Annotated in this window: 55 protein-coding genes (2 of these 55 only partly in view); 31 read left to right on the forward strand and 24 right to left on the reverse strand. The window is 42.1% G+C overall.

What is annotated here, in order from left to right:
* A protein-coding gene (thiC, locus tag SMUL_RS03615) for a phosphomethylpyrimidine synthase ThiC (protein WP_025343901.1) crosses the window boundary here: on the reverse strand, positions 1–72 show its start. It extends 1,797 nt beyond the left edge of the window; 72 of the gene's 1,869 nt are visible here — the first part of the coding sequence; the start codon lies at positions 70–72; the stop codon falls past the left edge of the window.
* Between thiC and SMUL_RS17840 the strand changes: the two genes are divergently transcribed.
* Positions 71–433 (forward strand): hypothetical protein, encoded by a 363-nt coding sequence (locus SMUL_RS17840; RefSeq protein ID WP_025343902.1) that lies wholly within the window; start codon positions 71–73, stop codon positions 431–433. The genes thiC and SMUL_RS17840 overlap by 2 nt on opposite strands.
* Positions 434–473: 40 nt before the next feature.
* On the opposite strand, the gene SMUL_RS03625 is transcribed toward SMUL_RS17840, so the two are convergent.
* A complete protein-coding gene (locus tag SMUL_RS03625) occupies positions 474–890 on the reverse strand; it encodes a chemotaxis protein CheX (RefSeq protein ID WP_025343903.1) in 417 nt (138 codons plus the stop codon).
* A gap of 148 nt (positions 891–1,038) precedes the next feature.
* Between SMUL_RS03625 and SMUL_RS03630 the strand changes: the two genes are divergently transcribed.
* The 8 genes from SMUL_RS03630 (at position 1,039) to SMUL_RS03665 (ending at position 13,227) form a co-directional block, all read left to right on the forward strand.
* Positions 1,039–2,376 carry an amino acid permease gene (locus SMUL_RS03630; RefSeq protein WP_025343904.1) on the forward strand — a complete coding sequence of 446 codons (1,338 nt, stop codon included), beginning with the start codon at positions 1,039–1,041 and terminating at the stop codon, positions 2,374–2,376.
* 128 nt (positions 2,377–2,504) lie between these two features.
* On the forward strand, positions 2,505–3,254 hold the full coding sequence (locus SMUL_RS03635; RefSeq protein WP_025343905.1) for a sulfite exporter TauE/SafE family protein: 750 nt from the start codon (positions 2,505–2,507) through the stop codon (positions 3,252–3,254).
* Entirely contained in the window at positions 3,251–6,073 is a 2,823-nt protein-coding gene (gene uvrA, locus SMUL_RS03640; RefSeq protein WP_025343906.1) for an excinuclease ABC subunit UvrA, read from the forward strand. Before SMUL_RS03635 ends, uvrA begins: the two co-directional genes overlap by 4 nt.
* A gap of 136 nt (positions 6,074–6,209) precedes the next feature.
* Positions 6,210–7,523 carry a cation:dicarboxylate symporter family transporter gene (locus SMUL_RS03645; RefSeq protein WP_025343907.1) on the forward strand — a complete coding sequence of 438 codons (1,314 nt, stop codon included), beginning with the start codon at positions 6,210–6,212 and terminating at the stop codon, positions 7,521–7,523.
* 215 nt (positions 7,524–7,738) lie between these two features.
* Positions 7,739–9,067 carry a cation:dicarboxylate symporter family transporter gene (locus SMUL_RS03650; RefSeq protein ID WP_025343908.1) on the forward strand — a complete coding sequence of 443 codons (1,329 nt, stop codon included), beginning with the start codon at positions 7,739–7,741 and terminating at the stop codon, positions 9,065–9,067.
* Positions 9,068–9,195: 128 nt separating this feature from the next.
* Positions 9,196–10,005 (forward strand): HDOD domain-containing protein, encoded by an 810-nt coding sequence (locus SMUL_RS03655; RefSeq protein WP_025343909.1) that lies wholly within the window; start codon positions 9,196–9,198, stop codon positions 10,003–10,005.
* A gap of 25 nt (positions 10,006–10,030) precedes the next feature.
* Positions 10,031–12,688 carry a DNA polymerase I gene (gene polA / locus SMUL_RS03660; protein ID WP_025343910.1) on the forward strand — a complete coding sequence of 886 codons (2,658 nt, stop codon included), beginning with the start codon at positions 10,031–10,033 and terminating at the stop codon, positions 12,686–12,688.
* On the forward strand, positions 12,685–13,227 hold the full coding sequence (locus SMUL_RS03665) for a manganese efflux pump MntP (RefSeq protein WP_025343911.1): 543 nt from the start codon (positions 12,685–12,687) through the stop codon (positions 13,225–13,227). Before polA ends, SMUL_RS03665 begins: the two co-directional genes overlap by 4 nt.
* Here SMUL_RS03665 and SMUL_RS03670 read toward each other — a convergent pair.
* Both SMUL_RS03670 and dnaJ read right to left on the reverse strand, forming a co-directional pair.
* On the reverse strand, positions 13,224–13,838 hold the full coding sequence (locus SMUL_RS03670; RefSeq protein ID WP_223809759.1) for a M48 family metallopeptidase: 615 nt from the start codon (positions 13,836–13,838) through the stop codon (positions 13,224–13,226). The genes SMUL_RS03665 and SMUL_RS03670 overlap by 4 nt on opposite strands.
* Positions 13,831–14,967 (reverse strand): molecular chaperone DnaJ, encoded by a 1,137-nt coding sequence (gene dnaJ / locus SMUL_RS03675; protein ID WP_223809760.1) that lies wholly within the window; start codon positions 14,965–14,967, stop codon positions 13,831–13,833. The genes SMUL_RS03670 and dnaJ overlap by 8 nt, the downstream gene beginning before the upstream one ends.
* Before the next feature lie 151 nt (positions 14,968–15,118).
* Here dnaJ and SMUL_RS03680 point away from each other — a divergent pair, with 151 nt between their 5' ends.
* The 9 genes from SMUL_RS03680 (at position 15,119) to recR (ending at position 22,940) form a co-directional block, all read left to right on the forward strand.
* Positions 15,119–15,631, forward strand: coding sequence for a Spy/CpxP family protein refolding chaperone (locus SMUL_RS03680; RefSeq protein ID WP_025343914.1), 513 nt, complete (start codon positions 15,119–15,121; stop codon positions 15,629–15,631).
* Positions 15,632–15,832: 201 nt separating this feature from the next.
* Positions 15,833–16,801, forward strand: a complete 969-nt coding sequence (locus SMUL_RS03685) for an SLAC1 anion channel family protein (RefSeq protein WP_025343915.1) — start codon at positions 15,833–15,835, stop codon at positions 16,799–16,801.
* A 24-nt stretch (positions 16,802–16,825) separates the two neighbouring features.
* On the forward strand, positions 16,826–17,218 hold the full coding sequence (locus SMUL_RS03690) for a DUF6858 family protein (RefSeq protein WP_025343916.1): 393 nt from the start codon (positions 16,826–16,828) through the stop codon (positions 17,216–17,218).
* A 161-nt stretch (positions 17,219–17,379) separates the two neighbouring features.
* On the forward strand, positions 17,380–17,592 hold the full coding sequence (locus SMUL_RS03695; protein WP_038532977.1) for a DUF4492 domain-containing protein: 213 nt from the start codon (positions 17,380–17,382) through the stop codon (positions 17,590–17,592).
* Complete coding sequence (locus SMUL_RS03700; protein WP_025343918.1) at positions 17,589–19,118, forward strand: cytochrome ubiquinol oxidase subunit I; 1,530 nt, start codon at positions 17,589–17,591, stop codon at positions 19,116–19,118. Before SMUL_RS03695 ends, SMUL_RS03700 begins: the two co-directional genes overlap by 4 nt.
* Entirely contained in the window at positions 19,118–20,251 is a 1,134-nt protein-coding gene (locus tag SMUL_RS03705; protein ID WP_025343919.1) for a cytochrome d ubiquinol oxidase subunit II, read from the forward strand. The genes SMUL_RS03700 and SMUL_RS03705 overlap by 1 nt, the downstream gene beginning before the upstream one ends.
* A 207-nt stretch (positions 20,252–20,458) precedes the next feature.
* Positions 20,459–21,130, forward strand: coding sequence for a response regulator transcription factor (locus tag SMUL_RS03710; RefSeq protein WP_025343920.1), 672 nt, complete (start codon positions 20,459–20,461; stop codon positions 21,128–21,130).
* Positions 21,127–22,374, forward strand: coding sequence for an ArsS family sensor histidine kinase (locus tag SMUL_RS03715; protein WP_084613069.1), 1,248 nt, complete (start codon positions 21,127–21,129; stop codon positions 22,372–22,374). The genes SMUL_RS03710 and SMUL_RS03715 overlap by 4 nt, the downstream gene beginning before the upstream one ends.
* Positions 22,371–22,940 carry a recombination mediator RecR gene (gene recR, locus SMUL_RS03720; RefSeq protein ID WP_025343922.1) on the forward strand — a complete coding sequence of 190 codons (570 nt, stop codon included), beginning with the start codon at positions 22,371–22,373 and terminating at the stop codon, positions 22,938–22,940. The genes SMUL_RS03715 and recR overlap by 4 nt, the downstream gene beginning before the upstream one ends.
* Positions 22,941–22,943: 3 nt before the next feature.
* Here recR and SMUL_RS16480 read toward each other — a convergent pair whose 3' ends face one another.
* From SMUL_RS16480 to gatC, 14 genes are all read right to left on the reverse strand, one after another.
* Positions 22,944–24,764, reverse strand: coding sequence for a sensor domain-containing diguanylate cyclase (locus SMUL_RS16480; RefSeq protein WP_025343923.1), 1,821 nt, complete (start codon positions 24,762–24,764; stop codon positions 22,944–22,946).
* 145 nt (positions 24,765–24,909) lie between these two features.
* Positions 24,910–26,724 (reverse strand): methyl-accepting chemotaxis protein, encoded by a 1,815-nt coding sequence (locus SMUL_RS17630; protein WP_025343924.1) that lies wholly within the window; start codon positions 26,722–26,724, stop codon positions 24,910–24,912.
* 199 nt (positions 26,725–26,923) lie between these two features.
* Positions 26,924–28,564, reverse strand: coding sequence for a fatty acid--CoA ligase (locus SMUL_RS03735; RefSeq protein WP_025343925.1), 1,641 nt, complete (start codon positions 28,562–28,564; stop codon positions 26,924–26,926).
* 20 nt (positions 28,565–28,584) lie between these two features.
* Positions 28,585–29,376 carry a shikimate dehydrogenase gene (locus SMUL_RS03740; protein WP_025343926.1) on the reverse strand — a complete coding sequence of 264 codons (792 nt, stop codon included), beginning with the start codon at positions 29,374–29,376 and terminating at the stop codon, positions 28,585–28,587.
* An 8-nt stretch (positions 29,377–29,384) separates the two neighbouring features.
* Positions 29,385–30,797: an anthranilate synthase component I family protein gene (locus tag SMUL_RS03745; RefSeq protein ID WP_025343927.1), complete on the reverse strand. Its 1,413-nt coding sequence runs from the start codon at positions 30,795–30,797 to the stop codon at positions 29,385–29,387.
* Between the two features lies 1 nt (position 30,798).
* The gene (locus SMUL_RS03750) at positions 30,799–31,521 is read right to left on the reverse strand and encodes an SPOR domain-containing protein (RefSeq protein WP_025343928.1); all 723 of its coding nucleotides are present in this window, start codon (positions 31,519–31,521) and stop codon (positions 30,799–30,801) included.
* A gap of 25 nt (positions 31,522–31,546) precedes the next feature.
* Entirely contained in the window at positions 31,547–32,089 is a 543-nt protein-coding gene (locus tag SMUL_RS03755) for a DUF1882 domain-containing protein (RefSeq protein WP_025343929.1), read from the reverse strand.
* An 8-nt stretch (positions 32,090–32,097) separates the two neighbouring features.
* A complete protein-coding gene (locus tag SMUL_RS03760) occupies positions 32,098–33,345 on the reverse strand; it encodes a serine hydroxymethyltransferase (protein ID WP_025343930.1) in 1,248 nt (415 codons plus the stop codon).
* Positions 33,342–34,868 (reverse strand): lysine--tRNA ligase, encoded by a 1,527-nt coding sequence (lysS, locus tag SMUL_RS03765; RefSeq protein WP_025343931.1) that lies wholly within the window; start codon positions 34,866–34,868, stop codon positions 33,342–33,344. The genes SMUL_RS03760 and lysS overlap by 4 nt, the downstream gene beginning before the upstream one ends.
* 21 nt (positions 34,869–34,889) lie before the next feature.
* Positions 34,890–35,354, reverse strand: a complete 465-nt coding sequence (locus SMUL_RS03770) for a Fur family transcriptional regulator (protein WP_025343932.1) — start codon at positions 35,352–35,354, stop codon at positions 34,890–34,892.
* A gap of 13 nt (positions 35,355–35,367) precedes the next feature.
* The gene (locus SMUL_RS03775; protein WP_025343933.1) at positions 35,368–35,907 is read right to left on the reverse strand and encodes a CvpA family protein; all 540 of its coding nucleotides are present in this window, start codon (positions 35,905–35,907) and stop codon (positions 35,368–35,370) included.
* Complete coding sequence (locus SMUL_RS03780; RefSeq protein WP_025343934.1) at positions 35,907–36,854, reverse strand: GGDEF domain-containing protein; 948 nt, start codon at positions 36,852–36,854, stop codon at positions 35,907–35,909. The genes SMUL_RS03775 and SMUL_RS03780 overlap by 1 nt, the downstream gene beginning before the upstream one ends.
* A 90-nt stretch (positions 36,855–36,944) precedes the next feature.
* Positions 36,945–38,012 (reverse strand): type IV pilus twitching motility protein PilT, encoded by a 1,068-nt coding sequence (locus SMUL_RS03785; protein ID WP_025343935.1) that lies wholly within the window; start codon positions 38,010–38,012, stop codon positions 36,945–36,947.
* A 22-nt stretch (positions 38,013–38,034) separates the two neighbouring features.
* Entirely contained in the window at positions 38,035–38,325 is a 291-nt protein-coding gene (gene gatC / locus SMUL_RS03790; protein ID WP_025343936.1) for an Asp-tRNA(Asn)/Glu-tRNA(Gln) amidotransferase subunit GatC, read from the reverse strand.
* 143 nt (positions 38,326–38,468) lie between these two features.
* Between gatC and SMUL_RS03795 the strand changes: the two genes are divergently transcribed.
* The 5 genes from SMUL_RS03795 (at position 38,469) to hisG (ending at position 41,764) form a co-directional block, all read left to right on the forward strand.
* Complete coding sequence (locus SMUL_RS03795; RefSeq protein ID WP_025343937.1) at positions 38,469–39,050, forward strand: hypothetical protein; 582 nt, start codon at positions 38,469–38,471, stop codon at positions 39,048–39,050.
* Positions 39,050–40,060: an outer membrane protein assembly factor BamB family protein gene (locus SMUL_RS03800; RefSeq protein ID WP_025343938.1), complete on the forward strand. Its 1,011-nt coding sequence runs from the start codon at positions 39,050–39,052 to the stop codon at positions 40,058–40,060. The genes SMUL_RS03795 and SMUL_RS03800 overlap by 1 nt, the downstream gene beginning before the upstream one ends.
* A 3-nt stretch (positions 40,061–40,063) precedes the next feature.
* Positions 40,064–40,417, forward strand: coding sequence for a hypothetical protein (locus SMUL_RS03805; RefSeq protein ID WP_223809761.1), 354 nt, complete (start codon positions 40,064–40,066; stop codon positions 40,415–40,417).
* The gene (locus tag SMUL_RS03810; RefSeq protein WP_025343940.1) at positions 40,404–41,027 is read left to right on the forward strand and encodes a type III pantothenate kinase; all 624 of its coding nucleotides are present in this window, start codon (positions 40,404–40,406) and stop codon (positions 41,025–41,027) included. Before SMUL_RS03805 ends, SMUL_RS03810 begins: the two co-directional genes overlap by 14 nt.
* Positions 41,028–41,143: 116 nt before the next feature.
* Entirely contained in the window at positions 41,144–41,764 is a 621-nt protein-coding gene (hisG, locus tag SMUL_RS03815) for an ATP phosphoribosyltransferase (protein ID WP_025343941.1), read from the forward strand.
* Here the strand turns inward: hisG and SMUL_RS03820 are convergent, their stop codons facing one another.
* The 6 genes from SMUL_RS03820 to SMUL_RS03845 form a co-directional block, all read right to left on the reverse strand.
* A complete protein-coding gene (locus SMUL_RS03820) occupies positions 41,765–42,145 on the reverse strand; it encodes a response regulator (protein ID WP_025343942.1) in 381 nt (126 codons plus the stop codon).
* Positions 42,146–42,157: 12 nt separating this feature from the next.
* Complete coding sequence (locus tag SMUL_RS03825) at positions 42,158–45,358, reverse strand: response regulator (protein WP_025343943.1); 3,201 nt, start codon at positions 45,356–45,358, stop codon at positions 42,158–42,160.
* 15 nt (positions 45,359–45,373) lie between these two features.
* On the reverse strand, positions 45,374–45,772 hold the full coding sequence (locus SMUL_RS03830; RefSeq protein WP_025343944.1) for an SEL1-like repeat protein: 399 nt from the start codon (positions 45,770–45,772) through the stop codon (positions 45,374–45,376).
* Positions 45,769–46,947: a hypothetical protein gene (locus SMUL_RS03835; RefSeq protein WP_025343945.1), complete on the reverse strand. Its 1,179-nt coding sequence runs from the start codon at positions 46,945–46,947 to the stop codon at positions 45,769–45,771. The genes SMUL_RS03830 and SMUL_RS03835 overlap by 4 nt, the downstream gene beginning before the upstream one ends.
* Positions 46,948–47,008: 61 nt before the next feature.
* Entirely contained in the window at positions 47,009–48,808 is a 1,800-nt protein-coding gene (gene uvrC, locus SMUL_RS03840; protein ID WP_025343946.1) for an excinuclease ABC subunit UvrC, read from the reverse strand.
* Positions 48,802–49,140, reverse strand: a complete 339-nt coding sequence (locus SMUL_RS03845) for a hypothetical protein (protein ID WP_223809762.1) — start codon at positions 49,138–49,140, stop codon at positions 48,802–48,804. The genes uvrC and SMUL_RS03845 overlap by 7 nt, the downstream gene beginning before the upstream one ends.
* Positions 49,141–49,227: 87 nt before the next feature.
* On the opposite strand from SMUL_RS03845, the gene SMUL_RS17225 reads away from it, so the two are divergent.
* The 8 genes from SMUL_RS17225 to SMUL_RS03880 all read left to right on the forward strand — a co-directional run.
* Complete coding sequence (locus tag SMUL_RS17225) at positions 49,228–49,371, forward strand: lipoprotein (RefSeq protein ID WP_169730518.1); 144 nt, start codon at positions 49,228–49,230, stop codon at positions 49,369–49,371.
* On the forward strand, positions 49,372–50,832 hold the full coding sequence (gene nadB, locus SMUL_RS03850; protein ID WP_025343948.1) for an L-aspartate oxidase: 1,461 nt from the start codon (positions 49,372–49,374) through the stop codon (positions 50,830–50,832). It abuts the gene before it with no gap.
* Positions 50,833–50,867: 35 nt separating this feature from the next.
* Complete coding sequence (gene nhaD / locus SMUL_RS03855; RefSeq protein ID WP_407701810.1) at positions 50,868–52,178, forward strand: sodium:proton antiporter NhaD; 1,311 nt, start codon at positions 50,868–50,870, stop codon at positions 52,176–52,178.
* Positions 52,179–52,191: 13 nt separating this feature from the next.
* Positions 52,192–53,727, forward strand: a complete 1,536-nt coding sequence (guaA, locus tag SMUL_RS03860) for a glutamine-hydrolyzing GMP synthase (protein ID WP_025343950.1) — start codon at positions 52,192–52,194, stop codon at positions 53,725–53,727.
* A 4-nt stretch (positions 53,728–53,731) separates the two neighbouring features.
* Complete coding sequence (locus SMUL_RS03865) at positions 53,732–54,358, forward strand: uroporphyrinogen-III synthase (RefSeq protein WP_025343951.1); 627 nt, start codon at positions 53,732–53,734, stop codon at positions 54,356–54,358.
* Positions 54,359–54,618: 260 nt separating this feature from the next.
* Positions 54,619–55,893 (forward strand): phosphoribosylamine--glycine ligase, encoded by a 1,275-nt coding sequence (gene purD, locus SMUL_RS03870; RefSeq protein ID WP_025343952.1) that lies wholly within the window; start codon positions 54,619–54,621, stop codon positions 55,891–55,893.
* On the forward strand, positions 55,883–56,338 hold the full coding sequence (locus SMUL_RS03875; RefSeq protein WP_025343953.1) for an RDD family protein: 456 nt from the start codon (positions 55,883–55,885) through the stop codon (positions 56,336–56,338). Before purD ends, SMUL_RS03875 begins: the two co-directional genes overlap by 11 nt.
* On the forward strand, positions 56,298–57,671 hold the 5' portion of the coding sequence (locus SMUL_RS03880) for an LPS-assembly protein LptD (protein ID WP_038532987.1). The gene runs 798 nt beyond the window's last position; the window shows 1,374 of its 2,172 coding nt (coding positions 1–1,374); its start codon is at positions 56,298–56,300; its stop codon lies off the right edge, out of view. Before SMUL_RS03875 ends, SMUL_RS03880 begins: the two co-directional genes overlap by 41 nt.

Genomic DNA, 57,671 nt, shown 5'->3' on the forward strand with positions numbered 1-57,671 from the left:
TTTACGAGAACTTGGGAAGTTTTGAATGTATGAAGCATCTATTTTTTCAAGATTATCGAGGACTTTACTCATGAGTTTATCTCCTTATTTCCTACGCTGGCATTACCCAGATCAGGTTCGTGAAGCCACATTAATGGACTTCTTGGGGTATGATCTCAGCTTTTTGGGCACCCCCACAGACAATGGTAAGAAAGTGATTATACAAAGCTATTCCCAAAAGAGACTTAAGAAAAAACGTTGGGCAGAAGAAAGGGTGTTTTTGTATAAGGGACGTTTCTTTTCTTTACATCTCTTTACATGTAAAGTATTAGACTTCTTTTCTAACCCATTGAAAAAGAATATTGCTTATAGCACATCACTTTTCAAAACTAAAAACATCGCCATAACTTTGGCTATGACTCAATTTTTAGTTTCAAAAATTAACGCACTCTAAGCAAACTCTTTATCTTTTCAAGGGCTAGGAAAGAAGTCTATTATTTAGCGATAACAAAAGTGCTGTTTTTGATTTGGTAGTGTTGTGCAACTTGGAGTGCGATGGGAAAGGGTGTGGCGACATTGCCCATAAATTCGGGCACGCTGAGGTGGTAGTCGTTGTGGGGGTATCTCTCTTCCAAGATCACTTTAGCCGAGCCGATGATTTGATTGGCGATCTCTTTGAGCAGATCGTCGAGGTCGTTTTCACAGAGATTTTCTTCAAAAAGAAGGTTCAGCGCGATCTCATCCAACACCTTTTTTTCAAAAAAAAGATACCACGTATGTTCCATCTCATTTTCGATGAGAGCGATCGCGGAGCCATAAAAATAGCTTCCTAATTCAGACGCTTTTTGTGGAACTTCACACAAAATGGTTGAGCAGAAATTCTCTGTCGCTTGGATCACAGCTTCTTTCATGGGTTTTCCCTTGACGCGAATGGATAAACAATTATAAGTTAAACTCTTTAAATTACGGATTAAATAAAAATTGAGCACTCAAAAGCGTACTATTTTTGCTAAAAACGCTACAATGGCGCTTTGATTTTTTACAGAATAAGGGAATTTTATGCACGCAAAAGGGCTTTCACGAGGTCTTAAAAATAGACACGTTCAACTTATTGCATTGGGCGGAGCTATTGGAACGGGACTTTTTTTAGGGGTTTCTACAACCGTTCAACTTACAGGTCCAGCGGTACTTTTAGGGTATGCGTTGGGTGGATTTATTGCATTTATGATTATGCGTCAACTGGGCGAAATGGTCGTCGAAGAGCCCGTTGCTGGCTCATTTAGCCATTTTGCGAACAAATATTGGCATCCGTTTGCGGGCTTTGCATCGGGCTGGAACTACTGGATTTTGTACGTTTTAGTCGGTATGGCAGAACTGACCGCCATTGGTACGTTTGTCCATTTTTGGCTTCCAAATATCCCGACATGGGCGTCGGCAGCGTTTTTCTTTGTCTTAGTTAACCTTGTAAATCTTGTGAATGTTCGTATTTACGGTGAATTTGAGTTTTGGTTTTCCATTATCAAAGTCGCGGCGATTATCGCGATGATTGCATTTGGTAGTTACTTGTTGATCAGTGGAAATGGTGGCGAAACAGCGCATTTTAGCAACCTTTGGGCGTTAGAGGGCGGCTTTTTCCCACATGGCATTCAAGGCTTTTTAATGGCGATGGTCTTCATCATGTTCTCTTTTGGTGGACTTGAGCTCATCGGCATCGCAGCCGCAGAGACAGATGATCCCAGCCATACGATTCCACGCGCGACCAACCAAGTCATTTACCGAATTTTGATCTTTTACATCGGCGCACTGGCGATTTTGCTCTCACTCATGCCGTGGATGAATATGACCAAAGACGTAACACCGTTTGTTATGGTTTTTAGCAGTCTCAATGAAAATCTCATCGCGCATGTGCTCAATGCCATCGTCTTAACAGCCGCTCTTTCAGTCTATAACAGTGGTGTTTACTCCAACTCACGTATGCTTTTTGGTTTAGCCTCACAAGGCAATGCACCCAAGATGCTGATGAGTTTAAACGCTAAAGGTGTGCCTGTCAATGCGGTGCTTTTTTCAGCGCTTATTACAGGAATGTGTGTTGTGCTCAACTACTTTATGCCCGAAGATGCGTTTAAATTTTTGATGGCGTTGGTCGTTTCAGCCCTTGTCGTCAACTGGTTTATGATCAGCTTTGCGCACCTCAAATTTCGCTATGCGAAGATCAAAGAGGGAATTGAGCCCAAATTTAAAGCATTTTGGTTCCCGATTGGCAACATCATCTGCCTTCTTTTCTTTGTGATGATTTTGGTCATTATGCTTTTCATCGATGGGATTAATATCTCGGTTTATCTCATTCCTGCATGGATTGCACTCCTTGCTGTTGGGTATAAACTCTCTCGCAAATAAGCTTCCAGTCTTTACATGTAAAACCTTTTACATGTAAAGACGACTTCCCTCGCTAACCCTCGCTTTAAATCGTTTATTAAGAGGTGTTGAAGTACAATCTAACATCTTAATTTAAAGTTGGCATGGTAATGTTGGTGGGGCTTGCGTTCTTTGGTATTTTAGTAGGATTTTCGTCTGGTTTTTTTGGTATCGGCGGCGGTACCATTTTAGTACCGGCGTTAATCTATTTTGGCTATGATATCAAAATGGCGATTGGCATCTCCGTGATGCAGATGATTTTCAGCTCCATGTTCGGCTCGTATCACAACCATAAAGCAGGAAGTTTGGCGCTCAAAAGCGGACTTATCTTAGGGCTAGGCTCCTTTATCGGCGCTGCTTTTAGCGGTATGATCGTCGATGCAATGCCCCATTTAGCGCTTTTAATTCTCTTTGCAGTTATTTTACTGCTCTCTATTTATAAAATGTTTACTGCAAGCCTTGAGCCGCAACTTTGCCCCAACGAATCCACCTTTTTGCTTCTGTTTATCGGAGTGTTTGTGGGTGCTATTTCTATTAGTACGGGAACGGGCGGAGCTATTTTCCTCACCCCTGCACTGGTCGGCTTTTTGGGATGGGACATTAAAAAAGCGGTTGGAACGACCCTCTTTTTTGTGATTTTTGGCTCTATTTCAGGCTTTATTAGTCTCTCCGCGCATGGGTATGTGGATTATGCGGTGGGTGCGGCGATTGGTCTTGGTTCAGTGATTGGTGTTTATTTTGGTGTTAAACTATCGCACCGCATCGATAAAAAGATGCAAAAACGCGCATTGTTGATCTTGTATACGGTTATGTTTATCCTAACCTTCAATAAAATTTTAAGTGAGATGAATATCCTATGATAAAAATTTACGGCGCTCGAGAGAATAATCTTAAAAATATCAACCTAGAGATTCCTAAAAATAAGCTCGTCGTTTTTACGGGTTTGAGCGGAAGTGGCAAAAGTACTTTGGCGTTTGATACGCTCTACGCAGAGGGGCAACGTCGCTACATCGAGTCACTTTCCTCGTATGCACGTCAGTTTTTGGACCGTGTGGGAAAACCCGATGTCGATAAAATTGAAGGATTAACGCCTGCGATTGCGATTGACCAGAAGACAACGAGTAAAAACCCTCGCTCCACGGTGGGAACGATTACCGAAATTTATGATTATCTGCGTCTGCTTTACGCGCGTGTAGGAAAACAGCACTGTCATCTTTGCGGTAAAGAGATTTCGCAGATGTCGGTTGCTGACATCATCGAGCAGGTATTAAAACTCCCACCCGAGACAAAACTTTCCATCTTGGCACCCCTCGTGCGTGAGAAAAAAGGCAGTTTTGCGGACATGATCGAATCGTTGCGTCATAAAGGTTACGTGCGTGCTCTGATTGATGGCGTTATGGTACGTTTGGATGAAGAAGTTGAGCTTTTAAAAACTAAAAAGCATACTATTAAAGTCATTATTGACCGTGTGGTGGTGCGTGAAGAGAACAAAGAGCGAATCGCTACAGACATTGAAAAAGCACTTTTGGAGAGTTATGGCGAAGTCGAACTGGACATCTCCAATGCCGATGAAGTAGGGCTTCCAACCTCTCACATTCATTATAGTGAGCATCTGGCATGTTTTGATTGTAAGATCAGTTTTGAACCCCTCGAGCCGCTCTCCTTTTCGTTTAACTCTCCTAAGGGTGCGTGTCCAACGTGCGATGGTTTGGGCATTCGCTACACGCTGGATTTGAAAAAAATCATCAATGAGCATGTGAGCATCGAAGAGGGTGCGATTAAAATATTTTACGGGTTTAACAAAAGCTTTTATGCCAAATTTTTACACGCCTTTTGTGAGGGTGCGGGGATTAATACCAAGATACCGTATGAAGAGTTAGAGGAGTACCAACAAAAAGCCATTTTGCACGGTGGTGTGGAAGATGCGACCTTCTTTTGGAAAAAACATAAACTGACCCGCAAATGGGAAGGTGTGATCAAAATCGCCTACGATATGCTCAAAGATGAAAAAGAGCTCGGTGATTATATGAGTGAAAAGACGTGCGACACGTGTGGTGGGTACCGTCTCAAAAAAGAGAGTTTGGCGGTTCGTTTGGCAAAGAAAAATATCGCCGATATTTTGGAGCTTCCGATCGATCAGTGTTTAGCTTTTTTCAAAGACGAGAAAAACTTTGCTTCGATGAAAGCCCAGCACAAGATGATCTCGGAGCCTATTTTAAAAGAGATTAAAGAGCGTCTTTACTTCTTATTTGATGTAGGATTGGGTTATATCAGCCTTGGACGCGACGCACGTACGATCAGTGGCGGTGAGGCGCAACGGATTCGCATCGCTTCGCAGATTGGTAGTGGTTTGACAGGCGTTATGTATGTCCTTGATGAGCCCAGCATCGGTTTGCACGAGCGCGATACGCTTAAGCTCATCCGAACACTTCGTAGTTTGCAGAAAAAAGGCAACTCGGTTATTGTGGTTGAGCATGACAAAGAGACGATTAAAACCGCAGATTTTATTGTCGACATTGGTCCTGGGGCTGGAAAGTTTGGGGGTGAAGTGGTCTTTCAAGGCACCAACGAAGAGCTTTTAAAAAGCAATACGCTCACCGCGCAATACCTCAATGGCACAAAAGTGATTAATTACCGTGAGAACCGAAAACAGACGCGTTGGATCGAGCTTAATCATGTCACGATCAACAATATTCAAAACCTTGATGTCAAAATTCCACTGGGAAATCTTGTCGCCATTACAGGTGTGAGCGGGAGTGGTAAGAGCTCCTTGATTCTTCAAACCTTGCTTCCTGTGGCCAAAGAGTATCTTAACCGTGCAAAAAAAGTGAACAAAGTTGCGGGTGTTGAGTGTATAGGACTCGATCAACTCGATAAAGTGATTTATCTGGATCAAAGCCCGATTGGTAGGACACCTAGAAGTAATCCTGCAACCTATACAGGCGTGATGGATGAGATCAGGGCTCTGTTTGCGAAAACCAAAGAGGCGCAAATTCGTGGTTACAGTGTCGGTCGATTTTCGTTTAACGTGAAGGGTGGACGTTGTGAGAAGTGCCAAGGCGATGGCGAGATCAAGATAGAGATGCACTTTTTACCCGACATCATGGTCAAGTGTGATGTCTGTAAAGGCCATCGCTACAACGCGCAAACCTTGGAAATCAAGTACAAAGGCAAATCCATTTCGGACGTTTTAAGTATGAGTGTTGATGAAGCGTATGAGTTTTTCAAAGCAATTCCTAAAATTAACCAAAAAGTGCAAACGTTGGCAGATGTTGGTTTGGGCTACATTACCCTAGGTCAAAATGCGGTGACCCTCAGTGGTGGTGAAGCACAACGCATCAAGCTTGCCAAAGAGCTCAGCAAAAAAGATACAGGCAATACCTTGTACGTTTTGGATGAGCCAACGACGGGTTTACACTTCGCCGATGTCGATAGATTGGTCAAAGTGTTACACCATCTCACAGATATGGGTAACTCGGTTTTGGTCATTGAACACAATATGGATGTCATCAAGAATGCAGACTATATGATCGATATGGGACCAGAGGGTGGAAGCTATGGAGGGCGTATAATCGCGATGGGAACGCCATTTGAAGTCGCAAGAGATGCTGAGAAATCTGAAAGTTATACGGGAAAATTTTTAGCAGTCGAATTGGAGTCAGAAAAGAAAAAGCCTTAGATGTTTCTTTTAGTAACGCTTTTTAAGTGAAAAAAACCTATGAATCTCTTTACATGTAAGCCTACATAAGATAGACATATCTTTTCATTATAATCGCCCTATCTAAAAATTCAAAGGATGTTTCTTGGAACAGGCAATGTGTGTTGTAGCAAAAAGTGATTGGAAACGTTATACCCTTAAAAGCTTGGCTTTTTGGGTTGTTTTTGCCATTATTACGGGGATTTTGTTTGGTATTTATGATCCGGCAATGGCGGTTAAAGCGAAGCCAGGAATTGATTGGTTTATTCAAATCCTTAAATGGCTGGTTGGTCCGATTATCTTTTTAACGATTATCTCGGGTATCGTAGGGCTTGAGAGTCTTAAAGAGGTTGGTTCTATCGGTTTTAAAGCGTTTGTCTATTTTGAAATTGTGAGTACCTTTGCTTTGGCGATTGGTGTACTTTTTGGCAATCTTTTTGGCCCAGGAAACGGTATGAACCTCTCGGTTGAATCCTTGGATGCTAACAGCGTTGCAAAGTTTACAAACGCTAACCAAGAAGTTGGCTCCTTTCTGTCGATTTTAAAAAGTGCTATTCCGCACGATCCTATCACGCCATTTATCCATGGTAACACACTGCAAGTGCTTGTGATGGCATTGACCTTAGCGATTTTGATCTCTGCTTTTGGTGGAAAACATAAGCCAACCATTTTAAAGCCTCTGGAAATTGCACAAAACTTCTTCTTCAAAATCTTAACCATTTTGATGTGGCTCAGTCCCATTGCAAGTTTCAGTGCGATGGCATTTTTGATCGGTAAATTTGGCATTGCATCCCTCATTAATATGGCAAGTTTACTCGGTGTTATGGCGATCTCTGTACTCGCGTTTATCTTTGGTGTGCTTGGTATCATCATGGCAATCTTTAAGATCAACATCTTCAAGTTTATGCGTTTTATCGCTAAAGAGGTCTTGATCGTCTTTGCAACCTCTTCAAGTGAATCAGCGCTCGCGCCACTCATGAAACGACTTGAAGCAGCAGGTGTGAGCAGAGGAACGACGGGTCTTGTTATTCCTACGGGGTATTCGTTTAACCTTGATTGTACGAACATCTATCTCTCCTTGTCGATCATCTTTATCTCTCAAGCGTTTAACATTCCATTAACCCTTGCAGAAGAGCTTTCGATCATCTTTATCCTTATGGTCACTTCAAAAGGTGCCGTGGGTGTGACAGGTTCTGGCTTTATCGTGCTTGCTGGTACGCTTTCGGCAATGGGTGGCGCAATTCCTGTGGTCACCGTTGCGGTTCTTTTGGGTGTGGATAAATTTATGAGCGAGATGCGAGCGGTTGGAAACCTGTGTGGAAATGCAGTGGCAGCCGTTGTTGTCGGTGCTTGGGACAAACAGATTGATATGGAAAAATTCAAATACGCACTTGATCATCCCGAAAGCGTAGAAGACGCCATTCCTGGTTGATACTTTTTGAAGCGATTGCGGGAAATCCTCAGTCGCTTCCTCTTTCTTTCGCTTAAAAATCTCATTAAAATCCCCTTTGCTGTGTCATAATTAAAATTCAGGCAAAATTCATTTTGTAAAAAGTCTATTAAAAAAAAATGACTCTTCCCAATCTTTACATGTAAAGGGAAATCCCTTGTGTGTGCTGGTTCAAAAGGGTATCAAAGGCATTTTAATTGGAAACATTCACTGCAAAAAAAGTAACCCGTAAAAATTGGACACACTATACGATTAAAAGCTTGGCTTTTTGGGTGGTTGTGGCAATTATCTCCGGTGTGACGCTTGGTATGGTTGATCCTTCTCTTGCGGTAAAAGCAAAGCCGGGGATTGATTGGTTTATTCAGGTTTTAAAATGGTTGGTGGGACCGATTATCTTTTTAACGATTATCTCAGGTATTGTTGGGCTTGAGAGTCTTAAAGAGGTTGGCTCTATTGGGCTTAAGGCGTTTGTCTATTTTGAAGTGGTGAGTACGTTTGCGCTTGCCATTGGCGTGCTCTTTGGAAATATTCTCAAACCAGGGCATGGAATGAACCTTAGCGTTGAGTCTTTGGACGCTTCGAGTGTGGCAAATTTTACAAAAACAGGGCAAGAGACTGCAACGGCGTGGAGCATTCTTAAAAGTGCCATTCCGCATGATCCGATTACCCCCTTTTTGCATGGCAATACCCTTCAAGTTTTGGTGATGGCGCTGGTTTTAGCGGTTCTTCTCTCGGCGTTTGGTGGCAAGTACAAACCTGTCATCTTGAAACCACTAGAACAGGTACAAAACGTTTTCTTTAAAATTTTAACGTTTGTCATGTGGCTAAGCCCACTGGCGAGTTTTAGCGCGATGGCATTTTTGATTGGTAAATTTGGCATTGCTTCTTTAATTGGTATGGCAAGTTTACTGGGCGTTATGCTGATTTCGGTTTTGGTCTTTTTATTTGGTGTTCTTGGCATCATCTTGTGGTTTTTCAAAATCAATGTCTTTAAATTTATGCGTTTTATTGCCAAAGAAGTGTTAATCGTCTTTGCAACCTCTTCGAGCGAATCGGCCTTGGCACCGTTGATGCGCAAACTAGAAGCAGCGGGGGTGAGTCGCGGAACCACGGGACTTGTGATTCCAACGGGCTATTCGTTTAACCTTGATTGTACCAACATCTACCTCTCGCTCTCCATCATCTTTTTGGCGCAAGCCTTTAACATTCCTCTCACGCTTTCCCATGAGCTCTCCATCATCTTTATTTTGATGGTGGCGTCCAAAGGTGCGGTGGGTGTCACGGGCTCAGGCTTTATCGTGCTAGCAGGCACACTCTCTGCGATGGGCGATGTGATCCCTGTGGTGACGGTGGCGGTACTCCTTGGCGTTGATAAATTTATGAGCGAGATGCGCGCTGTCGGTAACCTGTGTGGTAACGCCGTGGCGGCGGTGATCGTTGGTGCTTGGGATAAACAGATCGATATGGAAAAATTCAAATACACACTGGATCACCCCGAAAGCGTTGAAGACGTCATTCCTTTGTAGTCGCATGCAACGAATTGGAGTTCTTGCGACGCTACGGTTGTAAGAACTCTTCAAGGTGGCTTCTCTCATTAGCTTTTTAACTAAAGCGCGCTATAATCTTTACAAATTCATTAAAGCGAGATGACATCATGCTTGAAGAGATAGCTGAGCGCATCAAATCACTTCCACCCCTTCCAAAAAGTTTCCATCAGATGACATTGATCTGCAAAGATCCCGATGCCAGCGTCAACGACCTTGCCCATGTGATCGAAGAAGATCCGATGATGGTCGCGAACCTCTTAAAAGTAGCCAATTCGCCTCTGTATGGTTTTAGACGCGAAATCAAGAGTGTGGTGCAAGCTGTTGGACTGTTTGGCATGTCCACAACCCGTTCTTTGGTCATGGATATGTCGATTAAAAAACTGTTACATGTAGACATGGCGCCGTATGGCATTACGCCTGATGAGTTTGCCTCCATCTCTAGTTTGCAAAGTGCCTTGATGTTGCAGTGGTACGGTAAAGTCGATGCGAGCAAGGTTGATCTTCTGTTCCTTGCGGCGCTTTTGCAAGAGACGGGCAAAATTCTCATTGCCGATGAGATCGCTAAAAATAATGAAACCTATCAATTTCGCTCTGAAATAGAGAGCTGTAATAACATCGCCGATGTCGAGCGTATGTTTGTGCGCATCACCAGCAGTGAAGTAACCTCACGCATTTTCAAACACTGGAAGTTTGATAAAACGATGGTCGAAGCGATCGAGTACACCGATGCGATTGGCGCAGCACCCGAGGCGATTCGTCCGTACTCTTTTGCGCTCAAAGTGGTTAAAACCGCGATTCCTCTCAACGCACCACTGAGTGAGCGCAGTGTGAATATGGCGCTGAACCTTTTAGAAAAAGAAAAATTAGACCAAACGCTGTTTCTTGGTGTGATTCAGTCCCTTAAAAAATCCTACTAAACTCTTTACATGTAAAGGCGCTTTTGTGAAAACACTTACCATCATTGATACTTTTGGCTTTTTTTTTAGAAACTACTTCGCACTTCCCCAACTGCGCAACTCCCAAGGCTTTCCCACAGGACTTCTCACAGGATTTGCCAATTTTATCTACGCGATCAAAAACGAGCATGACACCGATTATCTGCTCTTTGCGTTGGACAGCAAAGGCAAGAATTTTCGCCATGAGATTGATCCTAATTACAAAGCCAATCGCCCTGAAGCGCCCGAAGATTTAAGGCGTCAGCTTCCTGTTGCGATTTCGTGGATCGAGAAAATGGGCTTTAAATGCTACAACGAAGAGGGGTTTGAAGCCGATGATGTCATCGCCTCTGCGGTGCGTTTTGCCAAACACCATGACATCAAAGTGCGCATCGTCACACATGATAAAGATTTGTACCAACTCATCGATGATGGTATGGTGGTTATTTACGATCCGATGAAAAAGATGGAGATCGACACCGAAAAATGTTTTGAAAAATTTGGGGTGTATCCGCATAAAATCAATGACTATTTAGCCCTCGTAGGTGATGTTGCCGACAATATCCCTGGTGTCAAAGGCATTGGACCTAAGGGAGCAAAAAAACTTTTGGATGATTATGAGACGGTGGAAGGTGTGTATGAAAACTTAGAGCGCATCGCCAACCCTCGTATGCAAGCGATGTTGGAGGAAGGGCGTGAAAATGCCTTTTTGAGCAAACAGTTGGTGCGCTTGGATGACTCATTAAACATCGCCGATAAGTTTGAGTCTTTTCACCTTCCATGCGATAATCCGCTGCTTGGCATTGTCGATGAACTGGAAAAATACGAACTGCGCCATATGCTCTCTCGTGTGCGCAATGAAGCCTTACATGTAAAACCCAAAGAGAGCGTCAAAACGGGCTTTAACGCGATTTTGCTCGATGATGCAAAGATGCTGTTTAACACCATTGAAGGCATTGAAGACGACGCCATCGTCGCCTTTGATACCGAGACCAATGCGCTAGATGCGTACAATGCGAAGATCGTGGGATTCTCTTTTGCGATCAATGCGGAGGAAGCGTACTACGTTCCCATCGCGCATCACTATTTGGGCGTGGGCGATCAGATCAGTCTGTCAGATGCGAAAAAGGCATTGGAAGCGCTTTTCACCCACAAAATTGTAGGGCAAAATCTCAAATTTGACTTAGCCGTCATCGAAAACAATTTTGGCATCCACGATGTCACAATTTATGCCGATACAATGCTTTTGGCATGGCTGCTCAATCCTGAAACCAATGTGGGGCTTGATACGCTGGCACTGCGCTTTTTCAACCACGCGATGGTGAAGTTTAAAGAGGTCGTTGCCAAAGGTGAAAACTTTAGCAGTGTGCCTTTGGAAAAAGCGTGCGAATATGCCAGTGAAGATGCATGGATGACGCTCAAACTCTACCACAAACTTCAAGAGATGTTAGAGCCGCATCTGCTTGATCTGGCTAAAGCGGTGGAGTTTCCTTTCATTAAAACCTTGATGAAGATGGAAAAAGAGGGCATCAAAGTCGATGCACCTTATTTTGAGACCCTCTTAAAACGTACCGATCATGCTATAGAAGCGCTAAAAATAGAAATATTTGCCCTGTGCGACGCCAATTTTAATCTCAATTCCACCCAGCAACTGGGAGCCGTTTTATTTGAACAACTGGGACTCCCGACCGTAAAAAAGACCAAAACAGGTTACAGTACCGATGAAAATGTGCTCAATGAACTGTTGGATAAACACCCAAGCATCGCGAAGATTTTAGAATACCGAGAGCTTTACAAACTGCGTTCGACCTACATTGAACCATTGCTAAAACTCTCGAAAGAGTCCCCAAAAGGTCGCATTCACACCTCATTTATGCAAACAGGAACGTCTACAGGAAGACTAAGTTCTAAAGACCCAAACCTTCAAAATATTCCTGTTAAAACGGAACTTGGACGCGAAGTGCGTGGCGGGTTTATCGCCAAAGAGGGGTACAAACTCATCGGCATCGACTATTCGCAAATAGAGCTCAGACTTTTGGCGCATTTTAGCGGTGATGAAGCGATGGTGGAAGCATTTCGCTCCAACAAAGACATTCACAAAGAGACCGCACTCAAACTCTTTGGCGAAGCGGATGCGGCCGCCAAACGAGGGGTTGCTAAAAGCATTAACTTTGGACTCTTGTACGGCATGGGACCCAAACGTTTGTCCGAGACAATTGGCATCAGCACCAAAGAGGCGAAGAGTTACATCGACAGCTATTTTGCAACCTTTCCGACGATCAAAAACTTTCTTACTGCGATTGCAGAGGGTGCTAAAAAAGAGGGCTTTGTTCAGACACTCTTGGGGCGAAAGCGCTATTTTGACTTTGAACACGCCAATGGCATGCAATACGCAGGCTACCTTCGCGAAGCGGTCAATACTGTTTTTCAAGGCAGTGCCGCCGATCTCATCAAGCTTTCGATGAATAAAATCATGACGACCCTCGTGGATGATGAGGCAAAATTGTTGCTTCAAATTCACGATGAGCTGATTTTTGAAGTCAAAGAGGAGAGGGCAGAAGCATTTGCTACGCAGGCACAAAAAGTGATGGAAGAGATTTACGCGCTTAAGGTGCCACTCAAAGTATCGATTGCCATAGGCAATAATTGGGGAGAATTGAAATGATCGAAGTTTTACTGTTAGCATTTGCCTTAAGTATGGACGCTTTTGCAGTCTCCATCGGTCTTGGGGCTAAACAAAATGGTTATACGACCAAAGCACTAGCCCTTAAAGCGGGGCTCTTTTTTGGTATTTTTCAAGCACTGATGCCACTCATTGGTTACGCAGGTGGAAAAGGTGTGCTTGGTTTTGTGAGCGAATACGCGCACTACATCGCATTTGGACTCTTGCTGCTCATTGGTGCGAAGATGATCTACGAAGGGCTCAATGAAGGTGTTGGCGAAGAGCTTGCAAAGATTACCAATAAAATCATGCTCACCTTAGCGATTGCAACGAGCATTGACGCGATGGCGGCTGGGTTTAGTTTGATGCTTTTAGACCTCAATCCGCTGCTCGCCTGTGTCATCATCGGCTTGACCACCTTTATCATCAGCTTCATCGGTGTGCATGTGGGAAAACTAACAGGAACGTGGTTGGAGAGCAGAGCGGAGATTTTTGGTGGCGTAATTTTGGTGGCGATTGGATTTCGAATTCTGTTTTTTTAAGAGAGCGATGGCGAATAATTTTTTAGGATTTTTTCACAGTTTTTATATTCAGGCATAAACTCACCCACGCAGTTCCAAAACGCTTTTTGGTGGTGTTTGTGCTCAATATGTGAGAGCTCGTGGATGACGATGTAGGTGATGCACTCAAGAGGGAGTTGCGCAAGGCTTAGGTTGAAGCTAAGTTCATTGGTATGGCTGCAACTTCCCCATCGCCTTTTAGCTTTTCGAAAGCGGACATGTGTGGGTTTTACCCCCATCAAAAAGCTCCACTCTTCCACTAGGCGTGTCACCAAAGGAATGCTCTTTTCTCTGTAAAAAGACTCAGGCGTTTGGTTTACATGTAAAAGAATTGGCTCTCCCAAATAGAGCACTCTTCCTTCATTTTCAAACAACGATGCAAGTGTTGTGCGCTCTTTGACCGCTCTCATTTTTGCAAAGATCCAGAGCGCTTTTTGCATCACCAAGGTATGAATGTAGGCTGTATTGGAGGAAGGGGTTTTGACGATGACCCCTTGGATGAGGTCTATCTTGATGTAGAAGTTTTTAAGACGCTTGTTTGTGATGATGGAGTATGAAAGTTTTTGCCCTTCATACTCTAAAATGTTAGTCAAACCAGCTTTTGATTTTATCGAAGACGCTTTCAAATTTTTCATCTTTGTGTTTGGTTTCAATGCCAAATTCTGCTTGGAGTTTCTCAAGCATCTCTTTTTGCTCTTTGGTCAGCTTTTTAGGGTAACGAACCGAAATTTGCGCGATCATGCTTCCAAGTTGATGAGTATGCACGTTTTTGACACCCTCTTTTTTGAAGATGAATTGCTGTTTATCTTTCGCGCCCAAAGGAAGTTCAAGTTCGGTTTCGCCACGAATCGTTGGAATTTTGATCGTTTGACCTAGGGCTACTTGGGTGAAAAAGATGGGGACTTCGATGTAAATATCATCATTATGGCGCACAAAATGCTCATCTTCTTTGACATGCACTAAGATGTAAAGGTCACCTCTGGTTCCACGCTCATCGATGTTGCCTTTTCCTGCTACGCGAATGCGGTTGTTGTTGTCAATGCCCTCAGGAATGTCAATGGTGACTTTATCGTCCACTTGACTAAAACCTTTGCCGTTACAGCTTGGGCATGGATTGGTGACAACACTGCCTTTGCCATTACACGCAGGGCAGGTTTGAGAAAAGGTCATAAAGCCTTGTCGATAAAAGACTTGTCCTTTACCTTTACACTCTTTGCATGTCGCCTTAGCTTTGTCTTTGCTTCCGGTACCATCACACGTCTCGCAGGGTTTTTTATAGGAGAAACTGACCTCTTTTTTACATCCAAAAATGGCTTCATTAAACGCTAGCGTGACTTCAGCTTCGAGGTCGAGGTTGTATTTGCGATTTTGTTTCGCGCCATTGCCACCAAAACCGCCGCTACTGCTAAATCCTCCGCCAAAGACAGACTCAAAGATGGAACCAAGATCGCCCATAATGTCTTCATAGCGCATATCGGAGAAATGGCTAAAGCCTTGAGAGTCAAGTCCTGATTTGCCGTAACGATCATACGTGGAGCGTTTTTGCTCGTCGCTTAAGACTTGGTAGGCTTCATTGATCGCTTTAAATTTCTCTTCAGCCTCTTTGTCACCTTGGTTGCGGTCAGGATGGAATTGCAACGCTAATTTTCGGTATGCTTTTTTAATCTCTGCAGCATCTGCAGATCTACTAATTTCCAATATTTCGTAATATTCTAGATCCACTATTGTTCTCTTTACATGTAAGATTTTGAAGATCACGATTTTATCAAATTCTAGTTTAAAATTTGGTTGTTAAGGTAGGTTAACAAATCGTTAAAGGCTTGTTAACAGCCACCGTGTACTATTTCAGTATCAAACTTTTAAGGAGTAGATTATGAAAAGAACAATCTTAACGCTAGCAACTTTGGTTGCGCTTGGAACGACAAGCACCTTTGCTTATGGAATGAATGGTAACTGCCAAGGCATGCCATCGAATGGTATGGGCATGATGCAAGGTGGTGGAATGGGTGGACAAGGTATGATGAATGGTAACAAAGGTGGCATGATGATGGGTATGCCTATGTTCCAGCAACTTGACCTTACAGATGACCAACGTCATAAATTAGCTGTTTTGCAAAGTGAAATGAAGTTAGAAATGACAAAACTACGTGATCCAAAAATGATGACTAAAATGCAAGATCTCATGAGTGGCGAGAGCTTCAACAAAAAAGAGTTCATCAAGCTTCACACTGAAATGCACGAAAAAATGGTAGCTGTTCAAGCCGATCACATGGAAAAAGTGTTTAACATTTTAACCAAAGAACAACGTGCTGAACTTAAAACATTGATGAGCCAAAAACCTAGCAGACGCGCTCCTGGGCAAGCACCTGCACCTGTCAGTAAATAAATAGCCCTTATTAAAAATTTTTAAGACCTCCTCTTCGGAGGTCTTTTTCTAACCTTCCTTTACATGTAAACTCTTTCTTCTTCACACAATTCCTTTTTTTTACTTTAGACAAAACAATTGACTAGGATTATTTAGCTCTTTATGTCTGCACGCTTGCTATAGTTACATCAAAATTTATTAATATAATAATAAAGGATGGTTATGGAAGTAATGCAAGAAGCGGAGCAAAATAGACTCAAATTTTTCCCCATTATGATGTATGCAACGGTCATGGGTATGAGTGGTTTGACCATCATGTACCAAAAAGCTGCCCTTTGGTTAGGCTTTTCAGCACTGATCGGTGAAGGTTTAATGGCGATCACAACGCTACTTTTTGGTGTGATCAGTGTGATTTATATCACAAAGTTTTTGAAGTACAGTGCTGCTGTTAAAAAAGAGTTTAGCCATCCTGTGCGTATTAACTTTTTTGCAGCGGTTTCGATCTCTATGCTTATGTTGGCGATTATCTACAAAGAGCATTATCCCTCTGTTGCAGCCTTTTTTTGGTACCCAGGCGCGGTACTTCATTTTTACTTAACGATGCACACGATCTCCTTTTGGATCAACAACAACCAAGAGTTAGATCACTCCAATCCTGCGTGGTTTATCCCCATTGTGGGCAATGTTCTCATCCCTGTGGCAGGTGTTGGGTTTGCAAGCCAAGGTGTGTTGCTCTATTTCTTTAGCACGGGCATCTTCTTTTGGGTGATTTTGTTTGCTATTTTGCTTAATCGCATCATTTTTCACCACCAGATGGCAAACAAATTTATGCCAACGATGTTTATTCTCATCGCACCGCCTGCGGTTGGGTTTCTTGCGTATGTAAAGATTTATGAAGTCATCGACACCTTTGCGATGATCTTATTTAATCTCGCACTCTTTTTCACCTTCTTGATCGCCTTTATGTATAAAAACTTCATTAAAATCAAGTTTTTTATCTCGTGGTGGGCGTTTGTCTTCCCTGTGGCGGCAATGGCGATTAGCACGATGCTCATGTACCATCAAACGCAAGACATTCCCTTGTTGGTACTTGCGTATACGATGATAGTTGTTACAAGCGTTATTATCACGATCGTCATTTATCAAACGCTGATCCACATGCAAAAAGGTGACATCTGCGTTCAAGAGTAAATTAAAATCCCAAAGGAAAATTCAATGCAAAAAACAATTTTTATGGACAAATACCCGCTGTATTCGCTGCTCATTCAGAAGAGTGAGACGGGTTATGAAAACGTTGGGCAGATCATTGCCTATTTTAAAGAGAAGATCAGTGAGCATCCTATCGCGAAATTTATCGCGGTGTTTGATCATTATGCGCACACAAAATCCTTAGGTGGTGAGATCATGGAAGGGCTCAAAGATGCTCAAAATATCATCTTCTGCTTTGGTCCTATAATCCCCAATACCAAAATCGTCGCGGTGCGTCCTCGCAGTATTGCTGTTTGCGAATTAGAGGACTCTTTTATCATCGAATTTTTAGAAGCACCCAAAGAAGAGATGCACGCTTTGATGGAATCTTGGGCAAAAGCTCTCGTTGAAGTTAAATAGTTCTATAATCATTTACATGTAAGATACAAGAGCAATCATGCGCTCTTGTATCACTATGGCTTTCTTCTCTCTTTGTCTCTGCTTTTTATAAGCACTCCATTTATAAAATATTAACTAATAAAAATTATAATTCAATAAAATAAATAATCAGGAAAAAACAGATGAATTTTCGATTTTGGATAGCTCTCTATAAAGAGGGTTTTAGCCATTTAGGGGTTGGAAAAACATTGTGGAAAGTGATTTTTATTAAGCTTTTGGTGATGATAGTTCTCTTCAAAGGACTCTTCTTCAACGAAACCCTGCATACGCTCTTTGATGACGAAACGCAAAAAAGTGAGTATGTATTAGATAATTTAACAAAGGATCTCAAGTGAATGAACTCGCTTCGGTGGATTGGAGTAGGGCGCAATTTGCGCTGACCGCCATCTACCATTTTTTATTTGTTCCCTTAACATTGGGACTCAGTTTTTTAGTGGCAATTATGGAGACACTTTATGTCAAAACGGGTGATCTTGAGTGGAAAAAAGCAACCAAGTTTTGGATGACGCTTTTTGCCATAAACTTTGCCATCGGCGTTGCCACAGGGCTCATTATGGAGTTTGAATTTGGTACCAACTGGGCGAATTATTCGTGGTTTGTCGGTGACATCTTTGGCGCACCACTTGCGGTGGAAGGCATTTTAGCCTTTTTTATGGAATCCACCTTTTTTGCGGTCATGTTTTTTGGTTGGAACAAAGTCAGCAAAGGCTTTCACCTGCTCTCCACATGGTTGGTTGCCCTTGGCTCAAACCTCTCTGCCTTTTGGATTTTAGTGGCGAACGGTTGGATGCAATATCCTGTTGGCATGGTGTTTAATCCAGACAGTGCGCGCAACGAGATGGCAAACTTTTTTGATGTTTTGCTCTCACCTGTGGCAATTGCAAAGTTTCTGCATACAGTTGCAAGTGGCTATGTGATCGGGTCCTTGTTTGTTGTAGGCATCTCTGCATGGTTTTTACTTAAAAAACGCGATCTTCATTTTGCCAAACGGAGTATGCTTGTGGGAGCTTCCTTTGGTCTACTCACCTCCATTTTTTTAACCCTTAGCGGTGATGAGAGTGCCTATCAGGTTGCACAACATCAACCGGTTAAGCTTGCAGCGATGGAAGGGATTTATAAAGGAGAACATCGTGCCGGTCTTATTGCGTTTGCCGTTTTAAATCCTGATAAAAAAATAGGCGATGATCTGCACCCGTTTATTGGTGATATTGAGATACCGTATCTTCTCTCGTTTCTAGGATACCGCAACATTGAGGCGTTTGTGCCAGGGTTAGATGATTTGGTGTATGGCAATCCCTCTAAAGGTGTTATATCGGCAAGCGAGCGTATTGAAAGTGGCAAAATAGCCCTGGGTGCGCTTAAGAGCTATCGTGAAGCGAAAAAAGAGGGTAATGCGGCTTTAATGCAAGAATCCCACACGCTTTTAACGACGCATATGCCCAACTTTGGCTATGGTTATTTGGACAAACCTGAGCAGATCGTGCCTCCCATTGCCCTAACATTTTATACGTTCCATCTGATGGTCAGTCTTGGGATGTGGTTTTTAGCACTGTTTATCATTGTGCTTTTTCTCTTAATGAAGCGTGAGATAATGCGTTATAAACCTGTTTTGTATGCAGCGCTTTGGAGCATTCCTTTGGGTTACATTGCCGCTGAATGCGGTTGGATTGTGGCGGAGGTTGGCAGACAGCCGTGGGCGATTCAAGACTTGATGCCCGTGCACATTGCTGCAACGAACTTAGGTAGCGGGAATGTGATGATCTCATTTACCCTGTTTGCCATACTTTTTACCCTTTTGTTGATTGCTGAAATTAAGATTATGTTGAAGCAAATCGCAATCGGCCCTGATGGAGGTCACTGATGTTTGAACTACTCTCCTTGCTTCAATTGCAACAGTTGTGGTGGATTATTGTAAGCCTTTTAGGAGGCGTTTTTGCGTTTTTGCTGTTTGTGCAAGGGGGTCAAACTTTGCTGTTTTCCCTTCCTGCCAATGAAACAGAAAAAACGATGTTGGTCAACTCTTTGGGGCGAAAATGGGAGCTTGGCTTTACCACATTGGTTCTGTTTGGTGGTGCTTTATTTGCCGCATTTCCTCTGTTTTACGCAACCAGTTTTGGGGGTGCGTATTGGGTCTGGCTTGCCATTTTGTTCTGTTTTATCATCCAAGCGGTCAGTTACGAGTACCGCAAAAGGCCGGATAATTTTTTAGGAACGAAAACGTACGAACGCTTTTTGTACCTCAATGGAAGCTTAGGTGTTTTACTCTTAGGCATTGCCATCAGCACCTTTTTTAGCGGGGCCCAGTTTCATCTCGATGAGAATCGCTTTGTCTTTTGGGATAACCCTTTGCGGGGGTTAGAAGCGCTATGGAATCCGTTTAATTATCTTTTAGCGTTCACGCTTTTCTTTCTTTCACGCATTGGTGCGGGGCTTTATTTTATCAATAATATTGACCATGACGCTTTACATGTAAAGATCAAAACGATGCTGAGATCACACACATTGCTCTTCTTACTCTTCTTTGTAAGCTTTATGGGTTGGATTCTCACCAAAGAGGGATTTGCCTATGATCCTCTCACCAAAGCGGTGATGATCGTGCCGTATCACTATCTCAACAATTTTGCCCAAATGCCTTGGGTGTTAGCGCTTTTTGGTCTGGGAGTGTGTTTGGTCGTTTTTGGCGTGTCGCGCGCCCTTTTTAGTACCAGTAAAACAAGTATTAAGCCTTTTGGTGTGGGCGTTATTTTTACGGTGACGGCACTGTTTCTCACGGTTGGACTGAACTATACCGTTTTTTACCCCTCTTTGAGCGATTTGCAAAGTTCATTGCACATTGAAAATGCGAGTGGAAGCTTCTACACACTGACCACGATGAGTTATTTGGGGTTAATGATTCCGTTTGTTGTGGCATACATTGCTTACGCGTGGTATGCCATGAATCGTGTGAAAATTACGGAAGCAGAGATGAACGACTCTAGCCAACATCACTATTAGGAGAACAGTATGGATTATACACATTCGCTTTTATGGTTACTATCATGGCCACTGCTGATTGGATTAAGTTATGGATTTATTCGCTTAAATCTCTATATTCTTAAAGATGAGTAAAGGATTTCCCTTTATTCATCTCTCTCTGCTCGTTCTATTAAAGAAAAGAGAGACAAATTCAGTATAATTGTAAAAAAGCTCTAAGGTCATAGAATGATTAATGTTTTGATGATAGAAGATGATGCTGAGTTTGCTGAAATCTTAAGTGAATACCTCGCGAAATACAATATCAAAATCACCAATTATGAAGACCCTTACTTGGGGTTAACGGCGGGCATTAAAAAGTACGATCTGTTGATTTTAGATCTGACGTTGCCTGGGATGGATGGACTCGAAGTCTGTAAAGAGATCGTGGCACAGTACGATATTCCCATCATTATCTCCTCAGCGCGCAGTGACATTAGCGACAAAGTCATTGGGCTTCAAATCGGGGCGGATGATTACTTGCCAAAGCCGTACGATCCTAAAGAGATGTACGCGCGCATTCAAAGTTTAATTCGCCGTTACAAAAAGAGTTCCACACTCGAAGACCAACAAGGATCAAGCCTCTTCTTGGTCGATGAAAAACGCCATGAGATCTCGTTCAAAAATGAAGTCTTAAGTTTAACGCCTGCTGAGTATGAGATTCTTTCGTACATGATCAAGCAAAACGGTTTTTCGATTTCACGTGAACAGCTGGTGTACAACTGCAAATCCCTGAAAGATAAAGGCTCAAAAAGTTTAGATGTCATCATCGGACGATTACGTGCTAAAATTGGCGATGACTCGAAGAGTCCTGAATACATCCACTCGGTTCGAGGGATTGGGTATAAGCTGGTTGGATGATTAAAAACTCGATTCTGAACAAGATCAGCGCGATCTTTTTTCTCTCACTTTTTTTACTGGCGATGTTTTTTGCTCTTTTGTTGGAGCATCAAAGTGACAAAAACTTAGACAATATGAAACAGCGCCAAATTCAATCGGTCAACTACCTTTTAGTGATGTACCGAAACAACGTCGAACCAGGCGATATTGAAGAGTATTTTAATAACTTTGGACTCAAAAAAGTCTCCAGCAAACACCTGCGTGATTCGGTATTGGAGCGCGGGGTGGTCATTTTTCAAAAGCTTTCACCCATTAGTCGTTTCTCCTCCATTGTCTACAATGATCGCTACTATCTTTTCATCGACAATTTCGAATCGAGCGTGCTTTTAGAGAGTCAAGACTACAAAAATTTTAACGAGAGTTTGTGGGTTGTTTTTGTCATAGCGCTTCTGATTTTGCTTTACATGTACATCTCTATTTTTAAAAGCATTGCTCCTTTGAAAACACTCAGTTCTCAAATACGTAAGTTTGCTTCGGGTGATCTTGAGATTGAATGCAAGAGTGAATCCAACGATGAGATCGGTGAAGTTGCCAATGAGTTTGACCGAGCGGTAAAAAAAATCCACGATCTGATTAACTCACGACAACTTTTTTTACGCACCATTATGCACGAGCTTAAAACGCCCATTGGCAAAGGGCGTATTGTCGCGGAGATGTTAGAGGATGAAACGGCTAAAAAGCGCTTGATTGGGGTTTTTGGAAGGCTGGATCTGCTCATTTCTGAGTTTTCAAAAATCGAGCAGATCACCTCGAAGCGTTACGATTTGAGTCTGAAAGAGTATTCGCTTTTACATGTAATCGATCAAGCGATTGATCTGTTGATGCTGGATGATAAAAAAAGAGAAGATCAAGTAAAAGTGGAGGGCGATTTTGATTTTAAAGTCACCGTTGATTTTGATTTGATGGCACTTGCGCTTAAAAACCTGATGGACAATGCGATGAAACACAGCCTCAACCACCGTGTTTACGTGAAAAGTGAAGGGCAAAAAGTGATCATTGCGAATGAAGGAGAACCGCTTAAAATGGCGATTGAAGAGTATTTTCAACCCTTTGTTTCGGGTTCAAAAGCGTGCGGAAGTGGGCTGGGCTTGGGACTTTACATCGTTAAAAACATCGTGGCACAGCACGGATTTGAAGTGCTGTATGGCTATGAAGAGGGCTTTCATCACTTTAGTATCGATTTTTCCAAAGAGTGTGCGTTATGATGCGAGGGTTAGAGAAGTTCAATAAACTGGTTGAGGCATTTGAAAAGCTCCCCACTGTTGGTCGAAAATCTGCAGTACGTTTTGCCTACCATTTGGTCTTAAATGACACGTTTTCAGCGATGAAGCTCTCCAATGCGATTGAGAGTGCGATCAAAAGTATTCGCAAATGCGAGCGTTGTGGCGCACTCAGCGAGCATGAGATTTGTGATATTTGTCTCGATGAGAGGCGCGATGCTCAAAAGCTCTGCATTGTGGAGAGTGCGAAAGATATCTTTGTGCTCGAAGAGCATAAACTCTTTGAAGGGCGTTATTTTGTTTTGTGCGACTTGGAAGAGGAGACGCTTGGTAAGCTTGAGCGGATCGTGCATGAAGGGATTACCGAGATGATTTTTGCGCTCACCCCTTCTTTAGCCAATGACGCTTTGATTTTATTTATCGAAGATAAACTCAAAAACCACCCCCTTCAGTTTACCAAGATCGCCCAAGGTGTACCCACAGGCGTTCATTTGGAAAATGTCGATATGCTCTCTCTCTCCAAAGCGTTGGAATCGCGCACCAAAACGTAAACGCTACGCCTCTTCGATTTGGTTGAAGAAGGTGTAACGATTCTTGCCCGCTTGTTTGGCGCAGTACATCGCTTTGTCTGCATCACTGATGAGCTCTTCAGCGTTGCGTGTGTCACGAGGATAGATGCTAATCCCAATGCTCGCCGAGATACAAAGCTCAATTCCATGGATTTCAATGACTTCATTCATCGCTTCTAAGATGCGTTGCACAATGATGTTGCATTCGCTGAGTTCTTCTAAGTTGGTCAAAAGGGCTATAAACTCATCGCCTCCAAGACGCGCGATGGTCTCATTTTTACGCAACAATGAGGCAATGCGTTGTGAAACGGTGATCAGAAGTTCATCCCCAACGCCGTGCCCATACGTATCATTAATCTCTTTAAATCCATCCAAGTCAATGTATAAAACCGCTAAATAGGTGCTGTAACGCTCTGCTTCTGCAATGGCTTGTTTGAGTCTGTCTTGCAGTAAACTGCGGTTTGGAAGGGAGGTGAGTGCATCGTGTTGGGCGAGATGCTCTAACGCTTTTTCATGCTCTTTGATAGTTGAAATATCCGTAAAAAGGGCTACAAAATTTTGAATTTCCCCTTCGCTGTCTTTAATGGCGCTGATGGTTAGCATCTCGGCGTAAATACTGCCATCTTTTCGACGATTCCAAATCTCCCCTTGCCAGTTTCCAAAGGTTGAAATGTTATGCCACATGTGCATGTAAAAAGGCATCTCTTGTCTTCCCGATTTTAGGATGCGAGGGTTACGTCCGAGAATTTCCTCGCGCTGATAGCCTGTAATGCGAACAAACGCATCATTGGCTTCAATAATGGTGCCATACGGATCGGTGATAATAATGCCTTCTCTCGCATGGGTAAAGACATTGGCGGCAAGTTGGAGCTTGGCATCGCTCTTACTCTTCTCAATGGCAAGGGCAATGAACTGAACTTCATCTTCAAGCAGTTTAATCTCACGTGGTGTCAGTGGTTTGTTTTGCAAAGAGCAGATGATCAAAAAACCAAGGGGCTGTTTGGATGCAGAGACAATAGGATTGATCCAGCAGTGTTGGTTTTGCTCATGCAATGCCATCTTTGCATGCCACCAAGGTTCATGATCTAACGCATTCAAAAGATGCGGGGTTGCCTCTAAAGCGAGAAGTTGGGATAAAAAATTTCTATCGCTATGAGCTGCTTGAATCAGCGTCGTGCTTAAACATTGCAGTTCATTGGAGGTTGCCCCTAGGTTGAGTTGATGGTTATTTTCATCCAAAAGAAGAATGTTGCATCCAATGCAGCGGTGATGAATGGATTCGATGTCGCCTACCATTACATGTAAAATAGAAGAGAGCGGTGATGTATGGGTAATCATCTGTAAAATGTGTTTATGGTGGATTTCGTATTGTTGTGTATATTTGCGCTCATCAATGTTGGCGATCACACCTACGAGCCCAATTTTGGCCCCTTTAGCATCGTAAAAAGGTTTGCCTGTCAGGCGTCCCCAAAAGATGCTGCCATCTTCTTTGTAGTAGATACACTCTAAATCCACAGAGTCTATTTTGTTCGTAAGGAGCGCTATCATCTTTTGCCTGCCAAGCTCTCGCTCTAGTGGGTGAATGAGCTCGACATACTCTTTTCCAATCAGTGTTTCAAGTGGGTACAAAAACATCTCTTGCATGCGTTGATTGGCTTGGATGATGTACCCCTTAGGATTGATGAGAAAAATGGCAACACTGGAGGTATCTAAGATTTGTTTAAAAAGAACCTCTTGTTCGTCAAGCGTTTGCGTGACGCTATTGGATGAAAACAGTGTATTGAAAAGTTTAGAAATCAGGCTCATAAAACGCTCTCTTTGAAAAATGTCACGTACAGTTTGACGCGTAGTGTAACATAAAAATTTGGATTATTAAATGGATTTTTGGCTTTTTTGATCTAAAAAATAAGTTGGAAAGATTAATAAAATAAATAAGAAAATAATAAGCTTTTTAAAGCCTTTTTGCCTCCGTTACCATGTGATCGAGGATGGTGAAAAGCTCTTTACTTTTCAGCTCAACTGCTCTGAAATTCTCTAAAATTTTCTCCGCTTCTTCAACACAACTTCCTTTAGCAATGCACGCTAAAGAGGCGCGTACCTTCTCATGGACACTGTGGTGAGGCTCTTCCAAAAGTGGATAACTTGCCACAGAACTAAAGGCTTTTTTGCCATCGCCCATTTCATACCATTTACCTAATCTACACTGATGATGGTCTCCAAATGTGGCTTTCTCATCATTTTTAAAGAGGGTATTATAGGCATTGAGTTTGAAGATAATATGGTCAAGTTTAGCAAGTTCAATGAAAATATCATAGGAGATCAGAAGATTTTCACGGCGAATGGTATCGGCATTGGTTGTAAGCTCTTGTAACCTCTCTTTAAAGCATTCGACCTCCTCAACGGAGCTTTTGACATAGGCTTCCGTGCTTTCACTGCTCTCCACCATCGTTTCGGCGTTTTGTTTCAAAATGTTGATCGTCGCTTCTACTTCGGTGGTCGCTTTTTGCGTACGTTCAGCCAATTTTCGCACTTCATCGGCAACGACGGCAAATCCCCGCCCGTGTTCACCTGCGCGCGCCGCTTCAATCGCCGCATTGAGTGCTAAGAGGTTGGTTTGATCGGAAATATCTTTAATCAGTGCAATGACCTGCGCAATCTCTTGGGTGCTGTGTTTAACGCCATTGGCGTTGGTACGGGTATCATCGATCTTAACAACAATACTCTCCATAGAGGAGATGATTTGATCGGTACTCTGGTGAACATTTTGAACAACGATGGAGGTTTGGTCATTCAGCTCTAAAATGGACTGCAGCGTTCCAATGGTTGTCTGCATCGTAGATTGGATGGCAAGGCTTCCGTGAATTGCCCCTTCACTCATCAGGTCGGTAAGTGAGATCATAAGCTGAGAGCGTTTCATGTGTTGATGAATCTGCTCATGCGCCTCTTTTATCTTCTGTTCTTCTTCTTTGGCAAGGTGAACATTGTGTTCAAATTTATCAAAAAGAAGGTTGAAATTACGAGACGTTTGTGCGATTTCGTCGCTGCTCTCAATGGGTAAACGGCTGGAGAGATCACCTTGTTCGGAGGCTAAAGACGCTGCAATGGATTTGAGGCGGTTGATGTTCTTTAGAATCGTAGTATTAGTAAATCCTAAAATAGCCAGTAAAAGAAAAACGCCTAACAATGCGGTTAGTAAAAGGGTTATAAATCCTGTTTTAAGTGCGCTATCGGCACGTGCCTCATCATTTTGTGCGTGCTGATTGGCGAGAATAACCAGTTGGTCGATATAGCTTCTATGTGTGTCATATGCGGTTTTGAGTTTCCCTAGTACCAACGCTTGGGCTTTGTCAAGATCGTGGGTGTCGATGGCAGGCAGAAACTCTTTTTCGGTGATTTCAAAATAGTTTAATGCGGAGTTTTTGATCTCATTGCGCACCAATTGTTTCATCGTTGGCTCAACATCACTCTCCAACCAGTACCCTTGACGGTCCATAAAATCTTTCTTTAACGCGAGTAATTTTGTTTTAAGTTCGGCAATTTGCGCTCTGTCGCTTGTCAGCATCGCGTACGTAATCAAACGGGTTTCGATGATATACTCAGGTGGAGGAAGAATGTCGGCAAGCAGGTCTTTGGAAAGGATAATTTTGGTGTAGAGATCGCCTTTGATTTGCACGGCGTTGATGGTCACAAAAGAGACCCCAATCACAAGTGCCACGACGAGCACGCTGAGTATAGCTGTAAGGATTAATCGTAGTTTGATGGTCATAGTAGAGCCTTTTATTAAAATTTAAGGCGTTCGAAAGGTTCAAGAGAGTGCGTATGCAATTTATATTCCAATGCGATGATTTATTATAAGATAAATTTACAAAATTTTTTTAAAAATATTATTAGTGTATATGGAATAAGGAGAAAAACTCTTTTGCAGTGCAGGAAAGGAAGCTTACATGTAAACTTCCTTCCTCTTTTTAGTGACTGTATTTCTTACGCAGTTCTCTTTTATCGATTTTCCCAACGCTGGTTTTATCGATGCTTTCGACAAATTTTATTTTTAAGAGCATACTTTCTCGTGCCATAATCCCTTTGTTAATAAATTCCTTAGCGTGCAGCAGCAGCTCTTTATCGCTGAGTGGCTTCGCGGGATCTTTCACGACAAGTGCAAGTGGCCGCTCTCCCCATTTATCATCATTGATACCAATGACGGCAACCTCTTTAACAAAAGGATGACGGTTGATGATGTCTTCAAGCTCCAGCGAAGAGACCCATTCCCCGCCCACTTTGATAATGTCTTTCATGCGATCCGTGATCTTGATATAGCCTTTTTCATCCATGGTGGCGATATCGCCTGTATGCAGATAACCGCCATGCCAGAGAAGTTCAGAGTTTTTTTGATCTTTAAAATAGCCTTGTGTGAGCCACGGAGAGCGCACGACAATTTCACCCGAATGTGCACCATCTTGAGGCAATGATTGCATCGTTTCATCCACCACATGAATCTCCACGAGTGCCATGGAACGTCCCGTTTTAATGCGAATGTCGCTTTGTGCATCATCATCCCTCTCTAACATTTCAGGCGTGAGCTGTGCAATGCTTAAAATGGGACACGTCTCGCTCATGCCGTATCCTGTAAACATATCAATGCCTCTTTTAAGGGCTTCTTGGCACATTGCTTTGGGAAGTGCCGCTCCTCCAATCATGACTTTCCAACCACGTAGATCGACCTCATGGATTTTAGGCGAATTAAAAAGCATGTGCATAATAGTCGGAACGCAATGCGAAAAGGTGACTTTTTCTGTGTCGATCAGCTCCAAAAGCAGGTCGGGAATGTAACGCCCTGGATAGACCTGTTTGACCCCGAGCATCGTCGCAACATAGGGCAATCCCCACGCATGGACATGAAACATCGGCGTGATGGGCATATAAACATCCCCTTGGCGAAAATTGCCTTGATGTGGGGCGCTTCCGAGTGTCGAAAGTGTTCCTAAGGTATGAAGCACTAGTTGGCGATGGGTAAAGTAGACACCTTTGGGAAATCCTGTCGTTCCTGTCGTATAAAACGTCGTCGCACGCGTGTTTTCATCAAAGTCTGGAAACTCAAAAAAATCGGGTTCTTTGTCTAGCAATGCTTCGTATTCACCTTTTACATGTAAAGAGGTGGGTGGCATTTTTTCATCATCGCATAGCACAATAAAATGCTCCACATCCAGCCTTCCTTTGATCTGCTCAAGGACCGGCAAAAAGTCGGTATGGGCTAAGATCACATCATCTTCCGCATGATCAATCGTGTAGAGAATCTGCTCTGGGCTGAGACGAATATTGATCGTGTGTAAAATAGCTCCTAGCATCGGAATCGCAAAATAGCACTCCAAATAACGGTGTGAATCATAATCCATCACCGCTACCGTATCGCCTTTTTTCACACCAAGAGCGCTTAGCATATGGGCGAGTTTATGCACACGTTTTTTAAATGTCGCGTAGGTAAAACGCTTCTCACCGCGATAGACGATTTCTTGGTTTGGATCGAAATAAATCGGAGCGTTGAGAATGTTTTTAATCAAGAGTTGATACTCATGCGCATAAGGGTTTTTCAGGGTATGTTCAAGTTGCATACACTCTCCTTGGGTAAAATTTAGAGATCAAACGCAGGGCGCATCAACGATTCGATCGTTTTAACGTCATAATGTTTGGAGAAGAAAAGGTTAAACGCAAGAACCCCTTGGTACAAAAGCATCTCTTTGCCATCTTTACATGTAAGCTGATGGCTTCGTGCCAGTTCTAAAAAAGGGGTTGGTGTGTTGTAGATCACATCAAAAGCGTATTTGGCGTCTTGAAACAGAGTCTCTAAAAGGGTTTTGTCGCACGGGAATACTTCTTCTTTGAGTCCTGCTGAGGTGGTGTTGATGATGAGGTCATACGCGTTACATGTAAAGGTTTCCCATGTGTTACATGTAAAGCCTTTGGCTTCAAAAAAAGCGAGTCTGGAGGCGGAGCGGTTGAGAATGGTGGTTTCGATTTGGTGTGTTTTTAAAATCATCGCAATCGCTTTTGCCGTTCCTCCTGCTCCTAAAATCAGGGCATTGCGAAGATACCCAAAGCTTTTAATCGCTTCGTAAAAGCCCTGCGCATCTGTGTTGTAGCCGATGACGCGTGCTCCTTCACTGACCAGTGTATTGACCGCGCCAATCTCTTTGGCAAGCCCTCGTACTTCATCGCATTGGGCATACGCTACCTCTTTATGGGGCACCGTGACATTTGCCCCTTGAAGATTCATCGCACGAAAGGTTGCCAGCAATTTTTCAGGCTCTTTAATGGTTTTACGCACATAACAGCCATTGAGGTTTAAGGCGTTCAAAACGGTGTTATGCAGTCTTGGGGAGATCGAATGGGTAACAGGATCGCCAAAAATACTAAAGAGTAACATAGTGGATGCTACTCTTTCAGATCATCAAGTGAGCTGGTCATGGCTCCTAGTTTATTGGTCACTTCGAGGTATTCAAGCTCAGGTTTACTGTCCGCCACAATGCCACCCCCTGCTTGGAAAATGATTTTTTCTTCATCGAGATACGCGGTTCGAATCATAATACAGCTGTCCATATTGCCATCAAATCCAAAATAACCCGCAGCACCACTGTAAAAACTTCGCTTCAACCCTTCAAAATCGCTAATAAGCTCCATTGCACGAATTTTTGGCGTTCCTGTCATTGTTCCTGCTGTAAAGGTTGCGGCAAAAAGATCGAACATATCGTATTTGGCATCGAGCACTGCTTCAATGTCGCTGACCATGTGCATCACGTGAGAATAACGCTCCACGCGCATCATCTCTTTAACTTTCACACTGCCCACATGTGCCACGCGACCAAGATCGTTACGACCAAGATCGATCAGCATCAAATGCTCAGCGCGCTCTTTTTCATCACTCAGCATCTCTTTTTCGTACGCCATATCTTTTTCGTATGTCGATCCACGTTTGCGCGTACCTGCAATCGGACGCAAGGTAATGCGTCCATCTTTTAGCCCAACCATCACTTCAGGTGAACTGCCAATGATCGCAAATTTGGGATAGGAGAGGTAGAACATATACGGCGATGGATTTTTCTGGCGCAAAATACGGTAAAAACTCAAACGATCAATTTTTGCGTATTGTGTAAAACGATTGGACATCAAAATCTGAAAAACATCGCCACTGCGAATCATCTCTTTGGCTTGTGCGACCATCTCGAAAAAGTGCTCTTTGGAAAGTGCAAACGAGCTTTTGCTTTTATCGACAACGGCTGTTTGAATCGGAATGTGAATATGTGGCTCTTTAAGTGTTGATTCAATGGCATCGAGTTGATCGGCAATATTCGGAACAAAGGTGGTTAGGATCAATGTATTGGTTTTATGCGAAAAGGTACAGACCAGTTTTGGGCGCATCAGGTCGATTTCTGGGATGTGAAGCTCATCTTTGAGTTTGTCCATATGTGAGCGTAAACGTGGCTCAAAAATCTTTACAGCATCGTACCCAATGTAGCCGATAAAGCCATCCACAAAACCAATCCCAAGCTCTTTGGCATAGTTTTGGTAGAGCGTTTTATCCAGCTGCGCGTAACGTTTTTTTAAAAATGTAAACGGATTAGCGCCTAAATCGTGTGAAATACCCTCTTCATCGATATGTACCGCTATATCATTTTGATGAATGAGACGTTCACGTGCGCCAATAAAGAGAAAACTAAAATTGCCATCGTTGTTGTTGATGGCACTTTCAAACAAAAAGCAGAGCTCACCTTTAAAATAATCCTGCAATTTTGCAAAGATCGTAATCGGGGTGAGCTGATCGAAAAGAATTTTACGAGAGCTTAGCACCTTATTTCACCCTGTAAATAAAGGCGTTTTTGTTCACACTCGAGCGAATCAATACCAAAGCACTCTCCGCATCGCTTGATTTGGCATATGGTCCAATCAAGATTTTCGTCACTTTATTGCCATTGACCACGGTTGGGTAGAGTTTATACTCAAACCCTTTGGACTTAATATCACTGAGCTGTTTCGCATCAGGCGTGGTTGCGACGGCGCCTACTTGAACGTAAATACCTGCATTTGCACTTCCAGAAGGCGTATCGCTTATTTCTGTACTGCGTAACAGAGGTTGTGTTTTGGTTGCCTCTTTTTTAGTCTCTTCTTTAACTTTAGGAAGGGTCTCTTTTACAGGAGGTGTCGCAGAAGTTGTGGCTGACTCTTTAGGTTTAGCCTCAGTTCCTTTTGCCTCTTCTTGTTTTTGGGCCTCTTTCTCTTTGAGCGTTTTGATCATATCTTCAAAACTCTCTTTTTTAGGGTTTTCCTCAATAATAGGCACTTGCTTAAAGAGTTGGTCATCTTTAGGGATTTGTGTCTCTTGGGTTGGCTCTGGCGGTAAAATAAGTTTAGACGTATCTTTGCCTTCGTCTTTGTTTGCTACTTTCATGCTTGCGAGTGCGACTAAAAAGACAAGAATCAAAAAAGCAACTAAAATAAGGATACGCTTCATCTTCAGGGTCTTAGTATCCCCTTTCTCTAACACAATATCACTAAGCTCATTTCTATTTTCCATCGGTTCTCCTTAGAATGATGTTTGACTACATATGCTTCGACCAAGAAGCGCCTCGCTCTTTTTGGTATAAGTCATAAGGCAATGCCAAAATGTTAAACTCTTTTGGAAGCTCCTGTGTCGGGAACATCCTCCACTCGCGCGGAAGCTTTTGGGAGAGCTTTGCTGAGAGCATTTTAGCGATCTGATACCCCTCTTGCAAGGTAGTATGGCCTTTATGAACATACAGATGTAGATGATCTTCCGTTTTACTTTTATACGCCGTAAAATTGATAAATCCTTCTTCTCTAAGCAAAAGTTGTGCCCTATGCCAAAATCGCTCGGTATTTCTTCCGTTATAGTCAAAAACGATGTTTTCGACTTTGTCAAAGCGGTTAATCAGCGAGTGAGCAACGGTGATTTTTCCATCAAGATGATCTTTGATGATACTGTTGCTCAAAGGCTGATCAATACGCTCATATTTATCAAAAAAGACTCTCCCTCCAAAATCGATCTTTTGGACAATGTTGTCACGCTTGATCCAATAATGATCGGTAATCATTTTAATAAGAGAGACGTCAATAGTGTACATAATTTCCCTTAGTAGGTTGGTCTGTCATAGATAATAAAGTTGCTCGCAAGCACTTTCATCTCATCTTTGATCTTTACATGTAACGCTTCATCGTTGATGTTATCAAGCACATCGGCAATTTTATTGGCGATGATTTCAAACTCTTTCTCTTTCATACCGCGTGCCGTAAGAGCAGGAGATCCTATACGAACACCACTGGTGACAAACGGACTTCGGGTTTCGCCTGGAACGGTATTTTTGTTGACGGTAATGCCTGCATGACCAAGTGCCAAATCAGCCTCTTTACCGCTAAATTCTTTGTTCAAAAACGAAACGAGTACCAAATGGTTATCCGTACCGCCACTCACGATGTCATAGCCACGTTTAATCAATACATCGGCTAAAACTTTCGCATTGGCACGAACTTGTTTGGCGTAAGTTGTCCACTCAGGTTTGAGATTTTCAGCAAACCCAACCGCTTTGGCTGCAATCACATGCACCAAGGGGCCGCCTTGAATACCAGGGAAGATCGCGCTATTCACTTTTTTAGCGATCTCTTCATCGTTCGTAAGAATGATACCACCACGAGGGCCACGAAGCGTTTTGTGCGTTGTCGAGCTAACGACATGACAGTGTGGGAACGGACTTGGATGTTCACCCGCAGCCACAAGACCTGCAATGTGCGCGATGTCAGCAAAAAGATACGCACCGACTTCATCCGCAATCTCTCTAAATTTAGCAAAATCAATCTCACGTGGGTACGCACTGGCACCACAAATGATCATTTTAGGCTTGACAATGTGCGCGATCTCTCTGACTTTATCATAATTGATGCGACCATCCAGTTCAACGCCGTAAAAGAAACTCGAATACGTTTTACCTGAACTGCTGACTTTGGCACCGTGTGTTAAGTGACCGCCATGGCTTAGATCCATACCTAAAATTTTATCAAACGGGTTAAGAAGCGCTTGGTATACACCTTGATTAGCTTGGCTACCTGAGTTTGGTTGAACATTGGCATAGGTACAACCAAAAAGTTTGCACACGCGATCAATCGCCAGTTGTTCCACTTGGTCAGCAAATTCACAACCACCGTAGTAACGTTTAGCAGGATAACCCTCAGCGTATTTGTTCGTAAAAACACTGCCCATCGCTTCCATAACAGCAGGGTATGTGAAGTTTTCGCTGGCAATCATCTCAAGGTGATCGCATTGGCGGTGTAACTCTTTGACGGTTAAATCATAAACAATAGGATCCACAGTTTTTAAAATACTCATTTTAATTCCTCATCTTTTTGTGTTAAGTCATCGCTCTCACCCAGTGGTTTCATGGCAGGGAACAAAATGACATCTTTAATCGACATCTCATTGGTGAGTAACATCGTTAAACGATCAATTCCTAGCCCTTGTCCAGCGGTTGGTGGTAATCCATAACCTAGAGCGTAGACATAATCTTCATCCATCTCATGGGCTTCATCATCACCAGCATTTTTAGCCTGCAACTGTTTTGCAAACCTTTCGTATTGATCCAAAGGATCATTCAGTTCATTAAATCCATTGGCGATCTCTCTCCCTGCAATGAAGAGCTCAAAGCGCTCTGCAATGTTTGGATCAATTTCACTGCGACGTGCGAGTGGGCTAATTTCAATCGGGTAATCAATGATGAACGTTGGATCAATCAATTTTTCTTCCACAAAAAGATCAAAAAGTTCTTCGTAGAGTTTACCAAGGCTTAGGTTTTTTTCAACTGCAAACCCTTTATTGGTAATATAGGTTACAATTTGGGTGCAATCATCAAGAATTTGATCGGGAATATCACCAATTTCTGCAAGCGCTGCTCTAAAACCGATTTTACGGAATGGTTTTGAAAAGTCGATTTCGAAATCACCGTAAGGAAGTTTGCGAGGGAGTTTGAGTTTTTTAAGGAGCACATCAAACATCTCTTCGGTCAAACGCATCAAATCATGGTAGTTATGGTACGCCCAGTAAAACTCGATCATTGTAAATTCAGGATTATGGGTTTGATCCATGCCTTCGTTTCTAAAGTTACGATTGATCTCAAAAACCGCTTCAAAGCCGCCTACAACGAGGCGTTTGAGGTAAAGTTCTGGCGCAATGCGAAGGTAACGATCAACACCAAGCGCATTGTGATGGGTGATAAAAGGCTTCGCATTGGCTCCACCTGCAATGGGGTGCATCATCGGAGTTTCAACCTCTAAAAAGTCGCGCTCCTCAAAGAAATGGCGAATCTCACTGACAATTTTACTTCTGATTTTAAAGGTTTTGCGCACATCCGCGTTCATAATCATATCAAGATAGCGTTTGCGGTATCTGAGCTCTTTATCTTGCAGGCCATGGAACTTCTCAGGAAGCGGAATAATGGACTTGGTAGCGACTTCAAGTGTGTTTACATGTAAAGAGAGCTCACCCGTTTTAGTGACAAATGGGAAACCCGTGACACTAATGATGTCGCCCACTTCAACGAGTTTTTTAGCTTCATCAAACCAGGCATCACCGATTGACTCACGGCTAAAATAGATTTGAAGCAGACCCTGTTCATCTTCGATTTTTGCAAATGCTGCTTTTCCCATATGGCGTAAAAATTTAATACGTCCTACAACGGTATTGTTCTTGTTCTCATCACGCTTGAGTTCACTCTCAGCCACATATTCATAGCACTCTAGAAACTCTTTGGTGCTGGTGTCTTTGATAATATTGTGTCTGTAAGGGTTGTGCCCAAGTGCTTGGAGCGCTTTTCCCTTCTCGATACGTTGTTGTTGGTATTGGTCCTGAAATAACAAATTGCTTCCTCTTTTCTAATGTTAGCTTTTTTCTTTAGCACATTTTTCGCAAAGACCACGCAGTTGCATCAAATGGCTGGTAATGTGAAAGTGATTCGCTTTCGCGATCTCTAGTTGGAGTTGTTCGATTTTATCGTTTTGAAATTCGATGATAAGCCCGCATGTTTTACAAATCATATGATCATGATGTGGCTTGTTGGCAAGTTCAAATTTTTTACCTGCCACACCAAAAGAGATGGAAGTGACCATATGAGACTCTTCCAAAAGGTTAAGTGTGCGATACACCGTAGCAATACCAATGTTAAGCTCTGGGTAGGAGCTTTTAAGAAAAATATAGAGATCCTCAGGGGTAAAATGATCATTTCGCTCGTATAAGGTTTTTAAAACAACTTCGCGTTGTTTGGTAAATTTTAAGCTATTGTTTTTCAAAAGCTCTTTAAAGTTTGCGAGTAAGGAGCTGTATTCAAGATTTTCAAATGCACTCATTGTGTAACCTTTCTTAAGGATTTGTTGAATTATTCACTTTAGGCTGAAGGCTCTCAAACATCGTATCGGTATCTAGTTTTACAATATAATTTCCCATCTCTAAAAAGAGAGGAAACATGATACTGTGAGCAACATAAGGCTCCATCTTGGATTTGACAAATTCAATGTTACTCAGGGTAATGGCAAGTACGGAGAAAACCAAAAAGATTTTCATACTCCCCACCGCAAAACCTGCTAATTTATCGATCATGCTGAGACCACTAAGGCTCAGCGCTTGGGCGATGAGGTAGCCTAAAAAGATACAGGTAATCCAGACAACAATTAAAACCGCAATAAAACCAAAAAGATACAAAGAGGCTTGGTTTCCAAAAACAAAAAGATGATCATTGATCATTTGACCAGCAACCGGTGCATAACGTGAGGCAAAATAGATACCACCAATAATGCCTAAAAGACCAAAAACTTCTTTGACAAAGCCATTAATAATACCTTTAATACCCAAAATAAGCACTAAAGATAATGAGATAATGTCAAACATGGAAAAATTCGCCATTAATGTGCGCTCCTAAAACAATTTTTACCACTTCGTTTGGCTTCATACAGTGCTTTGTCTGCTTTATCCAACAGATCATCTGCGCTCATGGCGTGCTTATGGGAGCAGATACCCGCACTGAGTGTCAAATGAATGTCGTGGTTTTTATAGAGTAACTTACTATCACTCGTCTCTTTAATAATACGATCAACAATTTTGGTCGCCTCTTCAAAAGAGGTACGGTTGAGAATCACCACAAACTCTTCGCCACCATAGCGGTAGATACGTGTACCACGACGAAGCGAGTTTTGAATAAGCTTGGATAAAAAGATCAGTGTTTTATCCCCTGCAATATGCCCAAAAGAGTCGTTGATCTGTTTAAAATCATCAGCATCGAACATAATAAGGTGCATATCCATATCTTTCTCTTTTCCAAAACTGAGCACCTCTTCTAAGTCTTTTACCAAGACTCTGCGGTTATGTGCTTTGGTCAGAGGATCGATGTTGGATTCACGCTCCAGTCGTTCGACTTCCAATTTAAGCTTTGCAATGGTCTCATCGGCCGATTGAAGCTCTTGGAAAATTTTATCTTGAAAATGGTCAAACGCTTGAAGGATTTGGCGTGTATCCACACTTTCATAGTCTCGTTTGATGTTATCAATATTGATAGCGGTCTCATCAGAGATGACTCTGAGATTGTCGTTGGATTTGACAAACTCTTCAAGTCCTTTTTTCATTAATCCAAAGCAGTTTTCACTTAAGAGTTCTTCGTGTTGTGCATTGGAAAAAAGATAACTGTGTTTTTTTGAAAGGTCTAAAATTTCGGCATCGCCGTTTGCTTGCATCGTCTCGACAAAGGTATCGTGATAATATTTGGGATAGGGAGGAATGTTTAAATCTTTGAGCTTTGCAAATGTTTCATCGGCTAGCTGAAAAACCATCTCTGCGATATGATTACCATTGTTCATGTCCATAGGTGCCTTTTTACCCATTATTTTTAGATTTTTTAATGCTTTAGTATAGCCTGAATAAGCTGTAATATTAGTAAAACCTTCGCTTTAGATGCCCATATTGTTTAGGAGCTCTTGCGGTTGCGTAGAGTAACGAATGGCATCTTCTTTGGTAATTAGGTTGGCTTTGAGATGTTTCATCATCGCTTGGGTTTGGGTGACCATGCCCGTTTTTTGTTGATTGAGTTGCATTTGTGAGTAAATTTGATGAATCTTATTTTCACGAATAAGGTTTGCAATCGCCGCATTGTTAATCATGATTTCATGAATGGCAACCCTTCCTCCACCGACTTTTGGTAAGAGGCTTTGTGAAACAACAGCATACAGTGACGTTGCTAACATATTGCGCACTTGGACCTGTTCAGGGCCATCAAAGCTGTCAACAATTCTATTGATCGTTTGAACGGCTGAGTTGGTGTGCAAGGTTCCTAAAACCAAGTGACCTGTCTCAGCAGCTGTAATGGCGGTACTAATCGTCTCTTGATCTCGCATCTCACCGACAAGGATAATGTCAGGATCTTGACGGAGTGAAAATTTGAGCGCCCTTGCAAAACTTTTGGTATCTTCACCCACATTTCGGTGCGAAAAAAGGCACTTTTTGTTGCTATGAATAAACTCTACAGGATCTTCAATGGTGATGATATGGCGGTGCTCAAAAAGGTTAATTTCATTTAAAAGCGCTGCCAATGTCGTTGATTTACCACTTCCTGTAGGCCCTGTGACTAAGATAAGTCCTTTTTCACGTTTAATCAGCTCTTTAAAAACAATGGGAGCACTAAGATCATCAAGAGAAGGAATTTCGATAGGAATAATTCTAAAGGAGGCGGCTAAATCACCGTTGATCGTGTAATAATAGTTTGCACGAAAGCGACCAATGTCAGGAAACATAATCGCAAAATCGAGCTCTTTCTCTTCTTCGAGTTTCTTTTTTTGTTTATCGGTAATGAGGGTATAACAGAGTTCTTCAATGACCGTACCACTGAGGTGCTCCATATCTAAGGGAACAAGTTTGCCATCAATTCTAATCTGAGGTTCACTGCGACCTACAAGGTGTAGATCGGACGCTTTATAGGCGACCACATTTTTTAATAATGCTTTAATATTGAGTGAACTCATGATGTTTTCTCCTTAAATTGGCTTATTCGATGATTTTTGGAACGACGAAAAAGCCACTTTCGCTCTGTGGGGCATGATTTAAAATAGTTTTAATAATGGCTGGATTGACACTAGGAACATCTTCACGAAAAGGGGTACCACCCGCTACGGTTGTAAAGGTTGCCTCTTCTGTTTCCAGGTTAAGTTCATTCAGGTTTTCAACAAAAGCGACAATTTCACTCAGTTGGTTAATCACACCTTCACGTTTCTCCTCACTTATTTTCAAAGAAGAGAGTTTTTCAAGTTTTTGTAAGAGTGTGTCATCAATGTGCATTGGCTAAAATCCTTCGGTTGGTTTAAAAGCTGATTATAGCAAATTCTCTTTTGGCTAAGACTGAAATGGCATTAGTGGCTTTTTATATTTCTTGTGATAAACTTTGGCATATTTAAAAAAAATCGCTTCTATAAGGATAGTGTTTGGGACTTCAAGAGAATATTAAAGCGGTCAAAGAAGAGATGAGCACAGAAGAGCAATTCTTAGAGGGAATGATCAAAGGTGAGCGTTTCTTTAAACGTAATAAAAAATACATCATCGCAGCGCTTGTGCTTTTAGTGTTGGGTGCTGGTGGGTATGCTATCAATGATGTTATGGCAAAACAGCGTTTGAAAGCTTCTAACGTTGCGTATCAGGCACTTTTGACGGATGCTAACAATGTCTCTGCATTGGAAACCCTCAAAGCAAAAAATCCAAAATTGTACACGATGTATCTCTTCGAAACAGCACTGGCAAAAGGTGATGCAGAAGTACTAAAAAGCGTGTCACTCTCAAAAGAAGATCCTATTTTAGCGGATTTAGCAGCGTATCAGCTTTCACAGCTTGATGCAAATGTCACGGCTAAAAGCGAATTGCTTTCGGGGATGGTATTGCTTCAAGAGGGTTATGAATTACTCAAAGAGAAGAAAGTAGAAGAGGCGAGGTTGAAATTTGCTCAAATCGATGCAAGTTCTCCACTTAAACAGATTGCAAAAAATCTAGAACACTATCAAGGTTTAAACTAATGAGATACGCAAAAATTGTTTTTTCACTTTTGGCTTTACTATTGGTTGTCAGCGGCTGTGGCACAAAACGTCAATATTTTGAACCAGAGGCACTCGCGGGCAAAGTAAGTTATGATGGCTCTTTGCCAGGTTCCATTGTCGACGCAGTACGCGATGGTGCGACACTCTCAAATGGTCAAGTCATTACCAAAAAAGGGCTTTCCAATGTTATTCTATCTGAAGGTTTTGTCTACCTTGGTGAAGATCAAGGACGCTATGTTGCTGCATCTAAATGCGGTGCTTTGCAAATTGTGGATGCATCTAAAAAAGTGCTTTTCACCAAAGAGTGTAGCGTCTCTGTCGCTTCTGCTTCGTTAAAAGCAAATATCCTAGCGCTTATTTTAGGTTCCAACGAACTTATTTTGATTGACATTAACGATGGCAAAGAGATGATGCATCTTAAACAAGACAACGTTTATGTGCTTGATTCTCGTATCGCGGCACCTTACTTCTTGGGCGACTTAATCGTTTTCCCCACTTTGGATGGCAAGCTTGTGATCGTGGATGCGCAAAGCAAAAAACCGATCCGTGATGTTGTGGTCAGCAATGAAAAATTCTTTGGCAACATCATCTATCTTCAAGTTTTAGGCGATCGTTTGGTGGCTGCAACGAAGAGCAAGGTGGTTTCCATTAGTCCTAAATCCATCAGTTTTCTTGAAAAAGAGGTCAAAGATGTGATCGTACTTGAAAATCGTATTTTTGTCTTCACCAAAGACGGGCGTGTCATTTTAGCCGATGCAGATCTTAGAGTCATTAAAGAGCGTAAATTCCCATTTGCAACGTTTGCTGGAACTATTTATGGTGACTTTATCTATATGATCGAAAAAGGTGGTTATGTGATTGCGACCGATTTAGATCTAGTCTCTACTAATGTGTATAAACTTCCCGATGAAATTGAGAGCCACATCTTTACAACAGGTGATGCGCTTTACTATAAAGATCATTTCTTCAAACTCAATCGTAAAAAATAGGAATTGGGTTGTGTTACCATCATGAAAGAGATGTTAGAGCGCATTTGTTGCAAGCAGGTCGTTTTTACATCTCTGGAAGTGGTCGATCCCAAAGTTGTGCTTCATACTCGCAAAAAACTCGCTATCTTTAGTGGCGTAGACCCAAAATCGTTTTACCATCTTATTTTTCGTATTGAACAAAAGAGCCGATTTTTACGCAAACATGTTGATGAAATGGCTGAACTTTGTAAGACCTTAGAGTTACATGTAAAGCATACCTATAAGTATAAACACCTGCTTCTTAATGCGCCTTTGTGCTCTAAAGCGGCCATCATGCTTCAAGAAAATGGTTGGAAGGTTTATAATGATTTTATGTGATATTGGAAATTCCAATGCTGATTTTTACCAAGATGGTAAAGTGTGGAGCATGTCTCACAAACAATTTAAAGAGTTTTCGACCCAAGAGAATGTCTATTATATTTGTGTGAACGATGCCCTTAAGAGTTGGTTGCAAGGAAGAAATCATTTTATTGATCTGGAGCCTTATTTTGAGTTTGACACGATTTACCAAGGGATGGGGATTGATCGTATTGCGGCATGTTGTACGATTGAAGATGGGATGATTGTCGATGCGGGCAGTGCTATAACGGTCGACATTATGTCAGGAGGGATGCACTTGGGCGGTTTTATTCTTCCGGGTCTTGGAGCGTATGAGAAGTGTTATGCTTCAATTTCACCACGTCTTAACTTACCCGTCAATCCAAGCATCGCTCTGGATGCTTTACCTCAAAAAACAAACGATGCGATCTCGTATGGCGTGGTTAAGTCGATTATTATGCTTTTAGAAGTTACATGTAAAGATAAACGCATCTTCTTTTTAGGAGGCGACGGCAAATTTTTCTCTAAATTTTTTAGCAATGCGATTTTTGATCGAACGCTTATTTTTAGAGGCATGCTCAAAACCATTAAAGAAGCACATTTAGAATAGACTTCTAAGAAGTCTTCTGACTCGTTAGAGTCAAGCTTTAGCGCCACAGCGGCTGAGCGTAGGTTATTAGGCTTTGCCTAAAAACCGTGATAAAAATAGAACAGTAAAGGAATCAAATGTTAACAGTGGCATTGCCAAAAGGTAGAATTGCAGAAGAGACGTTGGAAATTTTTGAAAAAATTTTTGGAACCGCGTTTCGTTTTGATGATCGTAAATTAATCTTAGAAGCCGATGGTTTCCGTTTTTTATTGGTGCGAAATCAAGATGTGCCTGCGTATGTTTTACACCAATCGGCGGACATTGGTGTGGTGGGCTTGGATGTTTTGGAAGAGAAAGATGAAGATCTTCTGCGATTGCTTGATCTTGGCATTGGCAAATGCAAAGTCTGTGTGGGCATTCAAGAGGGCAAAGAGATCGATTACAGCGCTCCTGAGCTTAAAGTCGCTACCAAAATGACCAATATTGCTCAAAAATATTTTTCAAAAAAAGCGATGCCTGTGAATATTATTAAACTCTATGGTTCGATCGAATTAGCACCACTTGTGGGACTTTCGGATGTGATTGTGGATATTGTTGAAACGGGAAGCACCATGAAGCAAAATGGGCTTAAAGTGGTTGAGACCATTTTGGATTCATCGGCGTATTTGATTGCAAATAAAAACAGCTTTATTGAGAAAAAAGAGGAAATTACGTCGTTGTATCACCATATCAATGAGGTGATTCACCAAGGTTGCTGATCAATAAAGATCAGCAACCTTAGCGATTTTACTGCTTAAGTCATGCTCACGAATAGGCTTGACTAAAAAATCAAATGCCCCATGTTCAAAGGCTTCATGTTTGCGTGTCTCATCGGTTGTTAAAACAATGACAGGAAGCTTTTTGAACTCATTCATGGATTGGATATTGGTAAGAAACTCAATGCCATCCATAACAGGCATCTTAATATCAAGAAGCACCAAATCAATATCACCTTGCGTTTTTAACAGGTTAATGGCATCAAGCCCATTGGTTGCTTCGATGATAATACCTACATTAACATTTTTGCGTAACATAGAGCTAATCAATTTTAGATTAATGAAATCATCATCAACCGCTAGGATTTTTAACTGTTTTTCCATAGAGTTTGCCTTTTAAATAAACGTGTGAATCAGGATTTCAAGCTCTTTTTTACTAATTTGGTTTGGTAAAATAGCATCAAAGGCAGCAGAACTATCGTGGTTTTTCTCTTTAGGATCAATAAACATAATGGTATGAATTTTTCCTGCGTTGTGTTGCTCAGTGATGGTATGAATCCATGCTAAAAATGTCTCAGTATCGTCTAAAAGCATCTCTTTATCAAACAAGATAATCTTACACTGTTTGGATTCAATTTTTTGTTTAAACTCATTATACGAGCTTGCCGCTTCAACATGTTCGCACATTTTGCTCAAAACACTGGTGAAAATTTTGGTTTCAATCGGACTTTTTTTCAAGACTAAAACATCAAGCGGTTCCAAAGATGACGACGTAACTCTATCACTGATTGAAAGTTCTGGTTCGCTAGGCGTAAGGAGTTCATCGTGTACGGGTTGCGCTGCTACAGGCTCGATTTTTGTTTCTTCTACAACAGGAGGCTTCGCTTCTGTAACATTCTCTTGAGCGGAATAATCGATCTTATCTTGAATAAAGAGGTTGAGAATACTGATGATGCTCTCTTTCTTAATCGGTTTGGTGATGTATTCATCCAAGCCCTCTTTCATAAAGCGTTCACGATCTCCCTTAAGCGCATTGGCGGTAATGGCAACAATGGGCGTATGGGTCAGATGATTTTTCTCTTCGTACTCTAAAATTTTATGCGTCGCTTCGATACCATCCATAACCGGCATCGCAATATCCATAAAGATCATATCAAACGTCTCATTGCGTCTGCGCTCTAAGGCTTGAAGACCATTGGGGACAATTGTGATGTTCAGCCCTAAATCTTCGAGGGTTCTACGAATCAGTTTTTGGTTGATCTCATTGTCTTCAGCAACCAAGACATTGGCTTTAAATTTTTTACCAAAGGTTGCTTTTTGAACCGGTTGTGGTTGAATGTGATCTTCTTTAGCCGGTAAAAATTCACGTTTTGACTCTAGTGCTTTGACGAGTTTTGAGACATTGATTGGCTCGTAAATTGGAGTGATATATTTGGTATTGTATTCGTTGTATTTGGATTGCTGTGAGGATTTGAAGATCAAAATAATAGGCAATTTAATCTTCTTATACTCTTCGAGCTCCTCTTTCGTGAGGTTGTTGTAATCTGCAACAATAATGTTGCTGCCTGCTTTAAAGATCAGATTTTTAAGCGCTGGAAAATCGGTATAGTATTTGGCATGCGCACCAAAATAGGTAAAGTAGTCGTACATAAATTCGGTATGCGCTTTAGCACTGTTCAGTGGTGCATACAGCGCACAGTTAAAGTCGCTAAAGTGGTCTTTGTAGTCGGTTCCACTGGCGGTGGATTCAAGAAGATCGAGTACAAAGAAGAAGCGACTACCTTTGCCTTCTTCACTCTCCACTTCCAAGCGACTTCCCATAAGCGCAATGTACTTTGAAGAGATCGTAAGGCCAAGTCCTGTGCCTCCAAATTTACGGGTAATGGTCGAATCGGCTTGGTTAAAAGCATCAAAAATACCTTCGATTTTATCGTGATGAATACCAATGCCGGAGTCTTGAACGCTAAAGAGAACGCGTGCTTTATCCAAAGGTGCATTGCTTAAACGTTTGATTTCAACCGTGATTTGACCGTTATTGGGAGTAAATTTAACCGCGTTACTCATAAGGTTAATCAAAACCTCTTTGACCTTAACCGCGTCCCCTTTGAGGTAATTGTGCAAGCTTGGGTCAATGTACAAAGAGAGCTGAATGTTCTTCTCAGCAGCCTTAGGTCCATATACTTCAACCGCATTTTCAAACTCATCAATAGGCGAGAAGAGAATCTCATCGATCTCGATTTTGTTACTTTCCACTTTGGAAAGATCCAAGATATTATTGATAATTGCCAAAAGGTTTTCAGAACTTTTCTCAATAACATCCACAAATTCACGCTTCTCTTCATCCAAATCAGAATTTCTAAGCAGTTCCGTAAAACCGATGATGCCATTGAGTGGTGTCCTGATTTCATGGCTCATGTTCGCTAAGAAGATACTTTTTGCAGCACTGGCCTCTTCGGCATTTTGTTTCTCTTTGGCAATGTTTTCAATCGCTTTATCGATAATGGCGTAGGCGACGTTCATACCCTCCGCCGTATTGAAATCAACTTTTTCTTTGGTATCGGCAAGCTCTTCAACGCGTGTAAAGATGTTTTCAAGCCCTTGGACGTTCTTTCTAAATTGCCCTGAGAGTCCAAAGCCTAAGAACATTAAAACAATGGAGATAATCCATGTCAGACCTGCTCCAATGAGTTGCCCTATATTTTGATTGTCGTAGTTGTGCTCTTGGGCGTTTAAGGAGGCACTAATGATCTGGGCTGATTTATCGAGGATGTCAATTTTTTTTGTCAGAAGTCCAAACCAGAGTGTCGGGTCAATCAGATATTCACCCGTTTGTGCCGCAGCAACCAGTTCAGCTTTAACTTGCGTGATCTCCTCTTCAAGTTTGACATTATCCGGAAGTTTATAGAGACTTTCGATCTGAGAACGTGTTGAGGCATCGTTAATCGTTGTATAATCAAAGCTACTGGACGTTCCAAATATCGTGATCCAAATTTCAAGGTCTCTAGGGCTAAAAGGGACATATTGGCTCAAGATTTTAGCGACAAATCCACGCTCTTGACCAAGAGATTCGATGTTTTTATAGACCGTCACCAAGGAGTAGGTGAGGTTTGAGATATTGGAATTGGTGTCAATTGTGCCGATCGTTTCAAGCTCTTTAAGAAGAAAAATGTTGATTTGGCTGTAGTAATCAAAGAACATTTTATTAAAATCAACGGTAAAGTTATCGACAGCTTGGCGCATTTCAACAATTTTAGTAATGTAAGTAATCACGTTTTTAATATTGGGTGTTACTTCGTGCGTTTGGTAAAAATCATGAAACGCTTTGATGGATTTATTGACCCCTGCACGTTGCTCTTGAAGTGCCTCTTTAGCGATACTTCCTTGACTGGAAAGGTACGAAGCACTGAGCCCCCTCTCTTTGGCAAGTTCAATGGAGAGTGAACTTAAAACCCTGGTACTCTCTATCTTGTTTTTTAGCGTCAGTGTAGTATCAAATTGACTGTACGATAAAAAGAGAAAATAACTCGAAAAGATAAAAAGAATAATCAAGGGGTATTGGCTGATAAGTCGTAACGTATGTTGCGTCGTTAATTTCATGGTCGGCGTCCTTTATTAACTGTTAATAAGTATGTTATAAGCAGAGGCGATCTCTTTACATGTAACGCTCTCTTTGGCTCCTTGGTTGAGGAGTAAAACCGCATCATCATGCTTGATTTTATTTTTGAGATAGGCTTCGGCAAGGTAGCATTTTGCCTTGATATTGCCTTTCATCACCGCTTGTTCTAAGTAGGGAATCGCAAGTGAAGCATTAGCTTCCACCCCTTCACCGTACAAATACATTTTACCAAGGTAAAAATAACCTTGAATGGCATTTTCTTTTTTGATAGAGAGTTCAAATAACTCTTTGGCTTGGGCATAATTGCCCGCTTTATAGGCTAAGGTTGCATCGCGAAAATGATCAGCCAACAGGGGTGAAAGCAGCAGACCAAAAACGAGTAAAATTTTTATCATAGAACATTCTCCTTAAAGTGTGAAACGGCTTTTTGGAGGGCTTGGAGTGTGTGTAAAATTTCCTCTTTGGTGTCAAAATCCAAACTGGTTTCTAAGTGTTCAAACTGGTGGAACAAAGAGAGAATCTGAAGATGAATCGCAACGCTTTTAAGGTGTGAAATTTCCTCTTTTGCTTGATTGCGGTTATTGGCATTGATAGCATCTTTTAGCAGTGGCAACTTGGCATCTAAAGAGACTACATACTCTTCAATGATTTGCGCTAACGTGCTAATATCAAGCCCTAACTCTTCGGCACACTCTGAGAGGTCAAAGACTTCTTCTTCCACCAAAGGTGTGACATCTGATGGTGCGCGCAACTCCTCTACATGTAAGGTTGGATCGTCTAAAAGATCTTCCACTTGATCTTCAGGATAAAACTCCACGGGAGCAACAAAATCAAGATCATGAAGCGTAATTTGATCAATCGAATGGTACGCTTCTGGCGTCTCTTCCACGATTTTTGGCGCTTTATCCTCTTTGGGCTCATCAAGAATCGTATGGTCAAATTTGAGTTTAAAATCAAAGGTATCTTCCAAAAGTGGGGCAGAGGTATTGAGTTTAAAGTCTTGAGCCTCTTCTGTCTCAGGCAGTGAAATCATTGGTGTCGGAAGTGAGACCGTGTAATCCTCTTCAAAAGCCGTTTCCATCAAAGGTTGCGTTGTTTCAAAGCTGATGGGCGCGGTGAGCGATGATGGTGCTTCTTCGCTGAAGGACTCTTCATACGAAATGATAGAAGGAGAAGGTTCTTCAAGCGTTGTGTCAAAATTTTGGGGTGTGTTCATCGAAATAGGCAGGTCACGTTTAAACGAAGGCGCATTACTGATCTCTACGCTGAAAAAAAGTAATGTATTATTGATCTCTTTTTGAAGGTAAATTTCATTAATCAAGAGGGAAGATTCGATCTCTTTACCATTTTTGGTACGGATGAGAACGCGTTTATTGGGCGTGCCACTGTGCTGCGCATAATCGATCCAGCAGAAGTTTTTAAACTTGAAAATGAAGCCTGGTTTATTCACAAAGAGATCGGCAATGTCGCTGTGATAATTACGAAACTCTTCCATGTCTTCGTACCCCAAAAGGTACAACTCTTGGCTCCCCATTCCCAAAAATAGGCCACTTTTATCGTAAAGTATCAAATCACGATCCTTTAATGAACGTTAAAAAGTCAATTTTAACTCACTTATACTTAAAACTAACCTACTTTTTTAAGCCCTGAAATAGATTGCTTCCGAGCTTCTTACCAACGGTGACCTCTAGCTCTTCTTGGCTTGCCGCGTAGATCGCTTCAAAGGTTCCAAAGTAAAGGAGCAATTTTTTAATCGTTGCCGCGCCCACGCCTTCGATTTGCAGAAGCTCCAAACTCATATCGGCTCCTCGTTTTTTCTTCTGATGATACGTGATTGCAAAGCGGTGGGCTTCATCGCGAAGTCTTTGAATAAACTGCAAACGTTTATCACTTGGGGGGAGTTCAAAGGCTTGGTTTTGATTGTACAGAAGATCGTGCGCAGCTCCTTTGGAACGGTTGGCTTTTGCGTCACGTTTCTCTTTGGCAATGGCAAGCAGATCGACCTGCACCCCTTTTTGAGAGAGCAGACTTTTGGCGAGTTTGAGGATGGTTTCACCGCCGTCTAGTACCCAAAGATCGGGCGCAGATTCTTTGGAAAAATCATTAATACGACGCTCTAACATTTCTCTCATTTGGGCATATTCATCCGCGTGGTGAAGTTCATAACGGCGGTAGCTGGATTTATCAAATCCTTCATCCCAAACGACCATCCCGCCTACGGGAGATTTGCCTCCAAGATGCGAGTTGTCGAAAATTTCAATGCGTTTGGGAAGGGAGGTAAAATCAAACAAAGCTTGCATTTGTTCTGCAAGAGAGTTGTTGTTTTTCGTGCTGTGTTGGATTAAAATCGTTTTGGCATTCTCTTGTGCGATGGAAATCAAATGCAGTTTTTCGCCACGTTGAGGAACGCTGATCGTGATCTTTTGCCCAAATTTTTCAGTTAAAAATTGACTGATGGACTCTTGTTCGTTAAAGGATTCGGCGATGAGAATTTGCTTGGCAAAGGTTTGATTCATCGGGTTGTAAAACTCAAAAAGAGCTCGCTGGTACAGCTCCTCTTTTTCAAAACCATACGCATTGTGCATAAGCGTGTGCGACATGGAGACGATTTTACCTCCACGAATAAACAGGCGCATAATCACCGCCGTTTTTTCCATAATTTCAACCGCAAACACATCGTAATCTTCGAGTTTTGAAAGCTCCACATGCGTTACATGTAAAGCGTCCTTGATGGAGTTGATGATGTCACGAAGCTTAGCGGCTTCTTCAAAATTGAGCTTCATCGACGCCTCTTCCATCTTTACATGTAAAAGGTTGACGAGCTTTTTTTGATCATGCAACGATTCGAGCGCTTCTTGGACAATTTTCCCATACGTTTCGGTGTCTATCTTTTGCTCGCAGGGTGCTAAACAGCGGTTAATCTGATAAAAAAGGCACGCTTTTTTGCTTTTCAAACAGCCTCGTTTTTGCACGAGCGGAAACGCCAAATAGAGTGCTTCTAAGAATGCTTTGGCTGAGCCCGAAAGAGGGCCAAAATATTTGATATGCTTATCATTGACGATCTTGCGCGTGATCTCAAAGCGAGGGAAAGGCTCGGAAAGATTGATCGCAATGTACGGATAGGTTTTATCATCGCGCAGAAGAATATTATACTTAGGTTTGAGCTGTTTAATGAGCGAGTTTTCTAAGATGAGTGCGTCGTGTTCGCTTTGAACGACGATGTACTCGACATTGTCAACTTCGCTGATCATCTTTGCGATGCGAAGCGAAAGATTGGGAGCGGCGCAGAGTTCATTGGAAAAGCGAAAATAACTCTTCACACGGTTTTTAATACTTTTGGCTTTGCCGACGTACAAAAGCATGCCTTGCGCATTAAAATACTGGTAGATTCCCGCATTGTGTGGCGCGTTTTTAAGTTTTTGGGCTAGCATGTTCTATTTTTGGCAATGGTCTCTTTAATCGCTTCAAAAAGCGCGCGCAGTTTTTCATCTTCACAGAGTGTTTCAAACGCTCCTGTGGCTTGTTCTGCATAGAAAATATCGGAATTGGCACTGACAACCAACGCCTCTTCTTCGCTTTTTTGATTGGTCACAAAGGCTTGAACTTCGTTTACATGTAAACAGCCACACTCAGGAAAATGAACATGAACCTCTTTTAATAGACTCTTTATTAAATTACGTTTATAATTGAATTCCATTTTGGCGCAAGGATGATTGAGTACAAAAAAGAGCGTATCGTTTTTGATGTACACAAAGCGTATCATGCTTGTGAAGCTTTTGGGTAATAAACTGAGCAATCTGTCGTAACAACGCATTTGTTCATATTTCTTCATAGAAGGTTGTTGTACGAGATGAGAAATTATACTTTTAGAATCTTTCATACGTTGATTATAGCATGTTTGGGCTTTGCGCTGCTTGGTTGCGGTTACAAAGGACCTCCTGTTTACGACGATGGCAACACAACGGCAAAAACATCCAAGAAATCACTTTACTAAATGAAAACATCGTACGATGTGCTGATTATTGGTACGGGTATTGCGGGACTTAACACCGCTTTAGCACTTCCAAAGTCATTAAGCGTTTTGATCGTTTCCAAAGATTACGCGTGGGAGTGCAATACCTTTTACGCGCAAGGGGGCGTTGCGGTTGCGAAAGATGACGCCGACATCCCTTTACATGTAAACGATACATTAAGCGCTGGAGCAGGACATTGCGACACAGAAGCGGTGAATGTTCTCTGTTCAGAAGGTCCTGCTGCCATCAAGCGCTTGATCGATCGAGGATTTAAGTTTGACACCGATGAAGCAGGCAATCTGCTCTACACCAAAGAAGCCGCTCACAGCACCAACCGCATTTTACACGCGGGTGGCGATGCGACGGGGCGGTACATTCACCTCTTTTTAATGGAACAGCTGCCTTTTCCTATTTTATACAACACGCACGTAACCGATCTGCTCCTTGATGAGGGAACCTGTTATGGTGCGCGTGTTTTTCACAACGATACCATTTTCAATCTCTATGCACGCAAAGTGATTATCGCCAGTGGTGGCGTGGGATCACTGTATGAGTACCATACCAATGCACGCACCATCAGTGCCGATATGCAAGGGATCTGTTTAAACCATGGTATTGCGCTGTGCGACATGGAGATGATGCAGTTTCATCCGACTGCGTTTGTTTTGGGAAACAGTGTTCGCAAACAGCTTTTAAGCGAGTCTTTACGCGGTGAAGGTGCCCTGGTGGTGGATGAAGAGGGCAAACGTTTTGTGTTTGAGTATGATCCAAGGGGTGAGCTTGCTCCTCGCGATGTAGTGAGTCGTGCCATTTTTCAGTACAAACAAAAAACGCACAAAGAGGTGTATCTCGATCTCAGTGCATTTTCAGAAGATCATTTTAAACAACGCTTTCCGAGTATCTATTTTAATATGACAAATATTGGTTACAATGTGCCCCATCAGAGAATTCCAATCTCTCCAGCATTTCACTATTCCATGGGAGGTATCAAAACAGATTTGCACGGCAGGGTTTTACATGTAAACGATCTGTTTGCGGTTGGCGAATGCGCCCATACGGGAGTTCATGGCGCGAATAGATTGGCGAGTAACTCACTGCTCGAAGGCTTAGTCTTCTCCACAAGGGTTGCCAACGAAGTGATCGCAACGCAAGAATCCACAAAAACGATGAAGCGTTTTAGTGAAAGCGAAGCAGTATTGATGTGTGAAAACGATAAGGTGCTTAAAAATGAACTGCGTCACTTGATGTGGAATGACGCGGGCATTATACGTGAAAAACAGAGGTTGGAAAAGGCTCTGCAAAGGGTTGAATCGATGCTGGCATTGTCGATTGGGAAACTTTTGAGGCTGAGGCTTTTGGTTTCACGCGAGATTATTACCAGTGCATTGAAACGAAAAACGTCTTTGGGCGCACACTACATAAAAGAGGAAGTTACACGATGAAAATAGCGTTCGTATTATTGGTCTTGGCAAATACCATGTGGGCATCCAGTGGTCAGGATATGACAACGACATGGGTAGGAATTGCCTGTTTGATTGTGTTTGTGATCGGGTATTATATGGTCGCAACGGAAGAGAATTACCATATCAATAAAGCAAAGCCTGCTCTGTTTATGGGAACATTTATTTTTGTCTTAATTGGAATTTACAACTACATTAATGGCTTAGACAGCAGCGCATTAACACAAAGTGTTGATCATTTGATTTTAGAAATCGCTGAGATCTTTTTCTTTTTATTGGTCGCAATGACCTATATTGAGGTTTTGATTGAGCGAAGAGTGTTTGATACGCTCAAATACAACCTCGTCTCCAGAGGCTATTCGTATAAAAAGCTCTTTTGGCTTACAGGTGCGTTAGCCTTTTTTATCAGCCCCGTAGCCGATAATTTAACCACGGCGTTGATTTTATCCACTGTTTTGATTACGATTGAAAAAGAGAATCGAAAGTTTCTCGTACCTGGTGCGATTAATATCGTTGTTGCCGCTAATGCGGGTGGCGCATGGAGCCCTTTTGGGGATATTACGACTCTGATGGCATGGATGGCAGAAAAAGCGCCTTTTACGGATTTCTTTTACCTCTTTCCTGCCGCTTTTCTAGGTTGGATTCTCACGGCATGGCTTTTATCGTTGTCTGTACCTTCAGACAAGCCTCTTTTTGATGTTTCAACAGAAGTACGCGTGCGCATTTTAAAAGGGGGAAAAGTGGTGATGGGTCTTGGCATTGTGACCATTATCTCCGCCGTTTTGTGTCAGCAACTCTTTAAATTGCCACCGATGTGGGGAATGGTCTTTGGACTTTCCCTCTTAAAGCTTTATAGTTACCAACTCAAACGAAGGCATCGTGAAGAGCTCAATACCTTTAAATCCATTGGTAAAATTGAACACGATACCCTGTTCTTCTTTTTTGGTATTTTAGCCGCTGTTGGAGGGCTTCATTTTTTAGGTTATTTGGATTTAGCTGTAAAATTGTATGATAGCCTTGGTGCAACAACGGTTAACATTGGTATCGGATTTCTCTCCGCCATTGTGGACAATGTCCCTGTCATGAGTGCGGTGTTAAAAGCCAATCCCGACATGTCCATGGACCAATGGTTACTCGTTACGATGACGGCTGGAATTGGTGGCAGTTTGATTAGTTTTGGCTCTGCCGCAGGTGTGGGTGTAATGGGGAAACTCAGAGGTATCTACACGTTTGGAGCGCATATGAAGTATTCATGGACCGTGCTTGCGGGTTATATTCTCTCCCTCGTAGTTTGGTACATACAGTTTGAAATACTTGATTTATATTAACAGAAGGAAGTAAATGAAAGAAGTCCCTATTTTAGTCTTAGATTTTGGGTCACAATACACGCAGTTGATTGCACGTAAGCTCCGTGAGAGTGGTGTTTACTGTGAGATCGTCCCGTACAATGAGAAGATTGAGGCTATTAAAGCACGAAACCCTAAAGGTATTATTTTAAGTGGTGGTCCCGCATCGGTGTATGCTAAAGATTCGTACCATCCTGATGAGAAAGTGTACACACTGGGGCTTCCGATTTTAGGTATCTGTTATGGTATGCAGCTTTTAACACAATATTTTGGTGGCAGTGTGATTCCTGCGACGCATCAAGAGTATGGCAAGGCTGAACTCAAATTTGAAAGTGACGATAAAATTTTCAAAGATACGAAATGCAGACAAATTGTCTGGATGAGTCATGGCGATAAGGTTGAAACATTACCTGCGGGATTTGAGAAAATTGGCTACAGTGAAAATTCACCGTATGCGGCCATTGCCGATGTCAAACGTAGTATTTACGCGTTTCAGTTTCATCCAGAGGTGTTTCACTCGGAGCAAGGAAGCAAGCTTCTTAAAAACTTTGCTAAGCACATTTGTGGGTGTGAAAGTACGTGGAATATGGGCTCATTTGCGAAAGAGCAAATCGCAAAGATTCGTGAACAAGTCGGTTCTAAAAAAGTGTTGTGTGGCGTGAGCGGTGGCGTTGATAGCTCTGTGGTTGCAACCCTTTTAGCCGAAGCGATTGGCGATCAACTTGTTTCGGTGTTTGTGGACAATGGACTCCTTCGAGCGCACGAGCGTGAGCAAGTCGAAGCGATGTTTAGAAGTCGCAATGTGCCTCTCATTACTGTCGATGCGAGTGAGAAATTTTTAAGTAGACTTGCCGGTGTGAGCGATCCTGAGAAAAAACGTAAAATCATTGGCGAAACGTTCATTGAAGTCTTTGATGAAGAGGCAAAAAAACACAATGGCATTCAGTTTTTAGCTCAAGGCACACTTTACACTGACGTGATCGAATCCGTCTCGGTCAAAGGCCCTTCTAAAACCATTAAATCGCACCATAATGTGGGCGGACTTCCTGATTGGATGACGTTTGAACTCATTGAGCCACTACGCGAAATCTTTAAAGATGAGGTTCGAATCTTAGGCGCAGAACTTGGGCTTCCAAAAGATATGCTCTCTCGCCACCCTTTCCCGGGACCTGGTCTTGCGATTCGCATTATGGGTGAAGTGACCAAAGAGGATTTAGTGCTTTTACGAGCGGCCGATGTCATTATGCTTCAAGAGCTTCGTGCGACGGGCTATTATGAAAAAACATGGCAAGCCTTTACCGTGCTTCTCAATGTCAAAAGTGTCGGCGTTATGGGCGATAATCGAACCTATGATAACACCATTTGTGTCAGAATCGTCGATGCAACCGATGGAATGACTGCAACCTTTGCGCACATTCCGCATACGATTTTGGAAAATATCAGCCGACGTATTATCAACGAAGTGGCTGGCATTAACCGCGTGGTGTATGACATCTCTTCCAAACCACCTGCAACGATTGAATGGGAATAAAAAAGTGATCTACCTCTTCAGCGACACAGCGTATGAGGGGGTAGTGCATCTCCCACTTTTTGAGATCGCATTTGATCCCACTCCGATTGATTTGGAAGGGTTTGATGCGATCATCTTTACGTCCAAAAACAGTGTTAAAGCGCTTGAGCAAAATGGTACGGCGTGGAAAGCCAAAAATGCCTATGCCATCGGCGAAGGAACCGCTTCATTGATCGAGCATTTGGGTGGCCATTTGGTCTTTACATGTAAAGAATCCTACGGTGATCTTTTTGCTAAAAATCTCCTCCCTCTAGTAGAATCCCAAAACGTCTTTTTCCCCAGAGCCAAAGAGGTTGTTTCCTCACTTTTTGAGATCTTACATGTAAACGGCATTGCCATAGAAGAGCGCATCGTGTATGAGACATACTGCAAGCAGTATCCTCTCTCTTTTGCTCCTGTGAAAGAGTCCAAACTCATCTTTACAGCACCCTCAATGGTGCGTTGTTTTTTGAAAAATTTCGCATGGGATGAGAGTTATACGGCAATTGCCATTGGTGAAAAAACAGCTTCTGCTCTGCCTTTACATGTAAACTGTAAGGTCGCTTCCACCCAAAGTATTGAGGCGTGCATCGCCTTGGCGAAAGCTCTTTAGAAGCTAAAATTCTTTATAATTGAAGAAGTTTAGTAATTAACTTGCCTGGGTGAAGCGACAACCGTTTTCATGAGGGTCCAACAAATAGTATTAGGGAATGCGTACATTTTTGGTGTGTCTGTGGTCTTGTTTGAGCTTTGCGAAAAGTGAGAGATTGCAGCCTAAAGAAAAGGTCGACTCCCAGAAGTTGGCTTATTAGGGCCACTTCAATCACGGAACGCTCACTTGGGTTTTTACATATAAATTTGGAGAAATAATTGATGAAAGTCATGGTTGTTGGTAGTGGTGGCAGAGAGTATTCTATCGGGTTGGCGCTGAAGCGAGACCCCAATGTAACCGAAATTTTTTTCGCACCCGGAAATGGTGCCACCCCACAACTTGGACAAAACGTTACATGTAAAGATTATGAAGCTTTGGCGGATTTTGCCAAAGAAAATGGCATTGATCTCACCATCGTAGGCCCAGAGACGGCACTCGTTGCTGGTATCGTTGATAGTTTTAAAGCTAAAGGGCTTGTCATCTTTGGTGCTTCTAAAGCGGCTGCCAGACTTGAAGGCTCAAAAATTTTTATGAAAAACTTTCTCTCTCGCTATTATATTCCAACCGCTAAATTTATCGAAACGAATGATGCTCAAAAAGCCAATGATTTTATCGAAACGTTAGAACTTCCTATCGTCGTAAAAGCGGATGGTCTGTGTGCTGGAAAAGGCGTAATTATCGCGCAAAGCAAAGAAGAAGCCAAAGAGGCTGTGGCGGATATGCTCAGTGGCAAAAGCTTCGGTGACGCGGGTCTTGGCGTCGTGGTTGAAGAGTTTTTAGATGGGTATGAGCTTTCATTATTTGTGATTTGCGATGGCGTGGATTATAAAATCCTTCCAGCGGCACAAGATCATAAACGCCTCAAAGACAACGACATTGGACCCAATACAGGCGGTATGGGTGCGTATGCGCCAACGCCATTGATTGATGATGTGTTGTATAAAAAAGTAGAAGAGCGCGTTATTAAGCCAACACTAGCAGGGATGCAAAATGAAAATGCTCCGTTTGAGGGTGTGCTGTTTATTGGTTTGATGATTGTGAAAAATGAGCCGATTGTTTTAGAGTACAACGTTCGTTTTGGCGATCCTGAGTGCGAAATCTTGATGCCACTGTTAAAAACCCCTGCGAGTGAACTTTTTTACAAAGCAGCGACAGGCAATTTAAAAGAGCTTAACATCGAATTTTTTGATAAATACGCGATTGCAGTCGTGATGGCAAGTGAAAATTACCCGTACGGTGATTCAAAGCCTTCTGAAATTATTGTCGATAAAAACGTGCATGCAGGTTTAGAGAACACTCATATTTCGTATGCGGGTGTGAGCCTTGAAGAGGGCAAACTGTATGCAACGGGTGGGCGTGTGCTTTTATGTGTGGGTGTCGGTGATAGCATCAAAGAGGCACGAGAATTTGCCTATTTACTCTGCGGACAAGTCCATTTTGCGGGTAAACAATTTAGAAGCGATATTGCATATCAGGCACTCAAACATGACAAATGAAGAGTTGATTGAAAAATTTGAGAGTGAAAATATTACATTAGCCACGCTTCAAAAGCGAGGGTTAGCGTATATGATTGATGAAATTTTGATCTCTGTTTTGTTTGCATTGATCTATTTTGATCAAATTCCTGATAATATGACGACCGAAGAGATGATAGACGCGATCAATGGTCTTTTTGGTTATGTCGTTGTGTTAAAAGTAACCTATCAAACCTATTTTGTATGGATGTATGGGGCAACGTTGGGGAAAATTGCGATGAAAATCAAAGTCATCTCCACCGATGATTTGGAGAAACCTTCCTTTTTATTTTCACTCAGTCGCGCTGCCTTTAGAATTGTCAGTGAGTCCATCTTTTATTTAGGTTTTGTATGGGCCGCTTTAAATCCAAAAAGAGAGACATGGCATGATAGAGTTGCCAACACGTTGGTGGTCAATGCACATTAAATTTTTCCTTTTCACGGTGCTTTCTCTAGGAAGCTTATGGGCAGCACCTGCACAAAAAACACCCGAACAAAAAGGCCCTCAAGATGTTGAAGTGTTGGCTGAAAATGTTACCAAACAGGGTACGTTAATTCACGCCACCAACAATGTGGTACTTTACAGCCCCAAATACCTTATTACCGCAGATGAAGCCTACTATGACACAGCTAGTGGTGATTTGGAACTTTTTGGCAATATTACGATGTTAGAGGGTGTCAGTTATGCCTCTCGTACAGGTCACACAAAACTCAATCTTAATACCAATATAGGTGTTTCAGATCCACTTTTCTTTTTTGATGATGAGACGAATGTATGGATCAAATGTGAAAATGCCATCCTGAATCCAGAGACCTATGTGACGCAAAAATCAATCGTTTCAAGCTGTAATACCCAAGATCCTGATTGGAAAATTGCTTTTACCTCGGGCGAATTCAACAAAGAGAGTAAATGGTTACACCTCTACAATCCCGTCTTTTACGCGAACGATGTGCCCGTTTTTTACCTTCCTTATTTTGCCTTTTCAACCGACACGACACGCCGAACAGGACTTTTACAACCTGAATTTGGCTTTGGGAGTTCAGAGGGTTTTTATTACATGCAACCCATCTTTATTGCACCTGCAGTGGATTACGATGTGGAGCTTCGTCCGCAAATGCGCACCAATAGGGGTGAGGGCATGCACGGAACCTATCGTTTTGTAGACTCTGCTTACTCCAATGGTGAGATCACGACGGGCTATTTTAATGAACACAGTGATTATGCGGAAGACGAAAATCTTAACAACAGTTCGCATTATGGCTTACATGTCATGTACGATCGTAGTAAACTCTTAAGTACACAGTATGACAATCTTGAAGATGGTTTGTGGCTTGATATTAACTATCTTAACGACATTGACTATTATAATACGATGACTAATGAGACAACAAGCTATGATAAATTAGTGACTTCACGATTTAACTATTATATAAAACAAGATCAAGACTATTATGGTGTGTATGCAAGGTATGATATTGATACCTCGAAAATATCCAATGATACTACCTTACAAGAGTTACCAACACTGCATTACCACCATTTTACATCGCCTCTAGTGTTAGATAATTTACTCTACAGTATTGATTATAAAGCTAAAAATTATACAAGAGATGAGGGGATAACGGGTTTTCAAAATGAAGTAGATGTTCCTTTGACATTGTACTTTTCCCTCTTGGCTGATTATTTACATGTAAGCATTTCAGAAAATATTTATGCATCGCACATTGCTTATGGGAACGATGATACGAAAGAAAATGAG

The sequence above is a fragment of the Sulfurospirillum multivorans DSM 12446 genome, assembly GCF_000568815.1.
GTDB classification, from domain to species: domain Bacteria; phylum Campylobacterota; class Campylobacteria; order Campylobacterales; family Sulfurospirillaceae; genus Sulfurospirillum; species Sulfurospirillum multivorans.

Coding starts and splice junctions, on each gene's coding strand:
- SMUL_RS03800 (WP_025343938.1), top strand. CDS start 39,050: ATGAGATACGCAAAAATTGTTTTTTCACTTTTGGCTTTACTATTGGTT.
- SMUL_RS03635 (WP_025343905.1), top strand. CDS start 2,505: ATGTTGGTGGGGCTTGCGTTCTTTGGTATTTTAGTAGGATTTTCGTCT.
- SMUL_RS17840 (WP_025343902.1), top strand. CDS start 71: ATGAGTTTATCTCCTTATTTCCTACGCTGGCATTACCCAGATCAGGTT.
- SMUL_RS03645 (WP_025343907.1), top strand. CDS start 6,210: ATGTGTGTTGTAGCAAAAAGTGATTGGAAACGTTATACCCTTAAAAGC.
- SMUL_RS03695 (WP_038532977.1), top strand. CDS start 17,380: ATGAATTTTCGATTTTGGATAGCTCTCTATAAAGAGGGTTTTAGCCAT.
- SMUL_RS03655 (WP_025343909.1), top strand. CDS start 9,196: ATGCTTGAAGAGATAGCTGAGCGCATCAAATCACTTCCACCCCTTCCA.
- SMUL_RS03780 (WP_025343934.1), bottom strand. CDS start 36,854: ATGAACAATGGTAATCATATCGCAGAGATGGTTTTTCAGCTAGCCGAT.
- SMUL_RS17630 (WP_025343924.1), bottom strand. CDS start 26,724: ATGACCATCAAACTACGATTAATCCTTACAGCTATACTCAGCGTGCTC.
- nhaD (WP_407701810.1), top strand. CDS start 50,868: ATGTGGGCATCCAGTGGTCAGGATATGACAACGACATGGGTAGGAATT.
- SMUL_RS03680 (WP_025343914.1), top strand. CDS start 15,119: ATGAAAAGAACAATCTTAACGCTAGCAACTTTGGTTGCGCTTGGAACG.
- SMUL_RS03740 (WP_025343926.1), bottom strand. CDS start 29,376: ATGTTACTCTTTAGTATTTTTGGCGATCCTGTTACCCATTCGATCTCC.
- purD (WP_025343952.1), top strand. CDS start 54,619: ATGAAAGTCATGGTTGTTGGTAGTGGTGGCAGAGAGTATTCTATCGGG.
- SMUL_RS03750 (WP_025343928.1), bottom strand. CDS start 31,521: ATGGAAAATAGAAATGAGCTTAGTGATATTGTGTTAGAGAAAGGGGAT.
- SMUL_RS03830 (WP_025343944.1), bottom strand. CDS start 45,772: ATGATAAAAATTTTACTCGTTTTTGGTCTGCTGCTTTCACCCCTGTTG.
- gatC (WP_025343936.1), bottom strand. CDS start 38,325: ATGCACATTGATGACACACTCTTACAAAAACTTGAAAAACTCTCTTCT.
- SMUL_RS03775 (WP_025343933.1), bottom strand. CDS start 35,907: ATGGCGAATTTTTCCATGTTTGACATTATCTCATTATCTTTAGTGCTT.
- nadB (WP_025343948.1), top strand. CDS start 49,372: ATGAAAACATCGTACGATGTGCTGATTATTGGTACGGGTATTGCGGGA.
- guaA (WP_025343950.1), top strand. CDS start 52,192: ATGAAAGAAGTCCCTATTTTAGTCTTAGATTTTGGGTCACAATACACG.
- SMUL_RS17225 (WP_169730518.1), top strand. CDS start 49,228: ATGAGAAATTATACTTTTAGAATCTTTCATACGTTGATTATAGCATGT.
- SMUL_RS03755 (WP_025343929.1), bottom strand. CDS start 32,089: ATGTACACTATTGACGTCTCTCTTATTAAAATGATTACCGATCATTAT.
- SMUL_RS03810 (WP_025343940.1), top strand. CDS start 40,404: ATGATTTTATGTGATATTGGAAATTCCAATGCTGATTTTTACCAAGAT.
- SMUL_RS03845 (WP_223809762.1), bottom strand. CDS start 49,140: ATGATACGCTTTGTGTACATCAAAAACGATACGCTCTTTTTTGTACTC.
- SMUL_RS03630 (WP_025343904.1), top strand. CDS start 1,039: ATGCACGCAAAAGGGCTTTCACGAGGTCTTAAAAATAGACACGTTCAA.
- uvrC (WP_025343946.1), bottom strand. CDS start 48,808: ATGCTAGCCCAAAAACTTAAAAACGCGCCACACAATGCGGGAATCTAC.
- SMUL_RS03690 (WP_025343916.1), top strand. CDS start 16,826: ATGCAAAAAACAATTTTTATGGACAAATACCCGCTGTATTCGCTGCTC.
- SMUL_RS03625 (WP_025343903.1), bottom strand. CDS start 890: ATGAAAGAAGCTGTGATCCAAGCGACAGAGAATTTCTGCTCAACCATT.
- SMUL_RS03770 (WP_025343932.1), bottom strand. CDS start 35,354: ATGAGTGCATTTGAAAATCTTGAATACAGCTCCTTACTCGCAAACTTT.
- SMUL_RS03715 (WP_084613069.1), top strand. CDS start 21,127: ATGATTAAAAACTCGATTCTGAACAAGATCAGCGCGATCTTTTTTCTC.
- uvrA (WP_025343906.1), top strand. CDS start 3,251: ATGATAAAAATTTACGGCGCTCGAGAGAATAATCTTAAAAATATCAAC.
- SMUL_RS03875 (WP_025343953.1), top strand. CDS start 55,883: ATGACAAATGAAGAGTTGATTGAAAAATTTGAGAGTGAAAATATTACA.
- SMUL_RS03760 (WP_025343930.1), bottom strand. CDS start 33,345: ATGAGTATTTTAAAAACTGTGGATCCTATTGTTTATGATTTAACCGTC.
- SMUL_RS03735 (WP_025343925.1), bottom strand. CDS start 28,564: ATGCAACTTGAACATACCCTGAAAAACCCTTATGCGCATGAGTATCAA.
- SMUL_RS03825 (WP_025343943.1), bottom strand. CDS start 45,358: ATGAAATTAACGACGCAACATACGTTACGACTTATCAGCCAATACCCC.
- SMUL_RS03785 (WP_025343935.1), bottom strand. CDS start 38,012: ATGAGTTCACTCAATATTAAAGCATTATTAAAAAATGTGGTCGCCTAT.
- recR (WP_025343922.1), top strand. CDS start 22,371: ATGATGCGAGGGTTAGAGAAGTTCAATAAACTGGTTGAGGCATTTGAA.
- SMUL_RS03685 (WP_025343915.1), top strand. CDS start 15,833: ATGGAAGTAATGCAAGAAGCGGAGCAAAATAGACTCAAATTTTTCCCC.
- SMUL_RS03705 (WP_025343919.1), top strand. CDS start 19,118: ATGTTTGAACTACTCTCCTTGCTTCAATTGCAACAGTTGTGGTGGATT.
- hisG (WP_025343941.1), top strand. CDS start 41,144: ATGTTAACAGTGGCATTGCCAAAAGGTAGAATTGCAGAAGAGACGTTG.
- SMUL_RS03710 (WP_025343920.1), top strand. CDS start 20,459: ATGATTAATGTTTTGATGATAGAAGATGATGCTGAGTTTGCTGAAATC.
- SMUL_RS16480 (WP_025343923.1), bottom strand. CDS start 24,764: ATGAGCCTGATTTCTAAACTTTTCAATACACTGTTTTCATCCAATAGC.
- SMUL_RS03665 (WP_025343911.1), top strand. CDS start 12,685: ATGATCGAAGTTTTACTGTTAGCATTTGCCTTAAGTATGGACGCTTTT.
- SMUL_RS03820 (WP_025343942.1), bottom strand. CDS start 42,145: ATGGAAAAACAGTTAAAAATCCTAGCGGTTGATGATGATTTCATTAAT.